The following is a 56,310-nucleotide window of genomic DNA, read 5'->3' as shown; positions in this document are numbered from 1 at the left end:
GTGCCTACGACGGCCCGGACAACATCACCGTCTCCCCCTACGGGGGTCTCGTCATCGCCGAGGACGGCGAGGGTGTCCAGCACCTCTTCGGCGCCACCGAGCGCGGCCGCACCTACCCCATCGCCCGCAACGACCTGAACGACAGCGAGTTCACCGGCGTCGTCTTCTCCTGCGACGGCGACACGCTCTTCGCCAACATCCAGGACCCGGGCATCATGGTGGCCATCACCGGCCCGTGGCGCCGCCAGCCCCGCCGCTGACCCACGCCGATACGACGGAAGGGCCCGCCGGTCACCCGGCGGGCCCTTCCTGCTGTCCGGTGTCGTCAGAGCGCCTGGGCGGCGGGCTTCACCATGCCCCGGACCGTCCGCGACTTCACGAACTCGCCCAGCGCCGTCATCTCCCACTCACCGCTGAACTGCTTGATGAGCTTGGCCATCATCACGCCCGTCTGCGGCTCGGCCGTGGTCAGGTCGAAACGGACCAGCTCCTCGCCGGTCGCCGCGTCGATCAGCCGGCAGTACGCCTTGGCGACCTCGGTGAACTTCTGGCCGGAGAACGAGTTGACCGTGAAGACCAGGCCCGTGGCGTCGGCGGGGAGGCGGCCGAGGTCGACGACGATGACCTCGTCGTCGCCCGCGCCCTCACCGGTCAGATTGTCGCCGGAGTGCTTGATGGAGCCGTTCAGGATGGAGAGCTTGCCGAAGTAGCAGCTGTCCAGGTGGTTGCGCTGGGGGCCGTACGCGATGACCGAGGCGTCGAGGTCGATGTCCTTGCCGCGGTACGCGGGCTCCCAGCCGAGGCCCATCTTGACCTGGGAGAGCAGCGGGCGGCCGCCCTTGACCAGGGAGACGGTCTGGTTCTTCTGGAGGTTGACCCTGCCCTTGTCCAGGTTGATCTTGCCGGTGGAGACCGGGGCCGCCGGGGCCGCCGGGGGAGCGGCCGGCGGGGGAGGCGTGGGGGCGGCGATCCGCGGGTCCACGGGAGCGGCCACGGGCGGCGCGACATGCGCCGCGGGGGCCGGGGCGGCGGCGGGCGCGGCCGCGGCGGGCTCCTCGTCCACCGAGACGCCGAAGTCGGTGGCGATGCCCGCCAGCCCGTTGGCGTACCCCTGGCCCACCGCACGGGCCTTCCAGGCGCCGTTGCGGAGGTAGATCTCCACGACCACCAGCGCCGTCTCCGTCCCGAGCTGCGGCGGGGTGAAGGTGGCGAGGACACTGCCGTCGTCCGCGTTGCGGATCGTCGCCGTGGGCTCGATGCCCTGGAAGGACTGGCCCGCGGCGTCGGGGCTCGCGGTCACGACGATCTTCTCGATGCCCGGCGGCACCGCGCCGGTGTCGACGACGATCGCGTCCGGTGCCGAGCCGCCGCCGGAGCGGTAGGTCACACCGGGGCCGTTCGGCTGGTTGTAGAAGATGAAGTCGTCGTCCGAGCGCACTTTGCCATTGGCGCTGAGCAGAAGGCCCGAGACGTCGAGCCGTACCGGGGCGGCGACGTCCACCGCCACGCGCGCGGCGGTGAGCGGGATGTTCGAGCCGGGGGTCATAGCGGTCATGCCAAGGCTAACGAGCGAGACCGCTTTGCCGTTCCCTTACCTTCCCTACCTTCGGCCACTCTGGTTACGGGGGTGGTTCCGCGCCATGCGCTCGTTGCCGAACTTGTACGCGCCCGTCCAGCGCGCCATGACCAGCTGGGCGTCCCCCGACGCCACCTCCGCCAGGAACTTCTCCGCACGGCCTCCGCGCAGAGTGCCGGCCGCGCGCCCGCGGTGGGTGATGACGACCGTGCCGTCCGCGCGCTGTTCGTGACTGAATCCCTGAGGCTGTGGCATGACGGGCATCCTGCCGGTCCCGGGCAGGTCCGTCATATGAATATTCGAGCGGATCGTATTCTTCCGTTCGTGGGTGGGAGCAGCTTTCGTACGCGGGACGTGGACCAGGCGCGGCAGGAGATCGACGCGCGGTACTACGCCAACTTCATGGACGTCGTCGAGCGGCGCGAGCGGCCCTTCGCGGCCAGGTTCGACACCGTCGCCCTCGGGCCGCTGGTCATCGGGGACCTGTCCTGCGGGGCGGACGTCCGGATGCGCTTCGGCGAGCTCGGGGCGTTCCATGTCAACGCCCCGCTCGGCGGGACGATGGAGCTGCGCCAGGGCGGCGCCGCCCCGGTGGTCGCGACGGCGGCCGAGGCGGTGCTGCTGGATCCGTGCGGGGACACCGTCCTGGAGCGCTGGAGCGGGGACTGCCGCGTCCTCTCCGTCAAGATCGACGCGGCCGCGCTGCGCGAGCGTCTCGAACGGCTCCTCGGGCGCCCGCCGCGCGGACACCTCGCCTTCGCGCCGCGGCTGGACACCACCCGCGGACCCGGGCTGAGCTGGGTGCGCCTCGCCCGCCAGGTGGCGCGCGAGGCGCTCGCGGGGGACAGCCTGGCCCACCACGCGCTGGTCGCCGTTCCCCTCCAGGAGGCGCTGCTCAACGGGCTGCTGCTCGCGGCCGAGCACCCCTGGCGCGACGAGCTGGCCCATCCGGGCGAACCGCTGCGGCCTGCGCCCGTCAAGCGGGCGATGGATGCCGTACGGGCCCGCCCCGAGCACCCCTTCACCACGACCGAGCTCGCCGGCCTCGCCCGGGTCGGGGTGCGCAGGCTCCAGGAGTCGTTCCGGGAGTACGTGGGTATGTCGCCGATGGCGTACGTCCGTGAGGTCCGGCTCGAACGGGTCCATGAGGAGCTGCGGGGCGCGGGCCCCGGGGAGCTGAGCGTGAGCGAGGTGGCCTGGCGCTGGGGCTTCGCGCATCACGGCCGGTTCGCGGCGCAGTACCGGACCCGGTTCGGGGAGACGCCCTCGCAGACGCTGCGGCGGGGGGGCGGCCGCCGGTGAGGTGACGGCGGCCGGTGGGTGACGACCGGACCCCGCGGCCGCCGGACCGCACGCGGAGGTTGGACGCCCGCGGCCGCCGGACCGCCCGCGGTGGCCGGACGCCCGGGCTTCGTCGTATCCGCCGCGTTCCGCGGACAGTTGCCGCGCTGAGCGGATCGCGACCGCATCTGCGGCCGCCGTAACGTTCCTTCTGTCGCGTGTGCCAGAGCATGCTGTGACCCGGGCCCGGCCGACGCCCCCGCAAATGTCCGGCCGGGCCCGTGTAGAACCCCCTGTCCGGCGCCCGCCGTCAGTGCGGCCAGCGCGGGGGCTCCGTGCAGAAGTGGCCGCCCACATGGGCGTGTGCCGGATCGTCGTCCTTCGGCAGCCCCTGCTCGGCGATGATCCGTTCCGCGTACGGCTCCGAGTCGTCCTGCGGCTCGTAGCCGAGCCCCCGCGCGGAGGAAAGGTCCCACCACAGCCGGGTGTTGGCGGACGAGCCGTACACCACGGTGTGCCCCACGCCCTCGGCGGTGAGCGCCGCGTGCAGCAGCCGCGCGCCGTCGGCCGGGCTCAGCCACATCGACAGCATGCGTACCGAGGTCGGCTCGGGGAAGCAGGAGCCGATCCGTACGGAGACGGTCTCCAGGCCGTGCTTGTCCCAGTAGAACTGGGCCAGATCCTCGCCGAAGCACTTGGACAGGCCGTAGAAGGTGTCCGGGCGGTGCGGCGCGTCGACCGGGAGCACCGGGTCGTCCTCGCGCGGGCGCGGGGTGAAGCCGACGGCGTGGTTGCTGGAGGCGAAGACGATCCGGCTCACCCCCTCCTCCCGAGCGGCCTCGTAGAGGTGGTGAAGGCCGGTGATGTTCGCGGCCACGATCTTCTCGAAGTCCGCCTCCAGGGAGATCCCGGCGAGATGGACGACGGCGTCGACACCCCGGACCGCCTCGCGCAGCGCGTCGCGGTCGGCGAGGTCGGCGACGATCGCGTCCGGTGCGCCGTCGACGGGTGCCACGTCGAGCAGGCGGAGCTCGTAACCGTACGCGGGCAGCAGCTCGCGCATCAGCGTGCCGACGCCGCCGGCGGCGCCGGTGAGCAGGACGGTACGGGGTGTGGGCATGGGAGGAGTCTCCGTCCGTGGATCGTATTCACAAACGTGGACACGGTAGGGACGCGGCTCGTCGAGCGTCAAGAGCGCACACGAACCGTCAAGACCGCGCGACCGACACGGGTTTGAGCCTTGACCGGCGCTTCGGGGGTGGCTTAGCGTGAAGGCGTTCAAGAATATGGACAGCAATCATAATTGTGCACGACGGTGCACGACGGACTTCTCTGGGAGCGCCCGTGACCACAGCCCCGCTCGCCGAACGGCTCGACGGCCTGCTGTTCTTCCCCGTCACCGCCTTCGCCCCGGACGGCACCGTCGACCTCGACCTCTTCCGCGCGCACGTACGCGGGGGCATCGAGGCGGGCGCCGCCGCGGTCTTCGCCTGCTGCGGCACGGGCGAGTTCCACGCCCTCGCCCCCGAGGAGTTCCGCGCCTGCGTCGCCGCCGCCGTCGAGGAGTCGGCCGGCCGGGTCCCCGTCCTCGCCGGCGCCGGCTACGGCACGGCGCTCGCGGTCCGGTACGCGCGGCTCGCCGAGGAGGCCGGCGCGGACGGGCTCCTCGCCATGCCCCCGTACCTCGTCGTCGCCGACCAGGCCGGGCTCCTGCGCCACTACGCCGAACTCGCCGCCGCCACCTCCCTCGACGTCATCGTCTACCAGCGCGACAACGCGATCCTCACCCCCGAGACGGCTGTCGCCCTCGCCCGGACCGACGGGATCATCGGCCTCAAGGACGGCCTCGGCGACCTCGACCTGATGCAGCGGATCGTCAGCGCCGTCCGGTCCGAGGGCCTGGACCTGCTCTACTTCAACGGCCTGCCGACCGCCGAACTCACCGGCCTCGCCTACCGGGGCATCGGCGTCACCCTCTACTCCTCGGCCGTCTTCTGCTTCGCCCCCGACATCGCCCTCGCCTTCCATCACGCCCTCGCGTCCGGCGACGACCCGACGGTGGAACGGCTGATCGACGGCTTCTACCGGCCGCTCGTCGAACTCCGCGCCAAGGGACGCGGTTACGCCGTCTCCCTCGTCAAGGCGGCGGTACGGATGGGGGGCCTGGACGTCGGCGAGGTACGGCCGCCGCTCAGCGAGCCCGCGCCCGAGCATCTGAAGGAACTCGCCACGATCATCGAGCGCGGACGCGCGCTGCTGGGGGGCGACGCGTGAGGACCGGCACCTTCGTCTACCCCTGGGACGTCGTCGGCGATCCGGCCGCGCCCGGACGCCTCGCGGACCTGGGCCTCGCGAGCGTCACCCTCGCCTCCGCCTACCACTCCACCCGGGCCCTGACGCCCCGGCACCCCGGGCACCGCATCGTCACCGCCGAGCACGCCGCCGCGCTCTACCCGCCGGACGGCGCCCGCTGGTCGGGGCGCGCGCTGCGGCCGTACGAGGCGGGGGAGTGGGCGCTCGGCGACGCCTACGGCGAGGCGGCCCAGGCGCTCGCGGACGCGGGCCTGGAGGTCCACAGCTGGGTCGTCCTCGCCCACAACTCCCGCCTGGGCGCGGACCATCCGGAGACCTCGGTCGTGAACGCCTATGGAGACCGCTATCCCTGGGCGCCCTGCATCGCCCGGCCGGAGGTCCGCGCCTACCTGGTGGACCTGGCGGTGGAGGCGGCGGTACGGCCCGGGGCGGCCGGCACCGAGCTGGAGTCCTGCGGCTGGTACGGCCTCGCCCACCTCCACGCCCACGACAAGACCGCGGGCGTCGCGCTCGGCGACCGCGAGCAGTACCTGATGTCCCTCTGCTTCTGCCCCTCCTGCCGAGAGGGGTACGGGGAGGAGGGCGTCGACCCGGACGCGCTGGCGGCGGCCGTGCGGGGCACCCTGGAGCCGGTGTGGGCGGGGGGTGCTTCCGGACCGCCGGCCGGCTTCGAGGCGCCGGTCCTCGCCTGGCGCACGCGGACCGCCCGCACGCTCCAGGAGGCCGCCGTCGCCGCCGTCCGCGCGGCCGCCCCGCCCGGCTTCCGCGTCCTGCTCCACGCCGACCCGCTCCCGCACCGCTGCGGCGCCAACGTCGGCACCGACCCGGCCCATGTCCTCGGCGTCGCGGACGGCGTCGTCACCCCGGCCACGTCCGTTGCCCCCTTCGCCCGCGCGGCCGGACCGGACACCGTCCTCGCGGCCAACTTCGGTGTGGTGACGGGCATGGGCGGCTCCCCGGCCACGCTCGCCGAGGACGCGAAGCGGGCGGCGGCGGAGGGCGCCACCGAACTCCGCCTCTACCACGCGGGCCTGGCCTCCGACGCCGACCTGGCCCTGGTGGCGGAGGCGCTGCGGGCGCTCGGCTGAGACGGAAGCGGACGCTCAGGCGTCCGTCCCCGCCGGGGCATCGACGCGCGCGGCCACCCCTCGGCCGGCCAGGGCGGTCGCCCCGGCCAGGCCGGCGAGGGCCAGCAGCGGCAGCAGCACCCGCAGGTCGACGAGGGCGACCAGGGCCGCGCCCAGTGCCAGCGCGATCGCGTTCGGGACGAAGAGGAGCGTGTGAGCCGTCGCCGCCGCACGGCCCACGGCGTCCGCCGGGGCCTCCCGCTGGACCGCCGTCATGGCGGCGATCAGGACGAGCGGCAGACCCACCCCGATCAGGACGCTCGCCGCCAGAGCCACGCCGTCGTGCGGAACGGCGCGGGCACCGACCGCCAGGGCGAAGAGGGCCAGCCCGACGGCGGCCGCCGACCGCCCAGGCACGCGCCGCAGCACCGGCCCCGCCGCCAGACCCGTGACGACCGAGCCCACGCCCTGCGCCGCGTACAACACCCCGGCGTACGCGGGGGAGTGGCCGAGCCCCTGATCCACCACGGCGTAGACCGCCGCCCCGTTGACCCCGGCGAGCAGCATCGTGAACGAGCCCGTCAGGACGAGCGGGCGCAGGACCGGCGAGGAGCCGATCGTGCGCAGGCCCTCGCCGGTGTCGCGCAACCAGTGCGCCGAGGCCGGTCGCACCGGCTTCTCCTCCCGTACCCGCATCAGCGCGAACACCCCCGCGGCCAGCGCGAACGTCGCCGCGTCGAGCAGCGCCACCGGCCCCGCGCCGTACCGTGCGAAGAGACCGGCCGCGACGAGCGGGGCGATCAGCTTCACGCCCTCGCTGACCGTGGTCCGCAGCCCGTTGAAGTCCCCGAGCAGCCGTCTGTCGAGCGCGCTCGCCGCCAGGGCGACCTCCGCCGCGTCGTGGACGGTGCCCTGGATCCCGTACAGCACGAGGACGGCGAACAGCAGCCAGACACGGTCCGCCCTGTCGACCCAGAGCAGGGCCGGCAGCAGCGCCGCCATGGCCGCGTTCGACCACACCATCAGCGGCCTTCGCCGCACCCGGTCCGCGACCGTGCCGAGCAGCGGGCCGACGAGCACCGGCGCCCACAGCGCGAACACGGTCAGCGCCGCCAGACTGTCCGATCCGGTCAGGGACTTGACCCAGATCCCCGACGCCAGCCACATCGCCGTCGAGCCGAACCCCGACACCAGTACCCCGGTCAGATAGAGACCCGCTGTCCACCTCATGGCCGCAGCCTGGCGTCTGAGGCGGGGCGCACGGATCGGGCAGATGCCCTAGGGATGCCGACGAGCCCCGCGGGCCCGACGGTACGTCAGACGTCAGTACCTCTCCTCGACCTGCTCCGAGACCGCGAACTCGCCTTCGCAGTCCGGGCACGCGGCCCGCCCGAAGAGGTACGTCAGCCCCCGCGCCACCTCCTCCTGGCCCGACTCCAGGGCCAGGCGGCGCAGGCGCGCGGGGAGCGCGTCGAGGCCGGACGGGGGTGCCGGCAGCAGGGGCGCCTTGGGCGGGTCCGCCGTCACGTAGTCGCCCGCCGAGGCGAAGGTGCCGTGGTCGCCGAAGGCGATGAAGAGCTCCGAGGAACAGTGCGGGCACTCCACCTCGTACTCCCCCTCCACCAGACCCTCCAGACGCGTGGCGCTCCACACCCGTTCGCCCTCGAAGGCCAGGACGCACTGGAGCAGGTACACGAAGGCGGGCACGCCGTCCTTCGCCGCTTCGAGCAGCGGGCGGGCCACGGAGAGCAGTTCGGCGATCTCCTCCCCGTACCGCGCCGTACGCTCCTCGTCCGCCTCCGAGACGATGAGGCCCGCCATCAGTACGGCCTCGACCGGCTCACCGGCGGCCCGGCCCGTCGCGATCGCGGTCAGGAACGGCAGGGCGAGGAAGCTGTCGTCGTAGACGGACCCCTGGTGGCACAGGTCGTCCCACAGCTCGCTCCAGACCTTCTGGTCCTCCTCGCCGCCGAGCCGGGCGAAGGCCGCCCTCAGGTCGTCGGAAGGGCGCGCGCTCATGCCGCGGCCTCCTTCCGTGCCCGGTCCTCGTGCCGCAGGGCGGCCCAGGTGGTCAGGGCGCCCAGGCCCTCCCAGAGGCCCACGCCGAGGAAGCCGGTCGGGGCGCGGCCGGTGATGACGGCGAGGGTGAAGACGGCGCAGGTGAGGAGCCGGAAGGGGACCGTCCAGCGGAAGAACGGCTTCCAGTCCGCGAGCGCGGCCAGGCTGTAGTACACGCCCATATTGAGCGCCGCCATCGACGAGGCGGTGAGGAAGACCAGGGTGTGGTCCCCGTCCGCGCGGCTCCCGTCGGGTATGGGGTCGAAGCCCATGAGTGTGAGCAGGGCATCGGGCGACACCAGTCCGACCACCCCCAGCGCGGCGGCGAGCAGCCCGAAGACGGCCATGGTCCAGCCTGACAGGGAACGGGGCAGTCGCACGGCGGTCCTCCGCGGGTCGAAACTATGCTCGGTTCATGCGTGACCTTGCATACCGTGTCGCGGGGCCCGACGACCAATCGGCCCTCGCCGCGCTCGACGACTCCTTCAGCACCGAGTACGTCTACGAAGTCGCCTCCGGCGACGTCGGGTTCGGGCTGCGGCTCGTCGCCGTCGACCCGCCGCTGGTCAAGGTCTTCCCCGAGGAGGACGGCCCGGGCGACGACGGCCGGAGCGACGGTGGCCCGGACGACGAGGGCCGGAGCGACGGCGGCCCCCACGACGACCTGCACGAGATCGTGGCCGTCGACGCCGACGACACGCCCGTCGGCTTCATCGCCGTCGGTGTCGAGGAGTGGAACCGGCGGCTCGTCGTCCACCAGGTCACCGTCCACCCCGACCACCGCGGCCGCGGCATCGGAGGCGAGCTGATGCGCCGCGCCCTGGCCCACGGCCGCGAGCGCGGCGCCCGCACCGCCTGGCTCGAGGTCACCAGCGTCAACGTCCCGGCGGTACGGGCCTACCGGCGCATGGGCTTCCGGCTCTGCGGCCTGGACACCACGCTCTACACCGGCACCGAGTCCGAGGGCGAGACCGCCCTGTTCATGGCCAGGCCCCTGGACCGGTAGGTCAGCTCAGCGCCGCCTTCATCATCTTCTGGGCCACCGGCGCCGCGAGACCGTTGCCGCTGACCTCCGAGCGCGCCGCGCCCGAGTCCTCGATCAGCACCGCGACCGCGACCTCCTTGCCGCTGTCCGCGTCCTTCGCGTAGGACGTGAACCAGGCGTACGGCGTCTTGCTGTTGTTCTCGCCGTGCTGGGCGGTGCCGGTCTTGCCGCCCACCTCGGCGCCACCGATCGCCGCGTTCGAGCCCGTGCCCTTGTCGACCACGGTCACCATCGCGCTGCGCAGCTGCTCCGCCGTCGAGGACGAGACGATCCGCCGGGTGTCCCCGTCCTCGAAGGAGTCGAGCGTCTCACCGTCGGAGTCCACCACCTGCGACACCATGTGGGGCGCCGCCATGAGTCCGTCGTTGGCGATCGCCGCGGACACCATGGCGATCTGGAGCGGGGTCGCCGTCACATCGAACTGGCCGATACCGGTCAGCGCCGTCTGCGCCTTGTCCATGCCGGACGGATACACACTCGCGTAGGCGCGTACGGGCACGTCCTGCTGCTCGTCGTTGAAGCCGAACTTCTCCGCCATCGCCTTCACCTTGTCCTGGCCGAGGTCGACCGCGATCTTGGCGAAGACGTTGTTGCAGGAGTACTGGAGCGCGGTGCGGATCGTGGCGTTCTCGCAGGGCGCGGAGGGGTTCTCGTTCTCCAGGTAGCGGGTGGAGCCGGGCAGCCTGTACGGGTTCGGGCTTTCGGTCGCCGTGTCCACCGAGCCGTAGAGCCCGTCCTCCAGCGCGGCCGCCGCGACGACCAGCTTGAAGGTCGAGCCGGGCGGCAGCGGCTGCCGCAGGGCACGGTTGACCAGCGGCTTGTCCTCGTCCCCGGTCAGCTCCTTCCAGGTGGCGCCGTCGGTCAGACCGGCGATCGCGGCGGGGTCGTACGAGGGGGTCGAGACCATCCCCAGGATGCGGCCGGTCTTCGGATCGATGGCGACGGCCGCGCCCTTCTTGTCGCCGAGCGCCCTGTACGCGGCCTTCTGGACGGCCGGGTCGATGGTCGTGAGCACATCACCCGGCTCCTGCTGCTTGCCGGTGAGGGCGTCGAGCGGGTTCTTCAGCCGGGTGTCGGTGCCGTCCAGGACGTCGGAGTAGATGCCCTCCAGCTGCGTGGCGCCGTAGGCCTGGGAGCTGTACCCGGTGACCGCCGCGTACAGCTCGCCGTCGGTGTAGTCACGCTTGTACGCGAGATCGCCGCCCTCCGTCTTCTTCGAGCCCGTGACCGGCGAACCGGCCACGACGATGTTCCCGAGCGGCTGGGCGTACTGCGCCATGACCTGCCGCCGGTTCTGCTTGTCGTTCGCGAGGGCCTTGCCTTCGTACGCCTGCACCCAGGTCGCCCGGCCCAGCAGGGCCAGCACCAGGAGCAGCGAGAAGACCGAGGCGCGCCTGATCGTCTTGTTCATCCCATATGCGGGACGAGCGGGAGGGGGCGCGGCGTTCCGGATGTGTCCCGTTTCTCAGGAAACGTTCATGCGCGTCGGGGCGGTGCCCTAGGTTGCGATCCATGATCGAAGACGCGGTGCCGAAGGCCGAGGAGGCCTGGGTGGTCCTGGTCGAGGAGGAGACCACCCAGTCGGTGGAGGGGCACACCCACCACCGCTGGCACCTCACCGGGACCCACTTCGTCGGGAGCCGGGCCGCGGCCGAGGAACTGGCGTGGAAGCTGGCCAGGACCTACGTGCCGCGCGACGTGGAGCTCGACCCGGGCGCGACGGCCGCCCGGAAGGTGTTCCGGATCTCGGACGGCTCGTGGCTCGCCGAGGTGCGGCGGTTCGCCAGACGCGGCGTGCTGTGCCGGATCTCCGTGGGCGAGCAGGTGTATGAGCAGCAGTACGCGCCCCGGCCGGCGCGGCCGGCAGCCACCAGGACCTCGCCCGACCCTGAGGCCGAGTCCCCTCGCAAGCGCCGGCTCTTCGGCCGCGGGTAGCCCCGCGGTGTCCGGTGGTACTCCGCCGCACCCCCGCCGACCGGGTCCGCACCCGCCGTCATCCAGGGCTCACGAAACGCGACTCGTACGCCAGGATCACCGCCTGTGTACGGTCCCGTGCCCCCGTCTTGGCCAGGACCGCCGCCATATGGGTCTTCACCGTCGCCGGGCCCACCCCCATCCGTCCGGCGATCTCCGCGTTCGTCAGCCCGGTCGCCACCAGGCGGAGCACCTGCGCCTCCCGCTCGGTCAGCCGGGCCACCCAGGGCGGCGCCGCCGGGGGCCGGCGGCGGGCGTGCTCGGCGGCCAGGCCCCGTACCGCCGCCGGGTAGAGCAGCGAGTCGCTGCGCGCGACCAGCCGGACCGCGTCCACGAGCTCCTCCGCGCCGGCCCGCTTGAGCAGGAAGCCGGCCGCCCCGACCCGGAGCGCGTCATACACGTACGCGTCGTTCTCGAAGGTCGTCACGACCACGATCCGCGGCGGCTCCGCCATCCCGGCCAGGATCTGCTCGGTCGCCCGGATCCCGTCGACCTCCGGCATGCGGACATCCATCAGGACCACGTCCGGCCGCGCCTCGCGCACCAGCGACACGGCCTCGGCTCCCGTGGACGCCTCGCCGACGACCTCCAGGTCGGGCTCCGCGTCGAGGATCACCCGCAGCGCGGTCCGCACCATCCGTTCGTCGTCCGCCAGCACCACCCGGATCACCGGCTGCCTCCCCTTCCCACGCTCGGCGCGCCTCCGCGCTCCGGCTCACTCGCCGTCCCCAGCGGCAGGCTCACCGCGAGGCGCCAGACGCCGGGTGCCACCCGGCCCGCCTCGGACGTGCCGCCGAGGAGGCGGGCGCGTTCGGCGACGCCGCGCAGACCACGCCCGCCGTCGGGGCGGACCACCGGGGCGCGGGCGGGCAGCGGGTTCTCCATGATGATCTCCAACTCGTCGTCCGTCAGGGCGAGCCGCGCCGCCACGCGCTCCCCGCCCGCGTACCGTGCCGCGTTCGTCAGGCCCTCCTGGACGATCCGGTACGCCTCCCTCGACACGGCGTCCGGCACCCGGTCGAGCGCCCCGGTCACCGTCAGCTCCACGTGCCGCCCCGCGCCCCTCACCAGCGCGGCCAGCGCGTCGAGGCGGGGCCCCGGCAGCTCACCGTCGTCCTCGCCCTCGCGCAACAGGCCCAGCACCGAGTCCAGTTCGCCGACCGTGCGCCGGGTCGTCTCCTCGATCGCGGCCAGTGCCTCCCGTACGAACTCCACGTCGGTGTCCAGGACCCGGCGCGCCGCGCTCGCCTGGAGCGTCACCGCGCTCAGGGCGTGGCCGACGGAGTCGTGCAGTTCGCGCGCCAGCCGGTTGCGTACCGCCAGTTCGGCGGCGCGCCGCTCGGCCGCGGCGAGCCGGTCCGCCGGACTCGGTCCGAGCAGCCGTGGCGCCTGCCGCGCGAGGAAGGCCCCCGCGCCGGCGGCGACGGCGGCGAGCGCGAGCAGCATCAGCAGTCCGGCCGGGAGCGCGGCCCACTGGAGCCAGGGCCGGTCCAGACCCCAGAACGAGGCCGGCTCCGACTTCTGAAGCGCCTCCGAGAACGGCAGCGCCATCACCGTGACCGCGAACGGCGGCAGGGCCAGCGTCGCCCCGCTGACCAGCGCGCCGATCCCCAGATGGAGCGTGAACCAGCCCGACGTCCGGGCCTTCGCGCTCCGCCCCCGTGCGGGTTCCTCCGCGAGCCGGTCGCCCGCGACCCCGCACAGCGCCCGTACCGCCGCCACCGACATCGGCCGGGTCAGCGGGAAGAGCGAGGAGAGCGCGGCGAGCGGCAGGCCGACCGCGTAGGCCCCGAACTGCACGGTGAGACTGCCCCCGAACATCGACCCCTCGCCCGTGAACAGCCCCACGACCACCGTGCCGACCAGCCAGTACGGCATGAACAGGGCGCCCCCCAGGATCAGATGCACCCAGCGGAGCCTGGCGCGCCGGCCCAGGAGAGGTAGGAGAGGCGGCCTCACGCGCTCGCGCCCCGGCGGCGCAGGAGGACGGCCAGACAGCCGGCCAGCAGGAACCCGGTGATCATTTCCCCAGCGTAGGTCAGCCGCGCCAGGCCGGTGAACGCCTTGGCCGGATCGGTGTCCGGCATGAGCGTCGTCAGGGTCAGGAACGCGCCCCAGCAGCCCACTCCGCCCGAGCCGACCCAGGCAAGGCCGAGGGTCGTACGGACCGACAGCGACCGGGTCCGCCGCAGGACCAGCAGCAGCACGGTGACGACGGCCACGGCGATGAACAGCGTCCGCATCCACTCCAGGACGTAGAAGTCGTCGGTGCGCCGGGAGAGCTGCGCCGGCGAGAGACCCCGTGCCGAGCCCAGCCCCCACATGAGATGGACGGCGGCGGGCGCCAGCGCGAGAAGTGAGGCGGCGACGGCCGTGACGCGGGTGCCGGTGCCGCAGAGCCGCGCGGGCAGGTCGCCCAGGGTGCCGTGCCAGACGTGGCCCCAGCGGTCACGGGCGTAGAGGACGAAGAGGGCGCCGAGGGCGAGCCCCTGGATGATGAAGCCGCCGTAGACGACCCCGAAGACCCACTCGTCGAGGAAGGGTTCGCGCGGAGCGGCCGTGGTGTCCGGGCCGCTGAGGAGTCCGATGACGATCTGGGCCGGGAAGCCGACCATGATCGGGGCGATCAGGCCGGTCGCCACCCACATGGGGAAGGCGAGCAGCCAGGACGGGACGCGTCGTCCCCAGGGCTGGGTGAGCAGCAGCACGAGGACCACGACGGCGGCGTCCATCGCCACCGTGACCGCGTTGACGGTGGCCATCAGTCCGCGGTTCGTCATGAGCACGCTGCCGGCCGGGATACCGATCTCGCTGCCCGCGATCCAGGCGATCTTGAGCGAGATGTACGGGAGACAGGCCAGGACGGCCAGGCCGCGCAGGAGCCGGCGGCCGGCGCTCGGCCTGCCGGTGCCCGTGGGCGCGGGGGTTGGCGCGGGGGTGGGGAGAGGAGCGGTCTGCGTCATGGCTCCACGCTCCCGCGCGGGCAGGTACCCGCACCTCCTGCCCACCGACGAACCGCCTCCGCCGCACGGGGGAGACCGCCTCCGCCCACGGGGCGTCCCGGAGGAAGGACCCCCACCGACCGCCGGCCTCGACCGGCGGGCGCCCCGACACCTGGTGCCCCGACACCAGGCGGACCGGGGCGGCGGGGTCGGAGGCGCCGGGGTCGGAGGCGGCGGGGTCAGAGAGAGGCGGCGGGGTCGGAGGCGGCGGGGTCAGAGGCGGCGCGTCGCCAGGGTCAGACGGTCGCGGGCGTCGAAGAGCGCGTCCTTGATCATCTGCTCATGGCCGGGCGTCAGCCGGGCCACCGGCACCGAGCAGCTGATCGCGTCGCGTGCCGGCGTCCGGTACGGGATCGCGATGCCGAAGCAGCGCAGCCCGAGCGTGTTCTCCTCGCGGTCCACCGCGTACCCCTGCTCGCGGATGAGGTGCAGCTCCTCGATGAGCTTCTCGCGGTCCGTGATCGTGTGCTCGGTCAGCGCCGGCAGCGTCTCCGGGAGCAGCTTGCGGACCTGCTCGTCGCTGTGGGTGGCGAGCAGCGCCTTGCCCAGCGAGGTCGAGTGCGCCGGAAGCCGGCGGCCGACGCGCGTGAACGGCCGCAGATAGTGCTGGGACTGACGGGTCGCCAGATAGACCACGTTGGTGCCGTCGAGCCGCGCCATGTGGATCGTCTCGGTCGTGTCGTCGGAGAGCCGGTCCAGGGTCGGCCGGGCGGCGGCCACCACCTCGTCGCCGTCGATGTACGAGGTGCCGACCAGCAGCGCCCGCACCCCGATGCCGTACCGCGTGCCCGTCGCGTCCGTCTCCACCCAACCCAGCTCGACCAGCGTGCGCAGCAGCATGTACAGGCTGGACTTGGGGTAGCCGACAGCCTCCTGGACGGCGGCCAGCGAGTGCATTCCGGGACGCCCGGCGAAGTACTCGAGCAGTTCCACCGTGCGCACCGCGGACTTGACCTGGGCCCCACCCGTGTCGGCAGTCGACATTGCCCTCGCCCCTCTTCCCGTGCCTCTTGTGGAGTCGGCACGCCCGTCAATAGAGTCCTGATTCATCTACAGGAACTCTGTTCAGAATAGCGAACAGGGCGCACGGAGGGGCATGCGGTGGCAGCTGAACCAGTGTGGAGTGTGGACCCCCGGACGGGGAAGCCACGGGAACAGGTTGCGGTGGAGGCCACAGCGGACGAGATCGACGGGGCCGTACGTGCCGCGGCCGCCACCCGCGAGGCGCTCGCCGACCGTACGGCGCGGGCCGCCCTGCTCCGTACCGCCGCCGACCTCCTCGACGAGGCAGCGCCTCAGGTGATCGAGGCCGCCGACGCCGAGACCGCGCTCGGCCCGGTCCGGCTGACCGGCGAACTCGCCCGGACCACAGCCCAGTTGCGGGCCTTCGCGGACGTCGTCGACGAGGGCTCGTTCCTCGACGTACGGATCGACCTGCCCGACCCGACGACCACCCCGCCCCGGCCGGACCTGCGCCGCTGGAAGATCCCGCTCGGGGTCGTCGCCGTCTACGCGGCCAGCAACTTCCCGCTCGCTTTCTCCGTCCCCGGCGGCGACACGGCCAGCGCTCTCGCCGCCGGCTGCCCGGTCGTGATCAAGGCCCACCCCGACCATCCCGCGACCTCCGAGCTCTGCGCCTCCCTGCTGCGCCGGGCCGCGAGCAAGGCCGGGCTGCCCGAGGACGTGGTCGTCCTGGTCCACGGCTTCGACGCGGGCGTCGAGCTCGTCCGTCATCCGCTGGTCGCGGCGGCCGGCTTCACCGGTTCCGTACGGGGCGGGCGGGCGCTCTTCGACGCGGCGGCGGCCCGGCCCGTGCCGATCCCCTTCCACGGCGAACTCGGCTCGCTCAACCCGGTCGTGATCACCGGGGCCGCCGCCGAGGAGCGGGCCGCGGAGATCGGTGCCGGGCTCGCGGCCTCCGTGACCATGGGCCAGGGGCAGTTCTGCACCAAGCCCGGCTTCGTCCTCGCACCGGCGGGCGAGGCGGGCGACCGCTTCGTGTCCGCCCTCACGGACGCCGTCAGCCAGACCGAGCCCGGCGTGATGCTCGACCACCGGATGCGGGGCGCGTTCCTCACGGGAACGACCGAGCGGGCCGAACTCACGGGCGTCGCCGCCCCCGTGACGCCCGGCGCGGGCGGGGAGCACACGGTCAACGCGGGCATCCTGACCGTCGACGCCGGGGATGTGCTGGCCGGCGGCCACGACGCGCTGCTGGAGGAGTGCTTCGGGCCGGTGACCGTGGTCTCCCGCTACACCACCCGCGAAGAGATCACAGCGGTTCTCGCCCTGCTCCCGGGCAACCTCACCGCCACGCTCCAGATGGCCGACGAGGACCCGGAGGCCGCCTCGCTCCTCGCCGAACTCACCCCGCTGGCCGGCCGCGTGCTCGTCAACGGCTGGCCGACGGGCGTGGCGGTCGCGGCCGCGCAGCACCACGGCGGGCCGTACCCGGCCACCACCTCCACGTCCACGTCGGTCGGGGCGACCGCGATCGAACGCTGGCTGCGGCCGGTCACGTACCAGTCGACCCCACAGCACCTGCTGCCGCCGGAGCTGCGCGACGGCAACCCGCTGGACGTGCCACGCCGCTGACACGTCACGGCGAGGGCCGATCCCGGCGCCGGGCTCTGCGTGGCCCGGTCGTGCCGCACCCGGTGCGGGCCGGGCTCGGCGCGGACCGGGCCCGGCGAGGGCACCCGTCCCGACGCGGATGCCCCGGCGCTGGTCGGACCCTGTGCGGGGCGGGCTCGGCGCGGGGGCCGCGTGGCCCGGTCGTGCCGGACCGGGTGTGCGCCGGCACGGCCCGGTACGGGGCGCGGCACGGTCAGACGCGGATCACGATCTTGCCCGTGTGCGTGTTGGACTCCATCAGCCGATGGGCGTCGGTGATCCGCTCCAGGCCCTCGAAGGTCTCGGCGATCACCGGCGCCAGCGTGCCGTCCCGCAGCCCGGAGCCGATGAAGCCGGCGATCCGGGCCCGCCCCTCCGCGTCGGCCACCACCGCGCCGTTGGCGTAACCCCGCACCGTGAGCGGCCAGTTCATCGGCACCGTGGCCGGCCTGGGGTCGAGCCAGCCGTACAGCACCGCCGTACCGCCGGGCTCCAGGGCGTCCCCGAGCTCCGCGAACCCCGGCCCGCCGACCGCGTCGAAGACGAGCCGCGCACCGCGGCCCCCGGTGAATCGCCGCACCTCCTTCACCACGGACTCGCTCTCGGTGGTGATCACCCGCGCCGCGCCCAGATCGAGCAGCCTCCGCCGCTTGCCCTCGCCCCGCGTCGTCGCGATCGGCACCGCGCCGATCCGCCGCGCCACCTGGATCGCGGCCGTCCCCACGCCGCTGGACGCCCCCGTGATCACGACCGGGTCGCCGGGGCGCAGCCCGCCCGCCTCCACCATGCCGCCGTACGCGGTCGAGTACGTCAGCCACGCGGCGGCGGCGGTCACCGCGTCCACGCCGTCGGGCCTGGGCACCACGTACTCCTCGGGCAGCACCACGCGCTCGGCGTGCACCCCGTGCACCCCGAAGTCGAAGTTGGCCGCCGCCATGACCGGGTCACCGGGGGCGTACGCGGTGACGCCGGGGCCGGCCGCCTCGACCACCCCGGCCGCCTCGTAGCCGAGCCGGGAGCCGGGGAGCGTGGCCGGGTAGTAGTAGGTGCCCGCGCGGAACAGGGCCTCGGCGCGGTTGAGGCCGATCGCCTCCACCCGTACGAGCAGCTCGCCGGGGCCGGGCGCGGGAAGCGGGACCTCCTCCACGGTGAGCACCTCGGGGCCGCCGGTCTCGTGGAACAGCACCGCGCGTGTCGTCTGGCGGGTCGTCATGTCCTGTGGTGTCCGGGTCGTCATGGCATCGACCGTAGGCAGTCCGGGAGAGACGTTCCATGTTCCAAGACCTCCCCTCCATGTCCGTCCGTCTCGCGCTACCGTGCGGGCATGGACGTACTGAGCGATGCCGTCGCGGCCATGCGTACCGGGCGCCCGCACTCCTCCCGTACCGTCAACTCCGGTTCCTGGGGCTTCCGTTTCCCGCCGAGCGAGGGCGCGGGATTCCATGTGGTGGTCCAGGGCGCGGCCTGGCTCGTCCCGCCGGGCGGGGACGGCGGGCCCGTCGAACTCCGCCCCGGGGACGTGGCGCTGCTCGCCCACGGTACGGGCCACGGGCTGGCCGGCCGCCCCGACGCCCCGCTCGTCGACGCCGTTCAGGCGCCCGACGGCTCCTGGCGGACGCCGCCGGACCGCGCACCGGCGCGGGCCGACGACACCCTGCTGCTGTGCGGCGCGTACCAGGTGAGCAGGGCCCGGGCCCATCCCCTCTTCACCGAGCTGCCGCCGTTCGTGCACATCCCGGCCAGGCCCGGCGCGCACCCTCGGCTGCGCGCCGCGGTCGACCTGCTCGGCGCCGAACTCGCCGACCCGCAGCCGGGATCCGATGCGCTCGTGCCCGCCCTGCTCGACACCCTGCTCGTGCTGATGCTCCGCACGTGGTGGCTGACCGAGCGCCCGGGGCGGACCACCGGCTGGTCGGCCGCCCTGAGCGATCCGGCCGTCACCGCGGCCCTGCGTGCGATCCACGCGGAGCCGGCCCGGCCGTGGACGGTGGAGGAACTCGGCGCCGAGGGCGGCCTCTCCCGTGCGGCCTTCGCCCGCCGCTTCACGATGCTGGTGGGCCGGCCGCCGCTGGCGTATCTGACGTGGTGGCGCATGACGACGGCGGGCCGCCTCCTCCGCACGGACGACACCCCGCTGCGCACGGTCGCCCAACGCGCTGGATACGCCTCGGAGTTCGCCTTCGCCAAGGCCTTCAAGCGGGAATACGGCATGGCACCGGGCAGGTACCGGCGGGGAGCGTAGCCGCCCCCCGGATCACCCGCTCCGCCCCCGGCGGGCCCGCACGCCCCCGGCGGGCCCGAGCCTCGCGCTACGCCGAGCCTCGCGCTACGCCGAGCCCTGCGCCCGGACCGCGCCGCGCGCGGACCCGCGCCGCGCCCGGGACCCGCGCCCCGCCCGGGACCCGCGCCCCGCCCCGACCCGACCCGACCCGGGCCCCCGCCCCGACCCGAGCGGCGCGCCCGGGCCCCCGCCCCGACCCGAGCGGCGCGCCCGGGCCCGCGCCGCGCCCCGACCCGAGCCTCGCCCCGACCCGCGCCGCGAGCCCGGACCCGCGCCTGACCCACGCCGCGCGTCCGGGCTCGGACCCGCCCCGCCCCGACCGCCGCCGTGCGCCCGCAACCGGCACCGCGCCCCCTCGCGTCCCCGTCGGCGTGATCAGAACCGCGAGCTCCGACGACCTCGACGCCATAGCCGCCCTGCATCTGGAGGCCCGGTCCACGTACTACCGCGGCCATCTCGCCTACAGCGAGTTCGCCGGGCCCGAGGAGCTCGCCCGCTCGCGGGACGGGTGGCTCAAGGCCGTGGAGCGGGGTGACGTGCTCTGTGCCGAGTGGGACGGCGGGCTCGGCGGCGTCGCGGCGTACCGCAGGGGCGACGGAGCCGTGACGCTCACCCAGCTGCACGTCCGGCCCGACCACTGGCGTCGAGGTCTCGGCACCGCCCTGCACACCGCCTGCCTCGACGTCTGGCGCGCCGAGGGGATCGCCACCGCGCGCCTGCTGGTCTTCGAGAAGAACGAGCGGGCCCGCGCCTTCTACGCCGCCCGCGGCTGGATCCAGGACCCCGACACCCCGCGCTCCGGCACCCACCTCGTGCTCCGCCTCACAGTGGCGTCCGCCGCGGAATGAATCCGGCCGGCCGGTGCGTTCCCGCCACGGAACACCCCCACGACCCCGGAGAGAAGCAACAACATGCGCGTCGAGATCTGGAGCGACATCGCCTGCCCGTGGTGCTACATCGGCAAGGCCCGCTTCGAGAAGGGGCTCGCGGAGTTCGCCCACCGCGACGAGATCGAGGTCGTGCACCGCTCCTTCGAGCTCGACCCGAACCGGCCCAAGGGCGATACCGCGCCGGTGATCGACATGCTGGCGAAGAAGTACGGCCGGACCCTGGACGAGGCTCGCGCCATGGAGGCGCACGTCGCCTCCAACGCGCACTCCGAGGGCCTCGGCTACCGCACCGAGGGCCGTGACCACGGCAACACCTTCGACATCCACCGCCTGCTCCACCTCGCCAAGGAGCGCGGCCGGCAGAACGAGCTGCTCGACCTCGCCTACCGCGCGAACTTCGCCGAGGAGCGGTCCGTCTTCGACGCCGAGACCCTGGTACGGCTCGGGGTCGAGGCCGGCCTGGACGAGACCGAGGTCCGCACCGTGCTCGCCGACGAGACCGCGTACGCGGAGGCGGTACGGGCGGACGAGCGCGAGGCGGCCGAGCTCGGCGCGAACGGCGTGCCGTTCTTCGTCCTGGACCGCCGCTACGGCATCTCCGGCGGCCAGCCCGCCGAGGTCTTCACGCAGGCCCTCGAGCAGGCGTGGCAGGGGCGGGCGCTCCAGCCGGTCGGCGGCGACGCCGCGGCCTGCGACGTCGACGGCACCTGCTAGACCTTCTGCGCGGCGCCCACCCGCTCCGGCCTCGGAGCATAAGCGCCGCTTGGGGTTTCCCCATGATCATTTGTGATTGACGTGGGATCGGGGGAACCCCAGGCTGGTCCCATGGATGCCATGGAACCCCTCGGCGGAGCCGAGTTCGCGCCGCAGCAGACGTATCTGAACACCTCCGCCTGCGCGCTGCTGCCGCGCCGCACGATCGAGGCGATCACGCTCCTCGCCGAGGAGACCGCGGCCGGCCGCCCGAACGGGGCCGGCGACTTCGAGACCGTGGCCGAGGCCCGCGCCACCTACGCCCGGCTCATGGACGTCCACCCGGACCGGGTGGCGGTCGGCAGCTCGGTCTCCGTCCACGTCGGCATGGTCGCGCAGTCGATGCCCGCGGGTTCCGAGATCCTCTTCCCCGAGGGCGACTTCAGCTCCCTGATCACCCCGTTCACGGTGCGCGGCGACCTCAAGACGCGCTTCGTGCCGCTGGAGCTCCTCGCCGAGTCGGTCCGCCCCGAGACCGCGCTCGTCGCCTTCTCCGCCGTCCAGTCGGCGGACGGCAGGACGGCCGACTTCGCGGCGGTGCGGGCCGCGGCGGCCGCGCACGGTGCCCGTACGCTCCTCGACGCCACCCAGTCGGCGGGGTGGCTGCCGCTGCGGGCGGGGGAGTGGGACTACACGGTGGCCGGCGGCTACAAGTTCCTGCTCTGCCCGCGCGGGGCGTCCTTCCTGACCGTCACGGAGGAGGCGCAGGACTCGCTGCTCGCGATCCACGCGGGCTGGGTCACGGGCGAGGAGCTGTGGACCAACAGCTACGGTCCGGTGCGCGAACTGGCCCGCTCCGCACGGCGGTTCGACGAGCCCCCGGCCTTCCTCTCGTACCACGGCGCGGCCCGTTCGCTCGCGCTGCTCGAAGAGATCGGCATCGGGCGGATCGAGGCCCACAACAAGGCGCTCGCCGCCCGGTTCCGTGCCGGGCTCAAGGAGCTGGGGCACGCCCCGGTGCCGGACGTCTCCGGCGTCGTCGGCGTCCCGGGCCTCGGCGACCGTCAGTCCGCCCTGCTCACGGCGGGCGTCCTGATGTCCGCCCGCGCGGGCAACCTGCGGGCTTCCTTCCACCTCTACAACAGCTCGGCCGACGTCGACCGGGCCCTGGAGGTCCTGGCGGGCTGACGCGGGCGTCCAGGGCGCCCGGCTGTGCGGGCGCCGTCACCCCGCCGGGCGCGTAGGCCGCGGGCGGATGCCGGGGCGCCCCACCTCACGGTGCCGATGCCGGGACACCCGCGCCTCACGGTGCCGCCGCCCCGCATCCGTCCGTCTCCGCGCAGAGGTTCCCCTCGACCTTCGCCAGCAGACGGGTCAGTTCCGTCCGCTCGGCCGGGGTGAGTCCTGCCAGGGTGTACTCCTCCAGGCCCGTCCAGGCGTCCGCGACCCCCGTCCGCAGCGTGCCCCCGTCGTCCGCCGCCTCGACGAGGACCGCGCGGCGGTCGGAGGGATCCGGAGTACGGCGGACGTGACCGCTCTGCTCCAGTCGCTGGAGCATCTTCGTGACCGTCGACGGGTCCAGGCCCATGGCCTTGATCAGCTCCGACTGGCGTGCCGGTCCGCGGTCCCACAGGCACATCATCAGGAACTCCTGGCCTGGGAAGAGCCCGATCTCCTTGAGCAGCCGACCCGCGGCGATCCGGTGCAGCCGGGCCACGCGGGAGAGCCCGTGGCTCACCGGCCCGCCCTGCGCGGCGGACGGTACCGGACCCGTACAGACGGGCTCCGACGTCGGCACGGATGGGGACTCGGGCATCGATCGCTCCTCGCTGCGGCTGATGTCCCCAGATTACCTTGGTCGGCCAACTAATGCGTTACGGTGATGTCGGGCCACTTACTTGGCCGACCACATAAATCTCTGGGAGAGACCGGCTATGACCACCGCATTCGACCCGATCGACCTCTCCGGCGCCCTGCTCGCCAACCGCATCGCCATGGCCCCCATGACCCGCAGCCGCGCCGACGCCGTGGACCGGACACCGACCGCCCTGGTCGCGGAGTACTACGCCCAGCGCGCCTCCGCCGGCCTGATCATCAGCGAGGGCATCCAGCCGGTCGCGGAAGGCCAGGGCTACCCCAGCACCCCCGGGCTGCACAGCCCCGAACAGACCGCCGCCTGGCGCGCGGTCACCGACGCCGTCCACGCCCGTGGCGGCACGATCTTCGCGCAGCTGATGCACACCGGCCGGATAGGCCACCCCGACCTCCTCGACGGGGACCTCCACCCCGTCGGCCCGTCCGCCGTCCGCGCCGGAGGACAGCTCTACACGCTCGACGGCCTCAAGGACTTCGTCACCCCGCGCGAGCTGACCGCCGACGAGGTGCGCGCCACCGTCGCCGCGTACGCGGCCGCCGCGCGCAACGCCGTGGACGCGGGCTTCGACGGCGTCGAGATCCACGGCGCCAACGGCTACCTCGTCCATCAGTTCCTCGCCACGGGCACCAACCACCGGATCGACGAGTGGGGAGGCTCGGTCGAGAACCGGATCAGGTTCGCCGTCGAGGTGGTGAGGGCCGTCGCCGCCGAGATCGGCCCCGAGCGCACCGGCCTGCGGATCTCCCCGGCCAACCCGTACAACGACATCACCGAGACCGGGACGGAGGAGACGTACACCGCGCTGGTCGAGGCCGTCGACCCGATCGGTATCGCCTATCTGCACCTCATGGAGGCCGCCCCGGCCGTCCGCGAGCTGACCGTGGTGCTGCGCAAGCGCTTCTCCGGCGCGTTCGTCCTCAACCCGGCGACCGAGGGTCCGACCGGCGCCGCCGCGCTGGCCCTGATCGAGGACGGCACGGCCGACATGGTCGCGTACGGCGCGCTGTTCATCGCCAACCCCGACCTGCCGGCGCGGCTGCGGAACGACGGCCCGTACAACACGCCGGACCGCGCCTCCTTCTACGGCGGCGACCACCGCGGTTACACCGACTACCCGGCGCTGTGAAGGAGTTCGCGGGGGCCCCCGCACCACGGGCCCCCGCGCTCCCCGCCGCACCGACGCACGGCGCCGGGCTCACGGCGCCGGGCTCACACCGCGCTCACCGCACCGCGCTCACCGCACCGGCGTGAAGTCCCGCGCTCCGATGAACTCCGGGCGCCGCACCGGCGCCGCGAACGGTTCCACCGCCGTGTTCTCCACGCTGTTGAAGACGATGAACACGTTGCTGCGCGGATACGGCGTGATGTTGTCGCCCGAGCCGTGCATCGCGTTGCAGTCGAACCACGTCGCCGAACCGGCCCGGCCCGTGAAGAGCCGGATCCCGTGCGCGTCCGCGAGCGAGGTCAGGGCCTCGTCGGACGGGGTGCCGGCGTCCTGCATCTGCAGCGAGCGCTTGTAGTTGTCCTTCGGCGTCGCGCCCTCGCAGCCCAGGAACGTGCGGTGCGAGCCCGGCATGATCATCAGGCCGCCGTTGGTGTCGTGGTTCTCGGTCAGCGCGATCGACACCGACACCGTGCGCATGCGGGGCAGCCCGTCCTCCGCGTGCCAGGTCTCGAAGTCCGAGTGCCAGTAGAACCCGGAGGCGCCGAAGCCCGGCTTCACGTTGATCCGCGACTGGTGGACGTACACGTCCGAGCCGAGGATCTCGCGGGCCCGGCCCACCACCCGCTCGTCGCTGACCAGCCGGGCGAAGACCTCGCTCATCCGGTGGACCTCGAAGACGGAGCGTACGGTCGCCGACTTCGACTCGACGATCGCGCGCGGATCGGACCGTACGGCCGGATCGGCGACCAGCCGGTCCAGCTCACGCCGGTACACGGCGACCTCGTCGTCGGCCAGCAGCTCCGGTTCGACGAGGAAGCCGTCCCGTTCGTACGACTCCAGGCCCGGGGCGTCGCTCCACACCACCGGGTCCTGGCGGGGTGTGAGCACCTCGGTGGCGCCGCGGGTGGGGTACAGGTCGGTCAGGACGTTCGTCATGTCAGCCCTCCTCCGTGAGCAGTGGATACACCCCGTTCGCGTCGTGGTCCTCCCGGCCCGTGACCGGCGGGTTGAAGACGCAGACGCAGCGGAAGTCGGTCTTGGGGCGCAGGGTGTGGCGCTCATGGCCGTCGAGCAGGTACATCGTGCCCGGCTCGATCCAGTGCGTCTCGCCGGTCTCGTCGTTCGTCAGCTCGGCCTCGCCCTCGACGCACAGGACGGCCTCGATGTGGTTGGCGTACCACATGGACGTCTCGGTTCCCGCGTAGAGCACGGTCTCGTGGAGCGAGAAGCCGACCCGCTCCTTGGCGAGGACGATCCGCTTGCTCTCCCAGGTGCCGGACTTCGCCTTCACATGGCGTTCGGTGTTCTCGATGTCCTTGAACGATCGGACGATCACGGTGCTGCAACTCCCTTGCGTCTAGCGGTGTTACGAATGGTTCAGACGGTCTCGCGGGCCGCCCGGGACAGCGTCCGCAGACCCTCGTCCAGCTCCTCGGGGGTGATGGTCAGCGGCGGCAGGAGCTTGACGACCTGGCTCTCCGGACCCGAGGTCTCCAGCAGGAGCCCCAGCTCGAAGGCGCGCGCGCAGACCTTCGCCGCGCGCGTGCGGTCGGCGAACTCCAGGCCCCAGACCAGGCCCCGGCCCCGGAAGTGGGCGCCGTCGGCGGAGTTCTCCTCGCAGATCGCGAGCAGCGCCTGCTCGACCTGCTCGCCGCGGGCCAGGGTCTGCTTCTCCATCTGGCCGTCGGCCCAGTACGTGTCGAGTGCGGCGGCGGCGGTGACGAAGGCCGGGTTGTTGCCCCGGAAGGTGCCGTTGTGCTCGCCCGGCTCCCAGACGTCCAGCTCCGGCCGGAAGAGGCAGAGCGACATCGGCAGCCCGTACCCGCTGATCGACTTCGACAGCGTGACGATGTCCGGGGTGATGCCGGCCTCCTCGAAGGAGAAGAAGGCGCCCGTACGGCCACAGCCCATCTGGATGTCGTCGACGATGAGCAGCATGTCCTGCCGCCGGCACAGGTCGGCCAGCGCCCGCAGCCACTCGGCGCGCGCCACGTTGATGCCGCCCTCGCCCTGGACCGTCTCCACGATCACCGCGGCCGGCTTGTTGAGGCCGGAGCCCTGGTCGTCGAGCAGCCGCTCGAACCAGAGGAAGTCCGGCACCTGGCCGTCGAGGTAGTGGTCGAACGGCATCGGCGTGCCGTGGACCAGCGGGATCCCGGCGCCGGCCCGCTTGAAGGCGTTTCCGGTGACGGCCAGCGAACCCAGCGACATGCCGTGGAAGGCGTTGGTGAAGGAGACCACCGACTCGCGGCCCTTCACCTTCCGGGCCAGTTTCAGCGCGGACTCCACCGCGTTGGTGCCGGTCGGGCCCGGGAACATCACCTTGTACGGCAGCGAGCGCGGCCGCAGCACGACCTCCTCGAAGGTCTCCAGGAAGGTCCGCTTGGCGGTGGTCGCCATGTCGAGACCGTGGGTGATGCCGTCACGTTCCAGATAGTCGATCAACGCCCGTTTCAGTACGGGATTGTTGTGGCCGTAGTTGAGTGAGCCGGCGCCGGCGAAGAAGTCGAGGTACTCGTGCCCGTCCTCGTCGGTGAGGCGGGCGCCCTGCGCGCGGTCGAAGACGGTGGGCCAGCCGCGGCAGTAGCTGCGCACCTCCGACTCAAGGGTCTCGAAGACGCTCAGTTCGGGCGGGGTGATGGTCACAGCGATGCTCCCGTGGGGTGGAAGGGGCCGATGCGGTACAGGACTTCGGGCTGGTGGTCGGTGCCGCCGTCGGCGCTGTCGGGGAACAGGCCCCCGTCGAAGAGGACCTCGCGCTCCAGGGGGAGGCGGTGCCGGGCGGCGTAGGCGGTGAAGAGCCGGTCCGAGGGGGTGTTGTCGGGGGTGACCGTCGTCTCGACCGCGTCCGGGGCGACCCGGGCGGTCAGCGCGTCGAGCAGCACCCCGGCCAGCCCCCGCCCGCGGTGGCTCTCGTCGACGGCGATCTGCCAGACGACGAGGGTCCCGGGCCGGTCGGGGCGCAGGTATCCGGTGACGAAGCCGACCGGCTCACCGTCTGCGGCGCGCGCGACCAGCGACGTGGCGGCGAAGTCGCGGCACCACAACAGGTAGCTGTACGAGGAGTTCAGGTCCAGCACCCGGGAATCGCGGGCAATGCGCCACATCGCGGCTCCGTCCTCCACGCGTGGGCTTTCCAAGGTCATGGCTGCTTGTGCTGCGGTCATGCCGAGGCAATTTACCGATCGAATTCTTGGATTGCATGGGGCGGAGGGGTGGGCGGGAGAGGATCGATGTGTTATTCGCGCGAGCGCTGTTCTGTCCGGGTTTGCCCGGATAAATACGGGCGAAACGGCGGTGATGTGGAGTCCGTCACAGGCGGCGAAATGGCTCGGAAGTGCTGATCGAATCCTAGCGTTTAGGGTCCGGGATCCGGGGCAGAAGAAACGCGGAAGCTGCACGGGGAATTCGCGCCGATAATGCGCGCGCGAAATGCGTTCGGGAATGTGAGCGGTTAATGGGTGCGAACAATGCGCGGTGGCAATTCCGGGCGGCCGCCGGCGCACTAGGGGGCGGCCGGCCGGGCCCATGCGAAAGGGGCCGGGGTGACGGGCGGACGTCGTACCGTCCCGCTCGTCACCCCGGCCCCTCGCCGGGTGTGCCGCGACCCAGGGGTCTTCCGTACTAGACCCACGCCTCCGTCGCCACTAGACCCACGCCTCCGTCGCCGCGCGGCGGGCGCCCTCCAGGTCCACCGGGCGGCCCGTCTCGGCGAGCGCCGCACCCAGGGCCGCCAGCGAGGACTGCACCGCGCCCCGAGTCGCGTCCACGCCGTAGTGGTTGACCCGGATCATCTCCTTCGCCAGCGCCCCGCCGCCCGCGATCAGCGGCAGCGACGGATCCGCCGCCAGTGCCCGGGCCACCAGCTGCGAGGCGTCCACGCCCGCCGGGGCGCGCAGCGTCGTCGCGACCGGGGCCGCGTCCTTCGCCTCGTGGACGTACGGCTCCAGGCCGCCTCCCAGCGCCAGCGCGCCCGCCCGCGTCGCGGCAGCGGCGGACGCGTGACGGGCCATCAGCGCATCCAGACCCTCGGCCTCGATCCGTTCCACGCACGCCTCGAGCGCCAGCATCTCCAGCTGCGCCGGCGCGTGCAGCAGGGCCGTACGGCCGCCGTCGATCCAGCGCTCCTTCCAGTCCAGGAGGGAGAGGTACGAACGGCGCGGCGCCTGCGGGTTGGCGGCGAACCGCTCCCAGGCCCGCTCGCTCACGGAGACCGCCGAGACACCCGCCGGACCGCCCATCGCCTTCTGCGCGCCGATGATGCACATGTCCACGCCCCACGCGTCCGGCAGCACCGGCTCCGCGCCGATCGACGCCACCGCGTCGAGGTAGAACAGCGCGCCGTGCGCCCGCACGACCTCGCCGATCTCGGCGACCGGGTTGGTGTTGCCGGTCGCCGCCTCGGCGTGCACCAGCGACACGAAGTCGATCTCCGGGTGCTCGGCCAGGGCGCGCTCCACCTGAGCGGCCGTCACCGCCGTGTGGAACGGCACCTCCAGGTCCACGACCGTGGCGCCGCAGTCCCGCAGCCAGTTGCCGAACGTCTGGCCGTACGGGCCCGTGACGACGTTCAGCGCGGTCGAGCCCGGCCGGGCCCCGCTGCGGATGCAGCCTTCCAGCGGCAGCAGCGCCTCGCCCTGCGTGATCACCACGTCCTGCTCCGTCGAGAGCAGGGCGGCCACCCTCCGCTCGATGGACGCGAAGTGCGCGGCGGTGAGCGGGGCCAGGTCCAGCAGCGGATGTGTCACGGTCACGGTGGTGCCTTCTTCGAAAGGAGGGTCGAGCGTCGCTTCAGGGTACCGAGCCGGTTCCCGGCCGCTTCGGACGTCCGGGCCCCTTCGTACCCGGAACGAGACATCGAGCGCGTACAACCCTGACCGCTCATCCGGTGTCAAAGAGGGCGACGGACAAGGGACGGGCCCTTTCCGGACACCCCCGCAGCCGCCCGGATCCTCGCAGCATCCAGGAGCCGCTCCATGCGCACGCACCGACTCGTCGCCCTCACCGCCGCGACGTTCCTCCTCACCGCCGGCGCGGGCCTCGTCACCGCGCCCGCCGCCCATGCCGGAGTTCCCGGCAGCACCCGCGCCGACGACCGCAACTGCGACTTCAACGGCGACGGTTACGACGACGTCCTCGTCGGCGCGCCCGGCGCGACCGTCGGCGGCAGGCGCGGCGCCGGCCTCGTCACCGTCCAGTACGGCTCGTCCCGCGGCATCGGCACCACCCGCGCCGCCGTCCTCCACCAGAACACCGCCGGCGTGCCCGGCGGCGCGGAGACCGGCGACGCCTTCGGCCAGGCCGTCGCCACCGGCGACCTGGACGGGGACGGTTACGACGACGCGATCGTCGGCGTCCCCGGCGAGGACATCGGCACCCGGGCCGACACCGGCGGTGCCCTGATCCTCTGGGGCTCTGCGCGAGGGCTCGTCGGCAGCCAGAGCCAGGGGCTCGAAAGCCTGCTCGGCGCCACGGCCGGGGCCCGCTTCGGCTTCGCGTTCGCCGCCGCCCGCTTCACCGCCGAGACCGCCGGCGACCAACTCGTCGCCCTCGACCGGCACGGCGCCGAACGGCACCTGTTCGCCTCCGCCGCCCAGCCGGGCGCGACCGCCCGCCAGGACCGGGGCAACGCGCTGAACCGCTCCTCCCTGAAGACGGCCACCGCCGTGCCGCGCGACCTCGCCACGAAGTCCCTCACCACCGGCGACTACGACGGCAACGGCTTCGCGGACCTGGTGATCAGCGGCGTCACCACCGGGGCCGAACCTGGCCACGGCTGGTCCTGGTACCTGGCGGGCCACGCCGACTCGCTCGACTTCGCACGCGAACTACGCGGCGGTCCGGTCGTCGCGTCCGGGGACATCAACCGCGACGGCAAGGACGACCTCGTCACGGGCGAACCGCACAGCCCGGACGACGGCGGCGAGAGCATGACCGGCGGCATGGTCGGCGTCTACCTCGGCGGCCCGGCCGGACCGGCCGGAACCGAGGGCCCGGGCACCCCGCCGCGCTGGTGGACCCAGAACTCCCCGGGCGTGCCCGGCAGCTCCGAGCGCGGCGACGGCTGGGGCTCCGACCTCTCCGTCGCGGACACCGACGGCGACGGCTACGCGGAGGTCGCGATCGGCGCCCCCGGTGAGGACAACGGCACGATCGCCGACTCCGGCATGGTCACCGTCCTGCGGGGCACCCGCGCCGGACCCACCGGCACCGGCGCCCAGGGGTGGACGCAGGACTCGCCGTCCGTGCCGGGCGCGGTCGAGCGGGGCGACCGGTTCGGCGCCCAGGTCCGGCTGACCGACCCGAACCGTGACGGCCGCTTCGGACTGCTGGCCTCGGCACCCGGCGAGAACTGTCTGGGTGTTCTCGGCGGGTACGGGAGGGCTGACGGCGGCGGGCTCGTGGACGTACACGGCGGGCTCGCTCGGCGGCCCGGCCGTGGACGCCCGCTTCGGCGCGGCGATCGACGAATGACCCGCCCGTAGCGGTGTGCCCGCCCCTCGTAGAGTGCAGATATGAGCGATCACGTGGTGCTGCATGTGAAGGGGCGGGTGCTCGTCGGCCCGGAGGACGTACGGGACGAGCTGTGGGCGGTCGACGGGCGGATCACGTACACCCGTCCGTCCGGCGAGGCGCTGACGGTGGAGGGCTGGGCCCTGCCGGGTCTCGTCGACGCGCACTGCCATGTCGGCCTGGACCAGCACGGCCCGGTCGACGCCGCCACCAGCGAGAAGCAGGCTCTGACCGACCGCGACGCGGGCACGCTCCTGATCCGTGACGCGGGCTCGCCCTCCGACACCCGCTGGATCGACGAGCGCGAGGACCTTCCGAAGATCATCCGCGCGGGTCGGCACATCGCCCGAACCCGCCGCTACATCCGTAACTACGCCCATGAGATCGAGCCCGAGGACCTGGTGGCGTACGTCGGGCAGGAGGCCCGGCGCGGTGACGGCTGGGTCAAGCTCGTCGGGGACTGGCTGGACCGGGACGCGGGCGATCTCGGCGCCTGCTGGCCCCGCGCCGAGGTCGAGGCGGCGATCGCCGAGGCCCACCGGCTCGGGGCACGGGTCACCGCGCACTGTTTCGCGGAGGACTCGCTGCGGGACCTGGTGGAGGCGGGCATCGACTGCATCGAGCACGCCACCGGACTCACCGAGGAGACGATCCCGCTCTTCGCCGAGCGGGGCGTCGCGATCGTCCCGACCCTCGTCAACATCGCCACGTTCCCCCGGCTCGCGCAGGGCGGCGAGCAGAAGTTCCCGCGCTGGTCGGCGCATATGCGGCGGCTGTACGAGCGCCGGTACGACACCGTCCGCTCGGCGTACGACGCGGGCGTCCCGGTCTTCGTCGGCACGGACGCCGGCGGCTCCCTGGCCCACGGCCTGGTCGCGGCCGAGGTCGAGGAACTGGTCAAGGCCGGCATCCCGCCGATCGAGGCCCTCTCGGCGACGGCCTGGGGCGCCCGCGCCTGGCTGGGCCGCCCCTCCCTGGAAGAGGGCGCCCCGGCGGACCTCGTCGTCTACGCCGAGGACCCCCGCGCGGACGTCCGCGCCCTGGCGGCGCCGCGCAGGGTCGTCGTGAACGGCCGGGTGATCGGCTGAGGCACCGCGTCAGCGGGTCAGGCACCGCGTCAGCGGGTGAGGCGCCGCGTCAGCGGGTCAGGCACCGAGTCAGCGGGTGAGGAACGCGAGCCGTGCCTTCTTCGCCGGGATGAACACCTCCGGGAGGTCCACCTCCGGCAGCACGACCTCGGGCCCGAGCTCGAATCCGGCCCGCACCAGCCGGGCGATCGCCTTCTCGTTGTCGGCGTCCGGCTCGGCCACCGCGCGCGTGCGGCCGTTCATCGCGAAGTCGGTCAGCGCGACGAACAGCTTGCCGGAGAAGCCGGGTTCGGGGGTGTCGGCCGGGGCGATCAGGATGTGCACCCCGATGTCGCCCGGCAGCACCTCGTAGCACTCGCTGACGCGGTCGGCCTCGGGTTCGTACGTCTGGAAGAGCGCCACGGGCTCGCCGTCCCGCCGCACGAGGAAGCCGTGGTGCGTGGTGAGCGAGTCCAGGTGCGCGTAGATCTCCCGTACCTGCTCCACGGTCGTTCCGCCCATGCCCCAGAACCGGGCGCGGTCCTCGTTGACCCATCCGTGGATCAGGCCTGCGTCGCGGTCGGGGTCGACGGGGTCGATCCGTACGGTGCCGAAGCCCTCGACGGTCCGGAGGTGGGTCGGCTGTCTCAACTCAGTGGTCGTCATGGTGGGGGTGCTCCTTGGTGAGGTGGTTCCAGTCGGTGGTGACGGGGGCGAGTTCGCCCCGCAGCCACAGGGGGAGTTGGTCGCGGTGGTGGGGGTCGCCGGTGACGCCGGAGGCGCCGAACGGCACGACCCAGAGGCTCCGCTCGCGGTCGGCGAGGTCCCAGACGTAGCGGGCGGCGGAAGCGCGGGCGCTGCGGTCGGTGAAGCCGGGCACGCTGGACGTGGACAGCACGCAGTCGTGGTCCCCGCCGAGCCCGGGCCACCGTGCGTCGTCCTCCTCGGGAAGCGCCTCCCACGGGGCGAGCCGGTGCGTGACACCCCAGGCGGGCGGCTCGTCGCCGGCGGCGACCTCCTCCAGGGCGTCCCGCACGATGCCGCCGATGTCGGCGGCCGGTACGGGGCCGGAGACGAGCAGGGTCTCCAGCGCGAACGCCACGCGGGGCCCGAGCGCCAGCCAGGGCTGGAAGATCGCCGGGTGCGCGGCGGGCTCCCGCAGCGCCGCGAACGCCGGATGCCCGGCGACCCGACGCACGACGGCCCCGCGCACGGCCGCGTACAGGCCGGCGTCGGCGCTGTCCGCCTCCATCCGCCGGTCCCAGGCGAGCAGCCGCGCCCGGACGGCGAGGGCGCCGGAGGACAAGCCGTCCTCGCCTCCGGCCCGGACCGCGTCCAGCAACCGGGCCGCCGAGGGGTTGTCGGTGTCGGTGTGGACGGCGGTCATGCCTTCCGGCGTCCAGGCCGTCGAGGCGGCCAGCAGGGCGTCGATCCGGGCGGCCCGGTGCGGGGGAGAGAACTCCACGCCCAACGGGGCGGCGATCCCCCGGGCGTTGGCCATGACGGCGTGCCCGTCGACGTCCGCGCGGGGCGTGGTCACGGCCTTGTTCGTCCAGGCGTGGGCGGCCTCCCAGGCGGGCACCACCCGCAGGGAGTTGGCCCGGTCGCGCACGGGGACGTACCCCGCGACGCGGTGCAGCAGGCCGCCGTCCACGTCGGCAGCCTGGACGACGTTGACCGGCTCGGCCCAGCCGTCGACGGCGCGGTCCACGTCCGCGACGGTCCGGGCGGCGAGCAGCTCGGGCAGGACGCCGAAGCCCAGCTCACCGGTGACGCGCGGCGGGTAGCGCAGGCTGATCGCCTCCCAGGAGGAGTCACCCCCGGGACCGGCAGCCGTGTCCACCTCCGTGCCCGTCCCCGCCGCGCCGCCGCCCGTGCCTGTGACCTGCGCGTCGCCGCCGTGGCCCGTCCCCGCCGCGCCGCCGCCCGTGCCCGTGTACGTCGGTGCCGAGCCGCCGCCCGTGCCTGTGACCTGCGCGTCGCCGCCGTGGCCCGTCCCCGCCACGCCGCCGCCCGTGCCCGTGTACGTCGGTGCCGAGCCGCCGTCCGCGCCGATGATCACCGGCCCGCGCTCCGTCTCGATCACCTCGATCTCGACCGGCTCCCCGCCCGTCACCTCGACCGTCTCCCGGTGCGCGGACGCCCGGCGCCAGCCGTCCGGGCCCAGCGCCTCCACCCCGCCGTCGGCGGTCCGTCGCAGCCGCTCGCGGTACAGGTCCTGGTAGTCGGCCATCGCGTTGGTGATCGCCCACGCCACCCGGCCCGTGTGCCCGAAGTGGGCGAGACCCGGGACGCCGGGGACCGCGAGGCCGAGCACGTCGTACTCCGGGCAGGCGAGGCGGACCTGCTGGTAGACCCCCGGCGCCTCGATGAAGCGGTGCGGGTCGCCCGCCACGATCGCCGCCCCGCTCGCCGTCCGGGCCCCGGAGACGACCCAGCCGTTGGACCCGGACGTGCCCGGTCCGTCCGTGGCGAACAGTTCCGTCCACTCCTCGCCGAGCCGGCGCGCGACCTCCTCCCGCCACAGCTTGGTGGGGAATCCCGCGAAGAGGATGTGCGTGGAGAGCCAGACCGCCAGCGGCGTCCACGGCTCCCAGCGCCCGGGCGCGAGCCCCACCCGCGCGAACTGGGCCGCCCGCGCGGCCCCTTCCGGCAGGCCGGCGTTGACCCCGTCCACGTACGCCCGTACCCACCGCGCCGTCTCCGGGTCCAGCGCGTCGAAGCAGCGGCGGGCGGTGTCGGCGAGCCTGGCCTGCCGGACGAAGGTGTCCCAGCCGGTCTCGCCCGCGCCCAGGAAAGCGGCCGACGTGCCCTGCGCCCGGTGCCGTTCGACCTCCAGCTGCCAGGCACGGTCCACCGCCGTCACCCGCCCCTGCGCGAAGACGAGTGCGATCGGATCGGCGGCCCGCAGATGCGGAACGCCCCAATCGTCCCGGTAGACCTCGATGCTCACTCCGACTCCGATCCCGTCCGACGTTGATTAGGTTAGGCTGACCTAAATTAAACTACGCTACGCAGGGGAGACGATCGCGGTGGGGCAAGGGCATGGCTGGGAAGGTGTCGTCCTCAAACTGTTCCGTGGCCGGGACTTCACGTTCACCGTGACCGGGGCCGAGCAGGTCACCGAGCACTACCGCCGGGTGCACCTGACGGACGGCGGACTCCTCGCCGCAGCCGGAGTCCATCCGACGATGTGGGTACGGCTCTGGTTCGAGAACGCGGGCAAGCCGCACCAGCGCGCCTACACCCTCGTCGACCCCGACCCGGCCGCCGGGACCTTCAGCCTGGAGTTCGCCCTCCACGACGGAGCCGCCAGCGACTGGGCCCGTACCTGCGCCCCCGGTGACACCATCGAGGCCACCCTCCAGGGGACCGGCTTCACCGCCCCCGAACCCCGCCCCGGCCGCATGCTCGTGATCGGCGACCCGGCCTCGATGCCCGCCATCAACTCCCTCCTCGACTCCGCGCCCGACGTCCCGGCCACGCTCTGGTTCGAGACCTCGCACGACGCCGACGAGGAGCTGCCGCTGCGCGTCGACGCGGACCGGCACGAGGTGCGCCGGGTCCCCCGGCAGGGGGGCGGCACGGCGCTCGTCGAGCAGGTGCGCAAGGAGCTCCCGGAGCTGCTCGGGGACGATCCGTACGTCTGGATCGCCTGCGACACCGCGACCACCCGCACCCTCGCCACGTACGTCCGCAAGGAGCTCGCGCTCCCCAAGGACCGGGTCCACTCGCTGGGTTACTGGCGCGCCACCTGAGCGAGCCGCATCGATGCGCCGGGTTGACCGTCCGTTACCCCTGACCGGCGCGGATCGTTGAAGCACTCCGCGCACCAACCCGCCCGCAGCCCCGCGCCACGCAACGCGCGGGGCGCGCGGGAACGTGTGTGTCGAAAGAATCGAATATGGACGCGGAAACCCCCCTTTAGAGTGAACTCACGTCAGGTGCCTGTCGGTTCACTCTCCGTGCGTAAAGATTCCGGTGTCTCAAGTCGCCGAGCCCGCGTCGATCCCGTGTCCCCGTGGTGAGCGGCCGGCGGCGCCATGTCTCTTGTGGGGGTACCACCATCTTGAACAGCAACACCTTCCGCATGCCCGTACGCCGCACCGCCGCCGCGGCGACCGCCGTCGCGCTGGCCGTCGGGCCCGTGGTCCTCCTGGCCCCCGCGGCGCACGCCACGGGCGGCGAGGGCCGCGCGACCGCCGTCGTCCTGCGGGCCGGTCTCGACGTCTCCCTGCTCGGCAAGTCGGTCCAGGTGCCGGTCCGGACCTCCCTCAACGAGGTGACGGCGCCGGAGAGCGAGAACAAGACGGCGCTGACCGTGAAGGTGGAGGGTGCAGAGAACGGCAAGCCGATCAGCATCCTGCGGGCGGACGTCGCCACCTCGACGGCCACGGTGGAGAAGAACAAGGCCGAGGGGCATGTGAACCTCGTCAAGGCGCGGGTCCACGTTCCCGGCATCCGGGCGCTCTCTTTGATCGAGGTCGAGAAGGTCACCGCCGACGCGGTCTGCGAGACGGGCAAGCAGCCGGTCGCCGAGGCCAACGTCCTCGGGCATGTGACCGTCTTCGGCAAGAAGACCACCCTCTCGACCGCCGGGCAGACCAAGGTCACCGTGCCGGGCGTCGGCGAGGTGACCCTCGACCTGTCCCGTACGTCCACCACCTCACGCACCGCCGCCGCGACCGCGCTCGAACTGAACGTGGACGTCGACCCGCTGAAGCTCGGTGTGGCCCAGGTCAAGGGTGTGGTGACGCTCGCCGAGGCCACCTGCAAGACGCCGAAGGGCACAGGCCCGACGGACCCGCCCACCGAGAAGCCCACCGAGAAGCCCAGCGAGCAGCCCTCGCAGGAGCCTTCCGCCGAGCCCGGCGACGACGGTGGGGTGACGACCCAGAACGACGGCGCCAACCCCGCCGACCAGAACCTCGCCGCGACGGGCGGCAGCTCGATGACCCCGTACCTGGCCGGCGGCGCGATCGTCCTGCTCGGCGGCGGCGCGGGAGCGCTCGTCCTGGCCCGTAGCCGCGCCCGGGGCTGACCGACCCGAGGGGGGAGTGGGGAGTCGGGGGAGGGCGGCGATCACGCTGCCCTCCCCTGTCGTCCTCCCCCTGCCGTCCTTCGGGCCGGCCCTCGAATCCTGGCTAGCCCTCTATCAACAGGGCCTGGTCCAGGGCCTGCAGGAACCTGTTCGTGGTCACCCGGTCCCGCACCGCGAGCCGGAGCCAGTTCCGGTCGAGGCCCGGGAAGGTGTCCCCGCGCCGCGCCGCGAAGCCGAGCGCCCGCAGCCGCTCCCGTACCGCGTCCGCGCGATCGATCCGGACCAGGACGAACGGGCCTTCCGCCGCCGCCACGGCCCGCACCTCGTCGAACTCCGCGAGCCCCGCCAGCAGATGGGCCCGCTCCACGCCGATCCGGTGCGCCGCGAGCTCCGCCTCCGCCAGCGCCGCCCGCGACATGCAGGCCTCCGCCGCCACCAGCGCCGGAGTGGACACCGGCCACAGCGGCTGCGCCCGCTCGAGGAGCGCGATCGTCTCCGGAGCCGCGAGGACGTAGCCGATCCGCAGCCCCGCCAGGCCCCAGGTCTTCGTGAGGCTCCGCAGCACCACCAGACCCGGCACGTCCGTCCGCCCGGCCAGCGACTCCCGCTCGCCCGGCACCGCGTCCATGAACGCCTCGTCCACCACCAGCGTCCGCCCCGGCCGCGCCAGGGCCGCGATCGCCGCCGCCGGGTGGAGGACGGAGGTCGGGTTCGTCGGATTCCCGATCACCACCAGGTCCGCGTCCTCCGGAACGGCCGCCGGATCGAGCCGGAAACCGTCCTCCTCCCGCAGCAGCACCCTGCCCACCTCGTGGCCCGCGTCGCGCAGGGCCGCCTCGGGCTCGGTGAACTGCGGATGCACCACCACCGGCCGCCGCGCCGGCAGCGCCCGCGCGAGCAGCACGAACGCCTCCGCGGCCCCGGCCGTGAGCAGCACATGACCTGCCGGCAGATCGTGCCGCTCGGCGACCGCGGCCCGCGCGGCCCGGCCGTCCGGGTACTGCGCCAGACCTGTCAGGCAATCGGCGATCCGTGCCCGCAGCCATTCCGGCGGCGTGTTCGTCCGGACGTTGACCGCGAGGTCGATCAGCTTCTCGTCCCGTACCTCCGCGTCACCGTGGTGTCGCAGATCGTGGACGTCTCTGTGCGCGTGGGTATCCATGGCCGCCGTCGGGTGATGAGTGGGGGGTGTACGGGGCTCCGTCTGACCAGCGATGTACCCCTGACTCCGGGGCAACAACCGTACGGCAGCGGCATCTTCGTTCGGACGAAAGGGGAGGGACCGGGCAATAGCGCACGTCACGCGCGACGTTTTCCTCTTCGGTACGAGAAGGACGGCACCGGCGCCCGCCGCGAGCAGCGCCGCCGCCTCCGCCACCGACGCCGTCCCCGTCGCGGCGAGCGGTACCCCCGAGGGATGCGGTACGGATACGGCGGCCAGCTCCTCGGCCCCGTAGGCCCGCAGCGGCACCCCCAACCGCCCGGCCGCGCCCACGATCCCCGGCTCGGTCGCCCGGGCCTCCAGCGTGCCGAGCGCCGTGACGTCCGAACCCGTGAGACCGGCCTCCCGCAGCGCCTCCGCGACCAGGCCGAGGACCTCGTCCACCGAGACCCCCGAGCGGGCGCCGACCCCCACGGTCACCCCGCTCACCGCGTACCCCACACCAGGAACACCGGCGCCGCCGGCGCCATCGTGGAGGAACCGCCCGGCAGCGCGAGGAGGCGCTGCGACTGCAACAGCACGCCGTCCGTCGCCAGGCCGCAGGAGGCCAGCGCCGAGCGGACCGCCGCCACCTGCTCCAGGGCCGTCACCGCCACCACGACCGCGCGCCGCGCCCGCCGCCCCGCCGTCAGCACGATCGACCTCAGCTCACGGCCACCGCCGCCGACGAACACCCCGTCCGGCTCGGCCAGATGGGACAGCACCGTCGGCGCCGACCCGTGCACCACCCGCACCTCCACACCGTGCGCGGCCGTGTTCGCCCGGATCCGCTCGACACCGGACGCCGTCTGCTCCACGGCCACCGCCGCCGCGCCGAGCCGCGCACACTCGATCGCCACCGCGCCGCAGCCCGTACCGATCTCCCAGACCAGGTCCCCGGCCCGCGGGCCGAGCCGCGCGAGCGCCAGCGCCCGCGCCTCGTACGGCAGTACGGAAGGGCCGTCGGCCCCGGGCTCCCCGTCTCCCCCGAACTCCGCGTCGGGCAGCGCCCATCGGCCCGGTCCCGTGAGCGGCCCGGTCACCGTGGGCGCCGGCCCGTCCTGCCGCGACTCGTCCAGACACAGGACCAGGCTCACGCCCTCCCAGCTCCGGCACATCGCCTCCGCGGGCTCCACCCGCTCGAAGCGCTCACGGAAGGGATCGCCCAGCGCCGAGAACACCACCAGCGTCCGCGACGCCACCCGGTGCAGCAGCTCCCCGCCCAGCTCCGCCGGGCCCACCCCGGGTCCGGGCAGCACGGCCACCTTGGGATGCGCACGGCAGACGTTCACCGCACGGTCGAGCGCAGAGCCCTCCACCACGAGGGCGTCGTCCCACGGCAGTCCGAGCCGGGCGAAGGCGAGCCCGACGGCGGTGGGTCCGGGCCGCACGTCGATCCCGTCGGGTCCGAAGCGTTGCTCCAGCGTCCGTACCACCCCGAAGAACCCGGGGTCCCCGAGCACGCGCACGATCACCCGCGTCCCGCCCCCGGACACGTGCTTCTCGACCAGGTCGAGCTCCGTCTCCGTCAACTCGTCGCCCCGCACGTCCACCACCAGGGCCGCCTCACCCGCCCAGGAGCCGAGGTCCGCGCCCGCACCGCTGCCGATCACCGTGATCATGCGACCAGCCTCCCCACCACGGCGCCGCTGATGTGCGCGGAGCGTGCCCGATCGGATAGCAAAGGCGCATGGCCGTTTTCGTCGCGCTCGGCGCGTTCCTCATGACGCTGTTCGGCGGCTGGACGGCGCAGCGCGTCACCGACCGGCGCCACCTGGTTCTCGGCCTGGCCGGCGGACTCATGCTGGGTGTGGTCGGACTCGATCTTCTGCCGGAGGCGCTGGAGGCCTCCGGCACCAAGGTGTTCGGTGTTCCGCAGGCCCTGCTGCTCTTCGTGGGCGGGTTCCTCCTCGCCCACGTGGTGGAACGGCTGCTGGCCGTCCGTCAGGCGGCGCACGGCGTCGGGGCCGACGAGAGGGTGCCGCAGGTCGGCCTCACCGCGGCCGCCGCCATGGTCGCCCACAGCCTCATGGACGGCATCGCGCTCGGCGCCGCCTTCCAGGTCGGCGGGGGCATGGGCGCGACCGTCGCGCTCGCCGTCATCACCCACGACTTCGCCGACGGATTCAACACGTACACGATCACCAGTCTGTACGGGAACGCCCGCCGCAAGGCGGTCATCATGCTGATCGCGGACGCGCTCGCGCCGATCGTCGGCGCCGCGTCCACCCTGCTGTTCACCCTTCCGGAGGAACTGCTCGGCAGCTATCTCGGGTTCTTCGGCGGCGCCCTGCTCTACCTCGCCGCGGCCGAGATCCTGCCCGAGGCCCATCACGAACACCCCGCCCGCTCCACCCTGTTGTGCACGGTGGCGGGCGTGGGCTTCATCTGGCTCGTGGTGGGCCTGTCCGGCGGCTGATCTCACGCCACGGGCCCGTTCGCGCAGTGCTCCACGAACCGCACGGCCGCCTCCGGGGCGCCCGCCCAGTGGGTGTGCACATAACTCGCGTGCACTCCCTGCTGTACGAACCCCTCGACTCTCCGCTCGGGCTGCCGCAGCCCCCAGGCCGCGTTCGCCCCGGCGCCCGGCTCGATCACGGTCCGGTGGAACTCGTGACCGCGCATCCGCGCCCCGGCGGCGGCGAGCGAACTGTCGCTCACGGCGACGGCGTCCCGGTACCCGAGCGTGAGCCGCTCCGACATCCGCGCGTCGGCGTCGAGCACCCCGCACATCGGCGTCCCGTCGAGCGAACGAGCGAGGTACAGCAGCCCGGCGCACTCGGCGGCGACGGGCGCGCCGGAGGCGGCGAGTGCGGCGACGGCCTTGCGCAGGGGCTCGTTGGCGGACAGCTCGGCCCCGTACATCTCGGGGAAACCGCCGCCTATGACGAGCCCGCGCGTCCCCTCGGGGAGCTCCTCGTCCCGGAGCGGATCGAACGTGACGACCTCGGCCCCGGCAGCGGTGAGCAACTCCGCGTGCTCGGCGTACGAGAACGTGAAGGCGGCGCCCCCGGCAACGGCCACGCGAGGTTGTGAGCCGTCGTTCCGCGCGGCGACGGTGCTCCCCCCGGACGAAGCCCGGGGAAGGGTGGGCACACCCGACCCGCCGGCCCGCGTCCGAACGGCACCGACCGGGTCCCACGCCTCCGCGTGCAACGGCGGTGCCGACCGCGCAAGGGCCAGAAGCGCATCCAGATCGCACCCCTGAAGGACCTGCTCCGCCTGTGCGGCAACCGCCTCGACGGCCTGAGCCTGCCGCTCCGCCACCGGCACCAGACCCAGGTGGCGTGACGGCGTCGCGACCGCGGGCGCCCGCCGCAGAACCCCCAGCACCGGCACCCCCGACTCCCCGAGCGCCTCCCGCAGCAGATGCTCGTGCCGGTCCGTCGCGACCTTGTTCAGGATGACCCCGCCGATCCGCACCTCCGGATCCCACGAGGCGAAGCCGTGCACCAGCGCCGCCACCGAACGCGACTGCGACGAGGCGTCCACGACCAGCACCACCGGTGCCTTGAGCAACTTCGAGACCTGCGCCGTCGACGCCAGCTCGCCCTGGTCGGCGGCGCCGTCGTACAGGCCCATGACGCCCTCGACGACCGCCAGGTCGCAACCGCGCGCCCCGTGCTCGAAGAGCGGCGCGATCAGCCCCGTACCGCACATGTACGCGTCGAGGTTGCGGCCCGGCCGCCCCGTCGCGAGGGCGTGATAGCCCGGGTCGATGTAGTCGGGGCCGACCTTGTGCGGCGACACCGCGAGACCACGGCCCGCGAACGCGGCCATCAGACCGGTCGCGACCGTGGTCTTGCCGGCGCCGGAGGACGGCGCGGCGATGACGAGACGTGCTACCACTCGATGCCCCGCTGGCCCTTCTGACCCGCGTCCATCGGGTGCTTCACCTTCGACATGTCCGTCACGAGATCCGCGAAGTCCACCAGCTCCTGCGGGGCGTTGCGGCCCGTGATGACGACGTGCTGCTGCCCGGGACGGTCGCGCAGCACCTCGACGACCTCCTTGGTGTCGATCCAGCCCCAGTGCAGCAGGTACGCGAACTCGTCAAGGACGTAGAACTTGTACTTCTCCTCCGCGAGGTCGCGCTTGACCTGCTCCCAGCCCTCGCGGGCCTTGTCCTCGTGCGACTGCTCGCCCTCGGCGACCTCGCGCTGGATCCAGGACCAGCCCTCGCCCATCTTGTTCCAGACGACCGTGCCGCCCTTGCCGGTCTCGCCGAGCGCCTTGAGGGCGTTCTCCTCGCCGACCTTCCACTTGGCGGACTTGACGAACTGGAACACCCCGATCGGCCAGCCCTGGTTCCAGGCGCGCAGCGCCATGCCGAAGGCGGCGGTCGACTTCCCCTTGCCGACACCGGTGTGGACCATCACCAGCGCCCGGTTGCGGCGCTGACGGGTCGTGAGACCGTCGTCGGGAACGACGGTCGGCTGTCCCTGCGGCATTAAGCGGCCCTCCTCGTTGCGTGCTCTGCCTGTACGTTCCTGACGAGACCGGCGATCGAGTCGGCGCGCAGCTCGTCCAAGGTCACGGCCGTGCCGCCCAGTTCGCGGGCGAGGTCCCCCGCGAGCCCCAGCCGCACGGGACCGGTCTCGCAGTCCACGACCACGGCCGCCGTGCCCTCGGAGGCGTGCAGCCGCGCCGCCCGCGCGGCGAGCGCCACCGGGTCGGCGCCGCCGCCGGTCGCCCGGCCGTCGGTCACGACGACCAGGAGGGGCCGGCGCGAGGGGTCGCGCAGCCGCTCGACGCGCAGCACGTCATGGGCCTTGAGCAGCCCCGCCGACAGCGGCGTACGGCCACCTGTCGGGAGCTGCTCGAGCCGGGCTGCGGCGGCGTCGACGGACGAGGTCGGCGGCAGGGCGACCTCGGCGTCGCGGCCCCGGAAGGTGACCAGGCCGACCTTGTCGCGCCGCTGGTAGGCGTCGAGCAGCAGCGAGAGCACGGCGCCCTTCACCGCGCTCATCCGCTGCCGCGCCGCCATCGAACCCGAGGCGTCCACCGCGAAGAGCACGAGGTTGCCCTCGCGGCCCTCACGGGTCGCCTGCCGCAGATCGTCCCGGCGGACCACGAGCCCGGGGCCGGTCCGCCCGCGGGCCTTCTGGTGCGGGGCGGCGGCGTGCACGGTCGCGGCGAGGTGGAGCTTGGTCAGGCCGCCCCGGGGCCGTACGGCGCCCGTCGTCCTGCCGTGCTCGGTACGGGCCCGTGAGCGGCGCCCGGCCGCGCCCTCGCCGAGTCCGGGCACGCTGAGCATCTTCGTACGGAACGGCTCGGCTGCCTTGACGGCGGCCCGTTCACCGGCGCCACCGCCCCCGCCCGGTGCGGGCGCGGGAGCCTCGTCCGGGCCCGTCTCCGGGTGTGCGCCGTCGTCGGGTGCCTCGCCCTGGGGCGGCACGCCGCCACCGGGGCCACCGCCGGGTCCGCCGTCGGGACCGGGGTCCGGGTCGTCGTCCCCCTCGTCCTCGCCCTTGAACTGCTCCAGCGTCTCGTCGAGCTTGTCCTCGTCGAGCCCCGGCGCGTCGAACGGGTTCCGCCGCCTGCGGTGGGGGAGGGCGAGCAGTGCGGCCTGCCGTACGTCGTCGGAGGTCACCTCCGTCCGTCCGGCCCACGCGGCGAGCGCGGTCGCCGTCCGCGCCATGACGATGTCCGCCCGCATACCGTCCACCTCGAACGCCGCGCAGGTCGCGGCGATCTGGAGCAGGGCGGCGTCCCCGAGCACCACGCTCGGCAGCAGCGTGCGCGCCGCGACGATCCGGTCCCTGAGCGCGGTCTCCTCGCCGGCCCAGCGGGCGGCGAAGGCGGCCGGGTCGTCGTCGTACGCCAGTCGTCGCCGGACGACCTCGACGCGCTGCTCGGGCTCGCGCGAGGCCGCGACCTCGACGGTCAGCCCGAACCGGTCCAGCAACTGCGGTCGCAGCTCGCCCTCCTCGGGGTTCATCGTGCCGACGAGCAGGAAGCGGGCGGCGTGCCGTACGGAGACGCCTTCGCGCTCGACGTACGAGGAGCCCATGGCGGCGGCGTCGAGGAGCAGGTCGATCAGGTGGTCGTGGAGGAGGTTGACCTCGTCGACGTACAGGATCCCGCGGTGCGCGTCCGCGAGCAGCCCGGGCTCGAAGGCCTTCACACCCTCGGCGAGGGCCCGTTCGATGTCCAGCGCACCGACGAGCCGGTCCTCGGAGGCACCGACGGGCAGCTCGACCATCCGCGCGGGCCGGGCGTCGGCGCCCGCGGTCTCGTGCGGCCCGTCGGGGCACTGCGGATCGGGCAAGGCCGGGTCGCAGCTGAACCGGCAGCCCGCGACCACCGCCACCGACGGCAGCAGATCCGCGAGCGCCCGCACGGCGGTCGACTTCGCGGTGCCCTTCTCGCCGCGCACGAGGACACCGCCCACCGCCGGGCTCACCGCGTTGAGCAGCAGCGCGAGGCGGAGGTCGTCCATGCCGACGACGGCGGTGAACGGATACCGGGTGCTCATCGGGTGGTCCTCTCTTCGAGTTCGGTTCGCCGAGGGGGGCGGAGGCGCACGGGCAGGCGCGGGCCCGGGCGGAGGCGCGGGCGCGCGGGGAGGCGGAGGCGTGGGCGCGGGGCCAGGGGCGTCACGGCGCTCCCGGTGGGACGAACGGCAGCCCCGCCGGAGCCCCGTTCTCGATCAGGCGCAGCAGCGCGTCCGTGTCCGCGTGTTCCTCGATCAGGTCGCCGAGGCGGTCCAACTGCTCCTCGCGCAGCGCCCCGAAGGACGTGTCGGGAGCCGGTACGAAGCGCCGGCCGGCCGCCGCGGCGACCTCTCGCAGGAACGCGCGGCGGAAGCCGTCGCTCTCCAGCGAGCCGTGCCAGTGCGTGCCCCAGACCGCGCCGACCCGGCAGCCGTCCAGGAACGGATCGCCGCCCAGGACGTCCGCGACGCCATGGTGGATCTCGTACCCCTCGACCCGCTCGCCGAGCGCCTCGCCGACCGGCCGGGCCAGCGTCTTCTCGGCCGCGAACCGGACCCGTACGGGCAGCAGTCCGAGCCCGTCGACCGTGCCCGCCTTCGACTCGACGTCGTCCTCGATCCGCTCGCCGAGCGCCTGGAAGCCGCCGCAGATGCCGAGCACCGGCCGGCCCTCCGCGGCCCGCCGGGCGAGCGCGTCCGCGAGACCGCGCTCGCGCAGCCACGCCAGCGCCTTCACCGTCCCGCGGGTGCCCGGAACGACGACCAGGTCCGCGTCGACGAGCTCCTCGGCCCGGTCCACGAACCGCACGACGACGCCCGGTTCGGCCGCCAGCGCGTCCACATCCGTGAAGTTCGACATCAGCGGCACCGCGCACACCGCGACCCGCAGCACGTCCTCGCCGGCCGGCGGCGCGACGACCGACTCGCGGACCGCGCCCCGCAGCGAGACGCGCAGCCCGTCCTCCTCGTCGATGCCGAGTCCGTGGGCGTACGGCAGCACGCCGAACGTACGGCGCCCGGTCAGCCCGAGCAGCATGTCGAGGCCCGGCTCCAACAGGGTCACGTCACCGCGGAACTTGTTCACGAGATAGCCCGCGATCAGCTCCTGGTCCTCGGGCCCGAGCAGCGCCGTCGTGCCGAAGAACTGGGCGAACACCCCGCCCCTGTCGATGTCCCCGACCACGAGGACCGGCAGCCGCGCGGCCCGCGCGATGCCCATGTTCACGATGTCCGTACGCCGCAGGTTGATCTCGGCCGGACTGCCCGCCCCCTCGCAGATCACGGCGTCATACGTGCCCCGCAGCTCCTCCAGGCACGCCATCACCGGCTCGAAGAGCTCCTTCTGCCGTCCGCCGTGGTAGCCACGCGCGCTCAGCTCGCCCACCGGCTTGCCCATCAGGACGACCTGGCTGGAGCGGTCGCTGCCCGGCTTCAGCAGCACGGGGTTCATCAGCGCGGTCGGCTCGACCCGGGCCGCCTGCGCCTGCATGGCCTGCGCCCGCCCGATCTCCGCCCCCTCGCGCGTCACGAAGGAGTTCAGGGACATGTTCTGGCCCTTGAACGGGGCGACCTTCACGCCCTGCCGGACCAGCCAGCGGCAGATGCCCGCCGTGACGACGCTCTTGCCCGCGTCGGACGTGGTCCCTGCGACCAGCAGCCCCCCGCCTCTCATGCCTTCCTCCGCTTCATCGCGCCCGCCAGGATCCGTCCGCCCACACAGGCCGCGAGCGTCAGTCCCGTCACCCGACGCGACAGCCGTACCGCCCGTTCGATGTCCCCGACCTCCACGGCCCGTCCTTCCCCGTTCAGTACGGGCCGGTGCTCGACCCGGCCGCCGTACGACAACGTCCCGCCGAGCCGTACGCCGAGCGCCCCCGCGAACGAGGCCTCGACCGGGCCGGCGTTGGGGCTCGGGTGCTTCGCCGCGTCCGCCCGCCAGGCGCGCACCGCACCGCGCGGGTTCCCGCCGGCCACCGCCGCGAGCGCGGCGGTCAGCCGGGCGCCCGGCCACCCCGCCATGTCGTCGAGCCGGGCCGAGGCCCAGCCGAAGCGCCGGTACCGCGTCGACCTGTGTCCGACCATCGCGTCCAGGGTGTTCACCGCCCGGAAGCCGACCAGGCCCGGCACGCCCAGGGCCGCGCCCCAGACCAGGGCCCCGACCACGGCGTCGGAGGTGTTCTCGGCGACGGACTCGACGACCGCGCGGGCCATCGCCGGGCCGTCCAGGGACTGCGGATCACGCCCGCACAGATGAGGCAGCCGCTCACGGGCCACGTCCAGGTCCCCGGCCGCGAGGGCCCCGCCGATCGCGCGGGCCTCCCGGCCCAGGGTCGTGCCGCCGACGACGGCCCACACGGAGGCGGCGGTCAGCGCGACGGAGGCGCGGGGGTGTTCCCGTACCGTACGGGCGGCCAGCGCGGCGGCGCCGGCGGCACCGGTCACGCAGACGGCGGTGTGCAGCGCGCCCCACCCGCGGTGGTCGCGCCACAGCAGCTTCTCGACCGTGCCCGCGGCGCGTCCGAACGCGGCGACCGGATGGCCGCGGCGGGGGTCGCCGATGATCAGGTCCGCGGCCAGACCGGCGGCGGCGCCGTATGCGAATACACCTGTGGCTGCACTGCGGCCGGGCATGGCGCTGTGTCCTCACTCAGGGTCCGCGCCCTGGCTCGACGTGACCGGCGGCGAGAGTTCCTGGCTCCCGGGGATGGACTCCCCGGTCACAGTGGCGGGACCGCGCCGGATTCGCACCGGGCTTCCTCTGCTTGCCGCCGTAATGGCCCCGGAAGTCCACCACGCTGTGCGAACACCCGTCAACTCACGTTTGACCTGCGGCGGGACAGTGTGCGAAGCACCACACGGCCTACGATCGGGCCCCGTGAAACGAAGGCCGGGCGGGCCGCACCCGAAGGTGCGGCCCGCCCGGCAGTCGAAGCGGGACCGTCGTCAGACGACGATCAGATAGATGCCGTACGCGACGGCCGCCGCGCAGAGCGCGAAGCAGGCGTACGCGCCGGTGCGCGCCAGGGCGGCGGAGCCACCCTGGGAGGCGGCCTGCTCCTGCTTGGAGAGGCCGATGATGCCGAGGGTGAACAGGCCCACCAGGGCCACGGTCGCCACGAGGCTGACTCCGAAGACGGAGCCGAGAGCTGCCCAGTCGATCTTCATGTCGTTGGTTCCTTACACCGCGGCCGGGGCGGCGGGGGCTGCCGGGTCCGTGGGGGCCGGCGAGGGGATGGTGGTCTTGAGGTCCTCGTCCGCGACGGAGGCGAAGGCACCGGCGGGCGCGGGCGGGGTGACGGCCGCGATCGCGGTGGTCACGACGCCGGCGGGCTCGCCGTCGATCTCGTCGGCGGTGACGTTGTGGTGGTCGACGGGCTTGCGGCGCGAGAGCGCCCAGATGACCGCCGAGCCGGCGACCAGGAGGACCGCGACGGCGGCGACGCCCCAGGGGCCCTGCTTGGTGAGGAACTCGGCGCCGGCGCCGACCAGACCCGCGGCCGGCAGGGTCAGACCCCAGGCGACGAACATCCGGGTCGCGGTCGACCAGCGGACGACTCCGCCCTTGCGGCCGAGACCCGCGCCCATCACGGCGCCGGAGCAGGACTGCGTGGTGGAGAGGGAGAAGCCCAGGTTGGACGAGGCCAGGATGACCGTCGCGGCGCTGGTCTGGGCGGCGAAGCCCTGCTGCGGCTGGAGGTCGGTGAGGCCCTTGCCCATGGTGCGGATGATGCGCCAGCCGCCGAGGTAGGTGCCGAGGGCGATCGCGACACCGGCGGCGACGACGACCCACATCGGGGGGTTGGAGCCGGGGGCGAGGACGCCGCCGGTCACCAGGGCGAGGGTGATGACACCCATCGTCTTCTGCGCGTCGTTGGTGCCGTGCGCGAGGGAGACGAGACCTGCGGAGGCGATCTGGCCGGCCCGGTAGCCCTTGGCCGTGGCCTTCGTGTCCGTCTTGGAGCCGATCTTGTACGTCAGCTTCGTGGCCGCCATCGCGGCGAGACCGGCGACGAGCGGCGCGGCGATCGCGGGGATGAGGACCTTGCTGACCACGGTCGAGCCGTTGACGGCCGACCAGCCGGCCGACATCACGGCCGCGCCGATGAGTCCGCCGAAGAGGGCGTGGGAGGAGCTGGACGGCAGACCCAGGAGCCAGGTCAGCAGATTCCAGAGGATGGCGCCGACGAGCGCCGCGAAGATCACTTCGGTACGAATGCCCTGTTCATTGATGATCCCGCCGGAGATCGTCTTGGCGACCTCGACGGACAGGAACGCGCCGACCAGGTTGAGCACGGCGGACATGGCCACCGCCGTCTTGGGCTTGAGGGCACCGGTCGAGATGGTCGTCGCCATCGCGTTGGCGGTGTCGTGGAAACCGTTCGTGAAATCGAACACGAGAGCTGTCACGACCACAATCGCGAGCAGCAGCGTGATGTGTTCCATTTACCCAGGCAATCGTTTGACGTCAGTGGCTGGACGAACGTAGGCAACCTGAGTGAACGGAAGGTGAACTGAGCCGGGCGGTGCGGTGACTCCAACCGGGGACCAGAGATTCCGCTTAGGCGCGGGCGGATGGTCTGTCCACGATGTGGGCAGCGTGCGACCCCGGGTAATCCGTGCCATCACCGGACATGGACGACTCCCGCCGCTTCCTCCCTGGCCGCCCGTGTCAGCCCGTGGACGGCTCGGACACCGCGTCAGCCGACCGAGGGACCCGCGAAGGAGATCCATGTCACTCCCCGGGGGGCCGGAAGCGGGCGGACCGGGGGCCGGCGGGCGACGGACCACGGGCGGCTCCGTCCGGTGGCAGCCCCGGCCGGACCTGTCGACACTGGGACCGTGCGCCCGGCTACAGCGACGGCAGCGGCCGTCACCACTCTGATCGGTGTCGGCGCGGCCGTGATCGCGGCCGGCCGGTACGCAGGCGACGTCGCCCTCAAGGCCTCGTCCGGCCGGCCCCTGCCCGGCGACCCCCGGCTCACCGTGCACGCCACGGGTCCCGACCGGGTCACCCTCACCCGCAGCCTCGCCTCCCTGCGCCCCGGTACGTACGGGATCGAGGGCGCCGGCGTCCACGCGGTGGTGGGCCCCGCCCTCGACCGGGTGCCGCACACCGCGGACACCGTCGTACGCCGTCTGGAACGCGTCGAGCTCGGCGACCTGGAGCCCGGCGCCCGGGTCCGCCTCACCCCCGAGCTGCACAGCGGCACCCCGCGCAGCTCCCTCGGCGTCGACCACGAGGACGTCGAGATCCCCGGCGAGCTCGGCGCCCTGCCCGCCTGGCTCGTCCCCGGCCCGCGCCCCACGTGGGTCATCGCCCTGCACGGCATCGGGACCAGCCGACGGCACCCCCTCAACCTCGTCCCCTTCCTCTCCCGGCGGCAGATCCCCGTCCTCTGCCTCTCCTACCGCGGCGACGAGGGCGCGCCCCCGTCCCCCGACGGCCTCGGTCACCTCGGCGACTCCGAGTGGCGCGACGTCGACGCCGCCATCCGCTACGCCGTCCGCAGGGGCGCCGAGCACGTCGTCCTGTACGGCTGGGGGCCCGGCGCCACGATGGCCCTGCACGCCGCCGCCGACTCGGGCGTACGGGACGTCATCCGCGGCCTCGTCCTGGACTCCCCGGTCCTCGACCGGGAGGCCACCCTGCGCAACCTCGCCGCGGCCCGCCGCGTGCCAGGGCCGCTGCTGCCGCTGGCCGTCCGCGCCGCGCAGGGCAGGGCCGGGCTGCACGGCGACCGCGTCCGGGAGGCCGCCGACCCGGCCGCCCTGCGCGTGCCGACGCTCGTCTTCCACGGCCCCGACGACACGATCGCCCCCTGGGAGCCCTCCCTCGAACTGGCCGCCCGACGCCCGGAACTGGTCACCCTGAACACCGTCCGCGGAGCCCCGCACGCGGCGATGTGGAACGCCGACCCGGTCCGCTACGAAGAGGCCCTGCGACGCTTCGTCACCCCTCTCCTTTAGGCCCTCCCACGGCCCTCGCTCCCTCCCCCGGCCTGGGGCGTACGGCCGGTGTTCCGGCGGCCTCCTCGATTCCGATTGGGCTTTCGGGCCGCCAACGGGAAGACTGCCCCCGTGACGTCTCGAAAGCCCGATGAGCAATTGGCGCGCAACTCCAGACTCCGACTTGTCCGTCCGCGGGCACTCGCCACGGCCCGGCGTGCCGTGACGACCCGGCGGACCCGCCCGGCCCCGCGGCCGCCGGAGGGCACTCCGCCCCGCGCGGAGCTGGCCCGCCAGGCGCGGACCGTCCTCGCCGACGCCGTACGGATCGCCCGCTGGGTCACCCTCGACGGCGGTGCGGACACCTCGGCGGCGTCCGGCCCCCGGTCCGTCCGCGCGACCGCCCCCGTGACCGCCCCCGTGGCGGGAGCCGCGAAGGGCGCCGCGAACCCCGAGGCCCCCGTGGCCGCCCCCGACGGCGTCCCCGCCCAGGAACGGGCCGCCGCCGCACTCGACCTGACGCCCGGCCAGATCCGGGCCGGCTGGGACCGGGCACGGCTCGCCGGCCTCGTCGAACTCCACGGTGACACCGCCCGCCCCGGCTGGCGGCTGCACGCCTGGGACCGCGACGACTCCGCCGTCCTGCGCGGCTGGGTCGCCCTGTTCGACGCCTGGTCCCTGGTCCACCCCGCCCCGGCGGACGTCGCGCCCGGCGCCGTCGCCGAGGTCGTCGAGGCCGTCCCCCAGGTGCTCTCGCTCCTTCAGCTCTCCGCGGGCCCGGTGGTGGTCCCCGCCCTCCTCGACCTGCTGCGGCAGCGGGTCGAGGAGCTGCGCGAGGAGCGCTGCGAGGTGCCCGTCGAGGGCGCCGACACCGCTCCCGACACCGTGTCAGGCACCGCCGCCGCCTCCGTCCCCGGCCACGAAGGGCTCGCCGCCCTGCTCGACTGGGCCCTGGAGGGTCTCGCCGCCGTCGGCGCCCTGACCCTCGGCGAGGGATCCGACGGCCGCCAGGCCACCCTGACGCCGCTCGGCAACTGGGCGGTCTGGGTCAAGCTGGAGCAGATCTGCGTCGCCGCCCAGAGCCCCGCCGGCAACATCGAGCAGTCCGCCGAGGACATGCTCCGCGGCTGCGCGAGCCTCACCCCCGGTCCGGCCCGCGACGAGTACCGCGCCTGGCTCGCCGCCCGCACGCTCACCAGCGCGGTCGCCGAACTGCTCGCCGTCGCCCGCGGTGAGGACGCCCTGCTGCGCGGCCTCGCCTTCGAGGCGCTCCGCGTCGTCGGTGCCCCCGCCGAGGCCGAGGTCCGGGCAGCGGCCGAGGAGGCCTCGCTCCGGCCGTACGCCCTGCTCTGGATCGCCGAGTACGAAGGCGCCGACCCCGACGACGCCCCGGAGGTGCTCACCCGGGAGGAAGCCACCTGGCTCTGGGTGGACACCGCCGCGGCCGTCGCCGACCACGGGGAGAGCACGCTCCTGGTGCGCCACCTCGACTCGGCCGTCCAGGGCACGGTCCCGGCGCTCCTCGACGCGGTGCGCGCCGTCGGCCATCCCCGTACGGTCCAGGTCCTCGTCGCCCTCGCCGCGGCCCACCCCGACCCCGCCCTCGCCAAGGCGGTCCGCCGGGCGGCCTTCCAGGTCCACACCGGGGGGAGCCTGACCCCCCGCCGCTCTCAGTCGGAGGCCCCCGGCAGATAGGTGCCGAAGCTCCAGACGTTGCCCTCGCCGTCCCGCGCGATGTAGTCGCGCGAGCCGTACTCCTGGTCCGTCGGAGGCATCACGATGTCGACGCCGTGGGCCACCGACCGGGCGTGGTGTTCGTCCACGTCGTCCACGTGGACGTACACCCCGCTGGGTCCGGAGCCCTCGACCAGCTTGTCGAACTCGCTGCCGGTGCCCTTGCTGCCGAGCATCACCATGCCGTTGCCGTACGACAGCTCGGCGTGCACGACCTTGCCGTCCTCGCCCTCGTACACCGCGGTGCGGGTGAAGCCGAACGCCTCGGTGAGCTGCCGGATCGCGGCGTGTGCGTCGTGGTAGGTCAGGGTCGGACAGATATGGGGTGCCTCAGCCATCCCGATCACTCCTTCTCGCGGCGGGGGAATGTGACCTGGATCTCAGTCTGGCATCCGGCGCCGACATCGGGGCGCGTCAGCCGAAGGTGTTGCACCGCGCCATGTCCCCGGTGCGGAAGCCGGTGGCGAACCACTGCCGGCGCTGCGCGGCCGAGCCGTGCGTCCAGTTCTCCGGCGTCACCCGGCCCTGGAACTTCTCCTGGATGCGGTCGTCGCCGACCGCGGCCGCCGCGTCCAGACCGTCGCGGATGTCGGCCTCGGTCAGGTTGGTGAGCAGCGGCCGGCCCGTCTTCTCGTCCGGCGTGGTCGTCGCGTGGCGCGCCCAGACGCCCGCATAGCAGTCGGCCTGCAGCTCGACCCGTACGGCGTTGGAGTTCGCGCCCGTCCGCCCGTCCTGGGCGCGGGCCAGGGTGCCCATCATGTTCTGCACGTGGTGGCCGTACTCGTGCGCCACCACGTACGCCTGCGCGAAGGGTCCGCCGGTCGACCCGAACGTGGTCCGCAGCTCGTCGAAGAAGCCCAGGTCCAGATAGACCTGGCGGTCGCCGGGGCAGTAGAACGGCCCGACCGCGGAGGTGGCCGAGCCGCAGGCGGTGCCGACCCGGTTGCTGAACATGACCGTGCGCGCGTCCCCGTACCGGCCGCCGCGCCGCTCGTACTCCGCCCGCCAGAAGTCCTGGACGCTGTTGACGACCGCGACGATCCGGCAGTCCTCGCGGGTGTTCGCGTCGGCGCCGGTCCGGCAGGTCTGCTCGATCTGGGCCGCCGAGGACGACGTCGCGACCGGCGCGGGGTCGCCGGAGGTGAGGCCCAGCTGCTCGGGACCCACCCCGAAGAGCAGCCCCAGGATCAGGGCGATGAAGCCGACGATGCCGCCGCCGACGGTGGCCTTCCCGCCGGGGATGCGGCTGCCGCGGACGTCCCGTACCTCCGAGGTGTCCAGGTCGGCGTCGTCGTCGAACTGCATGGGCCACCACCCTCTGCGTCTCTGCCGCGGCAGTGGCCGCCGCCCTCCGCCCGAGTATCGGAGAATCCGATGAGGATCGCCCCTTTTGTCACTCACGGGCGTTAAGTGGCAGTACGTGCGGTGAGGGGCCGGCGCCGGACTGTGGCCGAAAAGCAGTTGCATGCGCCCGTTAGACTGGCCGTATGGCCATTCTCCCCGCGCATGACTAGCGGCGTCGAATCCGCATACAGCCCTTTCCGCCGAACCGTCCGCCCTGGAGTCTGTCCGTGATCACCGCTTCCGGCATCGAGCTGCGCGCCGGCGCCCGCATCCTCATCGAGTCCGCTTCCTTCCGCATCGCCAAGGGCGACCGCATCGGCCTCGTCGGCCGCAACGGAGCGGGCAAGACCACCCTCACCAAGTGCCTCGCGGGCGAGGGCATGCCCGCCGCCGGGCAGATCGCCCGCTCCGGCGAGGTCGGCTACCTCCCGCAGGACCCGCGCACCGGCGACCTCGACGTCCTGGCCCGCGACCGCATCCTGTCCGCCCGCGGCCTGGACGTCCTCATCAAGAAGATGCGGATGAACGAGGAGCGCATCGCGACCGGCACCGGCGGCACGCGCGACAAGGCGATGAAGCAGTACGAGCGCCAGGAGACCGAGTTCCTCACCAAGGGCGGGTACGCCGCCGAGGCCGAGGCGTCGACCATCGCCGCCGCCCTCGGGCTCCCCGACCGGGTCCTCGGGCAGCCGCTGCACACCCTCTCCGGTGGTCAGCGCCGCCGCGTCGAGCTGGCCCGGATCCTGTTCTCCGACGCCGACACGCTGCTCCTCGACGAGCCCACCAACCACCTCGACGCCGACTCCATCGTCTGGCTGCGCGACTACCTGAAGACCTACCGCGGCGGCTTCATCGTCATCTCCCACGACGTCGACCTCGTCGAGACCGTCGTGAACAAGGTCTTCTACCTGGACGCCAACCGCTCGGCGATCGACGTCTACAACATGGGCTGGAAGCTCTACCAGCAGCAGCGCGAGGCCGACGAGAAGCGCCGGAAGCGCGAGCGCCAGAACGCCGAGAAGAAGGCCGCCGCCCTCAACTCGCAGGCCGACAAGATGCGCGCCAAGGCCACCAAGACCGTCGCCGCGCAGAACATGGCCAAGCGTGCCGAGCGCCTGCTCTCGGGTCTGGAGGCGGTCCGGGTCAACGACAAGGTCGCCAAGCTCCGCTTCCCGGAGCCCGCGCCCTGCGGCAAGACCCCGCTGACCGCCGAGGGCCTGTCGAAGTCGTACGGCTCGCTGGAAATCTTCACCGATGTGAACCTCGCGATCGACAAGGGGTCGCGCGTCGTCATCCTCGGCCTCAACGGCGCGGGCAAGACCACGCTGCTGCGTCTGCTCGCCGGGGCCGAGAAGCCCGACACCGGCGAGGTCACCCCCGGCCACGGCCTCAAGCTCGGCTACTACGCCCAGGAGCACGAGACGCTCGACCCGGACCGCACCGTCCTGGAGAACATGCGGTCGTCCGCGCCCGACCTCGACCTCGTCGAGGTGCGCAAGACGCTCGGCTCCTTCCTCTTCTCCGGCGACGACGTCGACAAGCCGGCCGGTGTCCTCTCCGGCGGTGAGAAGACCCGGCTGGCCCTCGCGACCCTGGTGGTCTCCTCGGCGAACGTGCTGCTCCTCGACGAGCCGACCAACAACCTCGACCCCGCCAGCCGCGAGGAGATCCTCGGCGCGCTGCGCACCTACAAGGGCGCGGTCGTCCTCGTCACACACGACGAGGGCGCGGTCGACGCGCTGGAGCCGGAGCGGATCATCCTGCTCCCGGACGGCGTCGAGGATCTGTGGGGCCCGGACTACAAGGACCTCGTGGCCCTCGCCTGATCATCTCGGTATGGATCATTCGGCTCATGGGTGATCCATCATCTGAGTGAGGGCGTCTCGTACTCCCCGGCGCGGCTCCGCGCGGAATCCTTCCGCCGGGGCCGCGCCGTCTTTGTCCCCCCGCTGCCGCGCTGACCTGGCACTTCCTGGCCGGGCGTGTCGCGTGAGGGGGGTCACGTACCCCGGAATATGTGATTCCGGTTGTGAGGAGAGCTTCGCCGTCCGCAAACCTGACGGCACAGACCTTGTCGAATGGGTGGCCAGGACGTCCGGGAGGGGTGATCATGAGAAGTCCAGAGCGCACTTCCCATGAGGAGGCACGGGTGGCCGAGACTCTGAAGAAGGGCAGCCGGGTGACCGGCGCCGCGCGCGACAAGCTCGCGGCAGACCTGAAGAAGAAGTACGACTCCGGTGCGAGCATCCGGGCGCTGGCCGAGGAAACCGGCCGCTCCTACGGATTCGTCCACCGGATGCTCAGTGAGTCCGGAGTCACGCTGCGTGGACGCGGTGGGGCGACACGGGGCAAGAAGGCAGCCTCGGCCTGACCGGGCGCGGTTCGTCGGGTCCCATCGGTTCTCGCGGTGGCCACCCGGTCGCCCGTGCGGTCGACCGGGTGGTTACTGTGCAGTCACTTAGCAGTGCTGCACCGGAACCGGAGGCGCCCCATGACTTCGCTCGACTCTGTGCTCGTGTTCGACAAGGACGGTGTACGGCTCACCGTCGAGGACGCCGTTGCCACGGTGGCCCTGACCAATCCGGCGAAGCGCAACGCCCAGTCTCCCGCTCTGTGGCGGGCGTTGACGGAGGCCGGACGGTCACTGCCGGGCAGCGTGCGGGTCGTCGTCCTGCGCGGTGAGGGCAAGTCCTTCTCCGCCGGGCTCGACCGGCAGGCGTTCACGCCCGAGGGCTTCGACGGAGAGCCGTCCTTCCTGGACCTGGCACGCGGTTCGGACGAGGACCTGGACGCGGTCATCGCCGAGTACCAGGAGGCGTTCACCTGGTGGCGCCGCAGCGACATCGTGTCGATCGCGGCCGTCCAGGGGCACGCCATCGGGGCCGGGTTCCAGCTCGCCCTCGCCTGCGACCTGCGGGTCGTCGCCGACGACGTGCAGTTCGCCATGCGCGAGACCAGCCTGGGGCTCGTACCGGACCTCACCGGCACGCACCCGCTCGTGGGTCTCGTGGGCTATGCCCGTGCGCTGGAGATCTGCGCGACGGGCCGCTTCGTCCACGCGCAGGAGGCCGAGCGCATCGGCCTCGCCAACATCGCCGTGCCCGTCGACGAACTCGACGCCGCGGTGCAGGACTTGAGCGCCGCGCTGCTCGCCGGCCCGCGCGACGCGGTGATCGAGACCAAGGCGCTGCTCC

Annotated in this window: 52 protein-coding genes, 1 pseudogene and 1 riboswitch (2 of these 54 only partly in view); of the genes and pseudogenes, 22 read left to right on the top strand and 31 right to left on the bottom strand. The window is 73.3% G+C overall.

Features of this window, described 5'->3' with window-relative positions; genetic code table 11:
- A protein-coding gene (locus tag ACFY8U_RS21180; protein ID WP_389572330.1) for an alkaline phosphatase PhoX crosses the window boundary here: on the top strand, positions 1-260 show its 3' portion. The gene continues 1,177 nt to the left of window position 1, outside the view; 260 of the gene's 1,437 nt are visible here — the last part of the coding sequence; the start codon falls outside the window, past its left edge; it ends in the stop codon at positions 258-260.
- Positions 261-325: 65 nt separating this feature from the next.
- Here ACFY8U_RS21180 and ACFY8U_RS21175 read toward each other — a convergent pair whose 3' ends face one another.
- Complete coding sequence (locus ACFY8U_RS21175) at positions 326-1,555, bottom strand: TerD family protein (protein WP_389572328.1); 1,230 nt, start codon at positions 1,553-1,555, stop codon at positions 326-328.
- Positions 1,556-1,600: 45 nt separating this feature from the next.
- Positions 1,601-1,831: a hypothetical protein gene (locus tag ACFY8U_RS21170; RefSeq protein ID WP_361432569.1), complete on the bottom strand. Its 231-nt coding sequence runs from the start codon at positions 1,829-1,831 to the stop codon at positions 1,601-1,603.
- A 69-nt stretch (positions 1,832-1,900) separates the two neighbouring features.
- On the opposite strand from ACFY8U_RS21170, the gene ACFY8U_RS21165 reads away from it, so the two are divergent.
- Positions 1,901-2,878 carry an AraC family transcriptional regulator gene (locus tag ACFY8U_RS21165; RefSeq protein ID WP_389572325.1) on the top strand — a complete coding sequence of 326 codons (978 nt, stop codon included), beginning with the start codon at positions 1,901-1,903 and terminating at the stop codon, positions 2,876-2,878.
- Positions 2,879-3,167: 289 nt separating this feature from the next.
- Here the strand turns inward: ACFY8U_RS21165 and ACFY8U_RS21160 are convergent, their stop codons facing one another.
- Entirely contained in the window at positions 3,168-3,977 is an 810-nt protein-coding gene (locus ACFY8U_RS21160; RefSeq protein ID WP_389572323.1) for an NAD-dependent epimerase/dehydratase family protein, read from the bottom strand.
- A gap of 224 nt (positions 3,978-4,201) precedes the next feature.
- Between ACFY8U_RS21160 and ACFY8U_RS21155 the strand changes: the two genes are divergently transcribed.
- Both ACFY8U_RS21155 and ACFY8U_RS21150 read left to right on the top strand, forming a co-directional pair.
- A complete protein-coding gene (locus tag ACFY8U_RS21155; RefSeq protein WP_361432561.1) occupies positions 4,202-5,131 on the top strand; it encodes a 5-dehydro-4-deoxyglucarate dehydratase in 930 nt (309 codons plus the stop codon).
- Positions 5,128-6,258 (top strand): hypothetical protein, encoded by a 1,131-nt coding sequence (locus tag ACFY8U_RS21150; protein WP_389572320.1) that lies wholly within the window; start codon positions 5,128-5,130, stop codon positions 6,256-6,258. The genes ACFY8U_RS21155 and ACFY8U_RS21150 overlap by 4 nt, the downstream gene beginning before the upstream one ends.
- A gap of 15 nt (positions 6,259-6,273) precedes the next feature.
- Here the strand turns inward: ACFY8U_RS21150 and ACFY8U_RS21145 are convergent, their stop codons facing one another.
- The 3 genes from ACFY8U_RS21145 to ACFY8U_RS21135 all read right to left on the bottom strand — a co-directional run bounded on the left by ACFY8U_RS21145 (position 6,274) and on the right by ACFY8U_RS21135 (position 8,642).
- Complete coding sequence (locus ACFY8U_RS21145) at positions 6,274-7,467, bottom strand: MFS transporter (protein ID WP_389572318.1); 1,194 nt, start codon at positions 7,465-7,467, stop codon at positions 6,274-6,276.
- A 93-nt stretch (positions 7,468-7,560) separates the two neighbouring features.
- Positions 7,561-8,256 carry a hypothetical protein gene (locus tag ACFY8U_RS21140; RefSeq protein ID WP_389572315.1) on the bottom strand — a complete coding sequence of 232 codons (696 nt, stop codon included), beginning with the start codon at positions 8,254-8,256 and terminating at the stop codon, positions 7,561-7,563.
- On the bottom strand, positions 8,253-8,642 hold the full coding sequence (locus tag ACFY8U_RS21135) for a hypothetical protein (protein ID WP_389573244.1): 390 nt from the start codon (positions 8,640-8,642) through the stop codon (positions 8,253-8,255). Before ACFY8U_RS21135 ends, ACFY8U_RS21140 begins: the two co-directional genes overlap by 4 nt.
- A gap of 68 nt (positions 8,643-8,710) precedes the next feature.
- On the opposite strand from ACFY8U_RS21135, the gene ACFY8U_RS21130 reads away from it, so the two are divergent.
- Positions 8,711-9,301, top strand: coding sequence for a GNAT family N-acetyltransferase (locus ACFY8U_RS21130; RefSeq protein WP_389572313.1), 591 nt, complete (start codon positions 8,711-8,713; stop codon positions 9,299-9,301).
- 1 nt (position 9,302) lies between these two features.
- Here the strand turns inward: ACFY8U_RS21130 and ACFY8U_RS21125 are convergent, their stop codons facing one another.
- Entirely contained in the window at positions 9,303-10,751 is a 1,449-nt protein-coding gene (locus ACFY8U_RS21125; protein WP_389572311.1) for a peptidoglycan D,D-transpeptidase FtsI family protein, read from the bottom strand.
- 101 nt (positions 10,752-10,852) lie between these two features.
- On the opposite strand from ACFY8U_RS21125, the gene ACFY8U_RS21120 reads away from it, so the two are divergent.
- Positions 10,853-11,275 carry a hypothetical protein gene (locus ACFY8U_RS21120; protein ID WP_389572309.1) on the top strand — a complete coding sequence of 141 codons (423 nt, stop codon included), beginning with the start codon at positions 10,853-10,855 and terminating at the stop codon, positions 11,273-11,275.
- A 58-nt stretch (positions 11,276-11,333) separates the two neighbouring features.
- Here the strand turns inward: ACFY8U_RS21120 and ACFY8U_RS21115 are convergent, their stop codons facing one another.
- From ACFY8U_RS21115 to ACFY8U_RS21100, 4 genes are all read right to left on the bottom strand, one after another.
- Positions 11,334-11,981: a response regulator gene (locus tag ACFY8U_RS21115; protein ID WP_389573241.1), complete on the bottom strand. Its 648-nt coding sequence runs from the start codon at positions 11,979-11,981 to the stop codon at positions 11,334-11,336.
- Complete coding sequence (locus tag ACFY8U_RS21110; RefSeq protein WP_389572307.1) at positions 11,981-13,222, bottom strand: sensor histidine kinase; 1,242 nt, start codon at positions 13,220-13,222, stop codon at positions 11,981-11,983. The genes ACFY8U_RS21115 and ACFY8U_RS21110 overlap by 1 nt, the downstream gene beginning before the upstream one ends.
- A 47-nt stretch (positions 13,223-13,269) precedes the next feature.
- Positions 13,270-14,277, bottom strand: coding sequence for a hypothetical protein (locus ACFY8U_RS21105; RefSeq protein ID WP_389572305.1), 1,008 nt, complete (start codon positions 14,275-14,277; stop codon positions 13,270-13,272).
- Between the two features lie 252 nt (positions 14,278-14,529).
- Positions 14,530-15,300, bottom strand: coding sequence for an IclR family transcriptional regulator (locus ACFY8U_RS21100; protein WP_361432545.1), 771 nt, complete (start codon positions 15,298-15,300; stop codon positions 14,530-14,532).
- 117 nt (positions 15,301-15,417) lie between these two features.
- Here ACFY8U_RS21100 and ACFY8U_RS21095 point away from each other — a divergent pair, with 117 nt between their 5' ends.
- The gene (locus tag ACFY8U_RS21095; protein WP_389572302.1) at positions 15,418-16,911 is read left to right on the top strand and encodes an aldehyde dehydrogenase (NADP(+)); all 1,494 of its coding nucleotides are present in this window, start codon (positions 15,418-15,420) and stop codon (positions 16,909-16,911) included.
- Between the two features lie 232 nt (positions 16,912-17,143).
- On the opposite strand, the gene ACFY8U_RS21090 is transcribed toward ACFY8U_RS21095, so the two are convergent.
- Positions 17,144-18,166: a zinc-dependent alcohol dehydrogenase family protein gene (locus ACFY8U_RS21090; RefSeq protein WP_389572300.1), complete on the bottom strand. Its 1,023-nt coding sequence runs from the start codon at positions 18,164-18,166 to the stop codon at positions 17,144-17,146.
- Between the two features lie 87 nt (positions 18,167-18,253).
- Here ACFY8U_RS21090 and ACFY8U_RS21085 point away from each other — a divergent pair, with 87 nt between their 5' ends.
- The 4 genes from ACFY8U_RS21085 to ACFY8U_RS21070 all read left to right on the top strand — a co-directional run bounded on the left by ACFY8U_RS21085 (position 18,254) and on the right by ACFY8U_RS21070 (position 21,981).
- Positions 18,254-19,171 (top strand): AraC family transcriptional regulator, encoded by a 918-nt coding sequence (locus tag ACFY8U_RS21085; protein WP_389572298.1) that lies wholly within the window; start codon positions 18,254-18,256, stop codon positions 19,169-19,171.
- Positions 19,172-19,581: 410 nt separating this feature from the next.
- Positions 19,582-20,058 carry a GNAT family N-acetyltransferase gene (locus ACFY8U_RS21080; protein ID WP_389572296.1) on the top strand — a complete coding sequence of 159 codons (477 nt, stop codon included), beginning with the start codon at positions 19,582-19,584 and terminating at the stop codon, positions 20,056-20,058.
- Positions 20,059-20,121: 63 nt separating this feature from the next.
- Complete coding sequence (locus tag ACFY8U_RS21075) at positions 20,122-20,814, top strand: DsbA family oxidoreductase (RefSeq protein WP_361592622.1); 693 nt, start codon at positions 20,122-20,124, stop codon at positions 20,812-20,814.
- Between the two features lie 111 nt (positions 20,815-20,925).
- Positions 20,926-21,981, top strand: a complete 1,056-nt coding sequence (locus ACFY8U_RS21070) for an aminotransferase class V-fold PLP-dependent enzyme (protein WP_389572293.1) — start codon at positions 20,926-20,928, stop codon at positions 21,979-21,981.
- Between the two features lie 115 nt (positions 21,982-22,096).
- Here ACFY8U_RS21070 and ACFY8U_RS21065 read toward each other — a convergent pair whose 3' ends face one another.
- On the bottom strand, positions 22,097-22,609 hold the full coding sequence (locus ACFY8U_RS21065) for a MarR family winged helix-turn-helix transcriptional regulator (protein ID WP_389572290.1): 513 nt from the start codon (positions 22,607-22,609) through the stop codon (positions 22,097-22,099).
- A gap of 118 nt (positions 22,610-22,727) precedes the next feature.
- Between ACFY8U_RS21065 and ACFY8U_RS21060 the strand changes: the two genes are divergently transcribed.
- Positions 22,728-23,795 carry an alkene reductase gene (locus tag ACFY8U_RS21060; RefSeq protein WP_389572288.1) on the top strand — a complete coding sequence of 356 codons (1,068 nt, stop codon included), beginning with the start codon at positions 22,728-22,730 and terminating at the stop codon, positions 23,793-23,795.
- A gap of 108 nt (positions 23,796-23,903) precedes the next feature.
- Here the strand turns inward: ACFY8U_RS21060 and thpD are convergent, their stop codons facing one another.
- The 5 genes from thpD to ACFY8U_RS21035 all read right to left on the bottom strand — a co-directional run bounded on the left by thpD (position 23,904) and on the right by ACFY8U_RS21035 (position 28,582).
- Positions 23,904-24,770: an ectoine hydroxylase gene (thpD, locus tag ACFY8U_RS21055; protein ID WP_361592610.1), complete on the bottom strand. Its 867-nt coding sequence runs from the start codon at positions 24,768-24,770 to the stop codon at positions 23,904-23,906.
- 1 nt (position 24,771) lies between these two features.
- Positions 24,772-25,170 (bottom strand): ectoine synthase, encoded by a 399-nt coding sequence (locus tag ACFY8U_RS21050; protein ID WP_361432524.1) that lies wholly within the window; start codon positions 25,168-25,170, stop codon positions 24,772-24,774.
- A 41-nt stretch (positions 25,171-25,211) separates the two neighbouring features.
- The gene (gene ectB / locus ACFY8U_RS21045) at positions 25,212-26,480 is read right to left on the bottom strand and encodes a diaminobutyrate--2-oxoglutarate transaminase (RefSeq protein WP_389572285.1); all 1,269 of its coding nucleotides are present in this window, start codon (positions 26,478-26,480) and stop codon (positions 25,212-25,214) included.
- A complete protein-coding gene (ectA, locus tag ACFY8U_RS21040; protein ID WP_389572283.1) occupies positions 26,477-27,001 on the bottom strand; it encodes a diaminobutyrate acetyltransferase in 525 nt (174 codons plus the stop codon). Before ectA ends, ectB begins: the two co-directional genes overlap by 4 nt.
- 480 nt (positions 27,002-27,481) lie before the next feature.
- Complete coding sequence (locus tag ACFY8U_RS21035) at positions 27,482-28,582, bottom strand: pyridoxal-phosphate-dependent aminotransferase family protein (protein WP_389573238.1); 1,101 nt, start codon at positions 28,580-28,582, stop codon at positions 27,482-27,484.
- A 228-nt stretch (positions 28,583-28,810) separates the two neighbouring features.
- On the opposite strand from ACFY8U_RS21035, the pseudogene ACFY8U_RS21030 reads away from it, so the two are divergent.
- Positions 28,811-30,308 (top strand): annotated as a pseudogene (locus ACFY8U_RS21030) (esterase).
- 41 nt (positions 30,309-30,349) lie between these two features.
- Entirely contained in the window at positions 30,350-31,435 is a 1,086-nt protein-coding gene (locus ACFY8U_RS21025) for an amidohydrolase family protein (RefSeq protein ID WP_361432515.1), read from the top strand.
- 69 nt (positions 31,436-31,504) lie between these two features.
- Here the strand turns inward: ACFY8U_RS21025 and ACFY8U_RS21020 are convergent, their stop codons facing one another.
- Positions 31,505-32,080 carry a GNAT family N-acetyltransferase gene (locus ACFY8U_RS21020; protein ID WP_389572279.1) on the bottom strand — a complete coding sequence of 192 codons (576 nt, stop codon included), beginning with the start codon at positions 32,078-32,080 and terminating at the stop codon, positions 31,505-31,507.
- Positions 32,067-34,367 (bottom strand): penicillin acylase family protein, encoded by a 2,301-nt coding sequence (locus ACFY8U_RS21015; protein ID WP_389572276.1) that lies wholly within the window; start codon positions 34,365-34,367, stop codon positions 32,067-32,069. The genes ACFY8U_RS21020 and ACFY8U_RS21015 overlap by 14 nt, the downstream gene beginning before the upstream one ends.
- A gap of 79 nt (positions 34,368-34,446) precedes the next feature.
- Here ACFY8U_RS21015 and ACFY8U_RS21010 point away from each other — a divergent pair, with 79 nt between their 5' ends.
- Complete coding sequence (locus tag ACFY8U_RS21010; protein ID WP_389572273.1) at positions 34,447-35,172, top strand: siderophore-interacting protein; 726 nt, start codon at positions 34,447-34,449, stop codon at positions 35,170-35,172.
- Positions 35,173-35,483: 311 nt separating this feature from the next.
- Entirely contained in the window at positions 35,484-36,455 is a 972-nt protein-coding gene (locus ACFY8U_RS21005) for an SCO1860 family LAETG-anchored protein (protein WP_389572270.1), read from the top strand.
- 103 nt (positions 36,456-36,558) lie between these two features.
- Here the strand turns inward: ACFY8U_RS21005 and cobC are convergent, their stop codons facing one another.
- Positions 36,559-38,106 carry an Rv2231c family pyridoxal phosphate-dependent protein CobC gene (gene cobC / locus ACFY8U_RS21000; RefSeq protein WP_389572268.1) on the bottom strand — a complete coding sequence of 516 codons (1,548 nt, stop codon included), beginning with the start codon at positions 38,104-38,106 and terminating at the stop codon, positions 36,559-36,561.
- Entirely contained in the window at positions 38,103-39,278 is a 1,176-nt protein-coding gene (locus ACFY8U_RS20995; protein WP_389572265.1) for a precorrin-6Y C5,15-methyltransferase (decarboxylating) subunit CbiT, read from the bottom strand. Before ACFY8U_RS20995 ends, cobC begins: the two co-directional genes overlap by 4 nt.
- A 68-nt stretch (positions 39,279-39,346) precedes the next feature.
- Between ACFY8U_RS20995 and ACFY8U_RS20990 the strand changes: the two genes are divergently transcribed.
- Entirely contained in the window at positions 39,347-40,075 is a 729-nt protein-coding gene (locus tag ACFY8U_RS20990; protein WP_361592582.1) for a ZIP family metal transporter, read from the top strand.
- 2 nt (positions 40,076-40,077) lie between these two features.
- On the opposite strand, the gene ACFY8U_RS20985 is transcribed toward ACFY8U_RS20990, so the two are convergent.
- From ACFY8U_RS20985 to ACFY8U_RS20955, 7 genes are all read right to left on the bottom strand, one after another.
- A complete protein-coding gene (locus ACFY8U_RS20985; protein ID WP_389572262.1) occupies positions 40,078-41,505 on the bottom strand; it encodes a cobyrinate a,c-diamide synthase in 1,428 nt (475 codons plus the stop codon).
- Complete coding sequence (gene cobO, locus ACFY8U_RS20980; RefSeq protein WP_361432493.1) at positions 41,499-42,107, bottom strand: cob(I)yrinic acid a,c-diamide adenosyltransferase; 609 nt, start codon at positions 42,105-42,107, stop codon at positions 41,499-41,501. Before cobO ends, ACFY8U_RS20985 begins: the two co-directional genes overlap by 7 nt.
- On the bottom strand, positions 42,107-44,134 hold the full coding sequence (locus ACFY8U_RS20975; protein WP_389572259.1) for a putative cobaltochelatase: 2,028 nt from the start codon (positions 44,132-44,134) through the stop codon (positions 42,107-42,109). The genes cobO and ACFY8U_RS20975 overlap by 1 nt, the downstream gene beginning before the upstream one ends.
- 121 nt (positions 44,135-44,255) lie before the next feature.
- Positions 44,256-45,764 carry a cobyric acid synthase gene (locus ACFY8U_RS20970; protein WP_389572257.1) on the bottom strand — a complete coding sequence of 503 codons (1,509 nt, stop codon included), beginning with the start codon at positions 45,762-45,764 and terminating at the stop codon, positions 44,256-44,258.
- The gene (locus ACFY8U_RS20965; protein ID WP_389572254.1) at positions 45,761-46,723 is read right to left on the bottom strand and encodes a cobalamin biosynthesis protein; all 963 of its coding nucleotides are present in this window, start codon (positions 46,721-46,723) and stop codon (positions 45,761-45,763) included. Before ACFY8U_RS20965 ends, ACFY8U_RS20970 begins: the two co-directional genes overlap by 4 nt.
- Positions 46,724-46,777: 54 nt before the next feature.
- Positions 46,778-46,852, bottom strand: a riboswitch (cobalamin riboswitch).
- Between the two features lie 183 nt (positions 46,853-47,035).
- Entirely contained in the window at positions 47,036-47,257 is a 222-nt protein-coding gene (locus ACFY8U_RS20960) for a hypothetical protein (RefSeq protein ID WP_361767309.1), read from the bottom strand.
- A gap of 12 nt (positions 47,258-47,269) precedes the next feature.
- On the bottom strand, positions 47,270-48,535 hold the full coding sequence (locus ACFY8U_RS20955) for an anion permease (RefSeq protein WP_389572251.1): 1,266 nt from the start codon (positions 48,533-48,535) through the stop codon (positions 47,270-47,272).
- A 396-nt stretch (positions 48,536-48,931) separates the two neighbouring features.
- Here ACFY8U_RS20955 and ACFY8U_RS20950 point away from each other — a divergent pair, with 396 nt between their 5' ends.
- Together ACFY8U_RS20950 and ACFY8U_RS20945 are read left to right on the top strand one after the other, a co-directional pair.
- A complete protein-coding gene (locus ACFY8U_RS20950) occupies positions 48,932-50,059 on the top strand; it encodes an alpha/beta hydrolase (RefSeq protein WP_389572249.1) in 1,128 nt (375 codons plus the stop codon).
- A gap of 111 nt (positions 50,060-50,170) precedes the next feature.
- Positions 50,171-51,733 (top strand): hypothetical protein, encoded by a 1,563-nt coding sequence (locus tag ACFY8U_RS20945; protein WP_389572247.1) that lies wholly within the window; start codon positions 50,171-50,173, stop codon positions 51,731-51,733.
- On the opposite strand, the gene ACFY8U_RS20940 is transcribed toward ACFY8U_RS20945, so the two are convergent.
- Complete coding sequence (locus ACFY8U_RS20940) at positions 51,709-52,110, bottom strand: VOC family protein (RefSeq protein ID WP_389572245.1); 402 nt, start codon at positions 52,108-52,110, stop codon at positions 51,709-51,711. The two genes, ACFY8U_RS20945 and ACFY8U_RS20940, sit on opposite strands and share 25 nt — an antisense overlap.
- 76 nt (positions 52,111-52,186) lie before the next feature.
- Positions 52,187-53,077: a neutral zinc metallopeptidase gene (locus tag ACFY8U_RS20935; protein WP_389572242.1), complete on the bottom strand. Its 891-nt coding sequence runs from the start codon at positions 53,075-53,077 to the stop codon at positions 52,187-52,189.
- Positions 53,078-53,343: 266 nt separating this feature from the next.
- Here ACFY8U_RS20935 and ACFY8U_RS20930 point away from each other — a divergent pair, with 266 nt between their 5' ends.
- From ACFY8U_RS20930 to ACFY8U_RS20920, 3 genes are all read left to right on the top strand, one after another.
- On the top strand, positions 53,344-54,942 hold the full coding sequence (locus ACFY8U_RS20930) for an ABC-F family ATP-binding cassette domain-containing protein (protein WP_361432472.1): 1,599 nt from the start codon (positions 53,344-53,346) through the stop codon (positions 54,940-54,942).
- Between the two features lie 323 nt (positions 54,943-55,265).
- A complete protein-coding gene (locus ACFY8U_RS20925; protein WP_006123601.1) occupies positions 55,266-55,487 on the top strand; it encodes a helix-turn-helix domain-containing protein in 222 nt (73 codons plus the stop codon).
- A 120-nt stretch (positions 55,488-55,607) separates the two neighbouring features.
- A protein-coding gene (locus ACFY8U_RS20920) for an enoyl-CoA hydratase/isomerase family protein (protein ID WP_361767291.1) crosses the window boundary here: on the top strand, positions 55,608-56,310 show its 5' portion. Its footprint extends 95 nt past the window's final position; only the first 703 of its 798 coding nucleotides appear in the window; the start codon lies at positions 55,608-55,610; its stop codon lies off the right edge, out of view.

Origin of the sequence: Streptomyces sp. NPDC012508 (genome assembly GCF_042902595.1) — a bacterium.
In the GTDB taxonomy this organism is placed as follows: Bacteria; Actinomycetota; Actinomycetes; order Streptomycetales; family Streptomycetaceae; genus Streptomyces.
The sequence above is the reverse complement of the archived record's forward strand: the minus strand, read 5'-3'. Positions and strand labels throughout refer to the sequence as shown.

Coding starts and splice junctions, on each gene's coding strand:
- thpD (WP_361592610.1), bottom strand. CDS start 24,770: ATGACGAACGTCCTGACCGACCTGTACCCCACCCGCGGCGCCACCGAG.
- ACFY8U_RS20970 (WP_389572257.1), bottom strand. CDS start 45,764: ATGAGAGGCGGGGGGCTGCTGGTCGCAGGGACCACGTCCGACGCGGGC.
- ACFY8U_RS21070 (WP_389572293.1), top strand. CDS start 20,926: ATGGATGCCATGGAACCCCTCGGCGGAGCCGAGTTCGCGCCGCAGCAG.
- ACFY8U_RS20960 (WP_361767309.1), bottom strand. CDS start 47,257: ATGAAGATCGACTGGGCAGCTCTCGGCTCCGTCTTCGGAGTCAGCCTC.
- ACFY8U_RS20975 (WP_389572259.1), bottom strand. CDS start 44,134: ATGAGCACCCGGTATCCGTTCACCGCCGTCGTCGGCATGGACGACCTC.
- ACFY8U_RS21075 (WP_361592622.1), top strand. CDS start 20,122: ATGCGCGTCGAGATCTGGAGCGACATCGCCTGCCCGTGGTGCTACATC.
- ACFY8U_RS20955 (WP_389572251.1), bottom strand. CDS start 48,535: ATGGAACACATCACGCTGCTGCTCGCGATTGTGGTCGTGACAGCTCTC.
- ACFY8U_RS21100 (WP_361432545.1), bottom strand. CDS start 15,300: ATGTCGACTGCCGACACGGGTGGGGCCCAGGTCAAGTCCGCGGTGCGC.
- ACFY8U_RS21020 (WP_389572279.1), bottom strand. CDS start 32,080: ATGACGACCACTGAGTTGAGACAGCCGACCCACCTCCGGACCGTCGAG.
- ACFY8U_RS21140 (WP_389572315.1), bottom strand. CDS start 8,256: ATGAGCGCGCGCCCTTCCGACGACCTGAGGGCGGCCTTCGCCCGGCTC.
- ACFY8U_RS21085 (WP_389572298.1), top strand. CDS start 18,254: ATGGACGTACTGAGCGATGCCGTCGCGGCCATGCGTACCGGGCGCCCG.
- ACFY8U_RS20965 (WP_389572254.1), bottom strand. CDS start 46,723: ATGCCCGGCCGCAGTGCAGCCACAGGTGTATTCGCATACGGCGCCGCC.
- ACFY8U_RS20940 (WP_389572245.1), bottom strand. CDS start 52,110: ATGGCTGAGGCACCCCATATCTGTCCGACCCTGACCTACCACGACGCA.
- ACFY8U_RS20935 (WP_389572242.1), bottom strand. CDS start 53,077: ATGCAGTTCGACGACGACGCCGACCTGGACACCTCGGAGGTACGGGAC.
- ectA (WP_389572283.1), bottom strand. CDS start 27,001: ATGACCGCAGCACAAGCAGCCATGACCTTGGAAAGCCCACGCGTGGAG.
- ACFY8U_RS21065 (WP_389572290.1), bottom strand. CDS start 22,609: ATGCCCGAGTCCCCATCCGTGCCGACGTCGGAGCCCGTCTGTACGGGT.
- ACFY8U_RS21120 (WP_389572309.1), top strand. CDS start 10,853: ATGATCGAAGACGCGGTGCCGAAGGCCGAGGAGGCCTGGGTGGTCCTG.
- ACFY8U_RS21125 (WP_389572311.1), bottom strand. CDS start 10,751: ATGAACAAGACGATCAGGCGCGCCTCGGTCTTCTCGCTGCTCCTGGTG.
- ACFY8U_RS20995 (WP_389572265.1), bottom strand. CDS start 39,278: ATGATCACGGTGATCGGCAGCGGTGCGGGCGCGGACCTCGGCTCCTGG.
- ACFY8U_RS20990 (WP_361592582.1), top strand. CDS start 39,347: ATGGCCGTTTTCGTCGCGCTCGGCGCGTTCCTCATGACGCTGTTCGGC.
- ACFY8U_RS21060 (WP_389572288.1), top strand. CDS start 22,728: ATGACCACCGCATTCGACCCGATCGACCTCTCCGGCGCCCTGCTCGCC.
- ACFY8U_RS21105 (WP_389572305.1), bottom strand. CDS start 14,277: ATGACGCAGACCGCTCCTCTCCCCACCCCCGCGCCAACCCCCGCGCCC.
- ACFY8U_RS21160 (WP_389572323.1), bottom strand. CDS start 3,977: ATGCCCACACCCCGTACCGTCCTGCTCACCGGCGCCGCCGGCGGCGTC.
- ACFY8U_RS21025 (WP_361432515.1), top strand. CDS start 30,350: ATGAGCGATCACGTGGTGCTGCATGTGAAGGGGCGGGTGCTCGTCGGC.
- ACFY8U_RS21130 (WP_389572313.1), top strand. CDS start 8,711: ATGCGTGACCTTGCATACCGTGTCGCGGGGCCCGACGACCAATCGGCC.
- ACFY8U_RS21135 (WP_389573244.1), bottom strand. CDS start 8,642: ATGGCCGTCTTCGGGCTGCTCGCCGCCGCGCTGGGGGTGGTCGGACTG.
- ACFY8U_RS21175 (WP_389572328.1), bottom strand. CDS start 1,555: ATGACCGCTATGACCCCCGGCTCGAACATCCCGCTCACCGCCGCGCGC.
- ACFY8U_RS21145 (WP_389572318.1), bottom strand. CDS start 7,467: ATGAGGTGGACAGCGGGTCTCTATCTGACCGGGGTACTGGTGTCGGGG.
- ACFY8U_RS21090 (WP_389572300.1), bottom strand. CDS start 18,166: ATGACGACCCGGACACCACAGGACATGACGACCCGCCAGACGACACGC.
- cobO (WP_361432493.1), bottom strand. CDS start 42,107: ATGCCGCAGGGACAGCCGACCGTCGTTCCCGACGACGGTCTCACGACC.
- ACFY8U_RS21170 (WP_361432569.1), bottom strand. CDS start 1,831: ATGCCACAGCCTCAGGGATTCAGTCACGAACAGCGCGCGGACGGCACG.